The sequence below is a fragment of the Candidatus Rokuibacteriota bacterium genome, assembly GCA_030647435.1.
GTDB lineage: Bacteria > Methylomirabilota > Methylomirabilia > Rokubacteriales > CSP1-6 > AR37.
In genome coordinates, this window is record JAUSJX010000031.1 from 1 (window position 1) to 55,330 (window position 55,330).

The 55,330-nt window shown below is 67.4% G+C and carries 55 protein-coding genes and 1 pseudogene (1 of these 56 cut by a window edge); 26 read left to right on the forward strand and 30 right to left on the reverse strand.

Features of this window, described 5'->3' with window-relative positions:
• Positions 1 to 939, reverse strand: a 939-nt coding sequence (locus tag Q7W02_05925) for a DUF222 domain-containing protein (GenBank protein ID MDO8475725.1), incomplete at its 3' end; no start/stop codon positions are given.
• A 261-nt stretch (positions 940 to 1,200) separates the two neighbouring features.
• Here Q7W02_05925 and Q7W02_05930 point away from each other — a divergent pair.
• Positions 1,201 to 1,482: pseudogene (locus Q7W02_05930) on the forward strand (carbohydrate ABC transporter permease).
• Positions 1,483 to 1,704: 222 nt separating this feature from the next.
• Here the strand turns inward: Q7W02_05930 and Q7W02_05935 are convergent.
• The 5 genes from Q7W02_05935 to leuC form a co-directional block, all read right to left on the reverse strand.
• The gene (locus tag Q7W02_05935) at positions 1,705 to 2,220 is read right to left on the reverse strand and encodes a hypothetical protein (protein MDO8475726.1); all 516 of its coding nucleotides are present in this window, start codon (positions 2,218 to 2,220) and stop codon (positions 1,705 to 1,707) included.
• On the reverse strand, positions 2,221 to 2,958 hold the full coding sequence (locus tag Q7W02_05940) for a HEAT repeat domain-containing protein (GenBank protein MDO8475727.1): 738 nt from the start codon (positions 2,956 to 2,958) through the stop codon (positions 2,221 to 2,223).
• Entirely contained in the window at positions 2,955 to 3,665 is a 711-nt protein-coding gene (locus Q7W02_05945; protein ID MDO8475728.1) for a hypothetical protein, read from the reverse strand. The genes Q7W02_05940 and Q7W02_05945 overlap by 4 nt, the downstream gene beginning before the upstream one ends.
• Before the next feature lie 295 nt (positions 3,666 to 3,960).
• Positions 3,961 to 4,560 carry a 3-isopropylmalate dehydratase small subunit gene (leuD, locus tag Q7W02_05950; GenBank protein ID MDO8475729.1) on the reverse strand — a complete coding sequence of 200 codons (600 nt, stop codon included), beginning with the start codon at positions 4,558 to 4,560 and terminating at the stop codon, positions 3,961 to 3,963.
• A complete protein-coding gene (leuC, locus tag Q7W02_05955; GenBank protein ID MDO8475730.1) occupies positions 4,557 to 5,960 on the reverse strand; it encodes a 3-isopropylmalate dehydratase large subunit in 1,404 nt (467 codons plus the stop codon). The genes leuD and leuC overlap by 4 nt, the downstream gene beginning before the upstream one ends.
• Before the next feature lie 29 nt (positions 5,961 to 5,989).
• Between leuC and Q7W02_05960 the strand changes: the two genes are divergently transcribed.
• Together Q7W02_05960 and Q7W02_05965 are read left to right on the forward strand one after the other, a co-directional pair.
• A complete protein-coding gene (locus Q7W02_05960) occupies positions 5,990 to 7,633 on the forward strand; it encodes an amidase (GenBank protein MDO8475731.1) in 1,644 nt (547 codons plus the stop codon).
• A 10-nt stretch (positions 7,634 to 7,643) separates the two neighbouring features.
• Positions 7,644 to 8,402: an aldolase/citrate lyase family protein gene (locus Q7W02_05965; GenBank protein ID MDO8475732.1), complete on the forward strand. Its 759-nt coding sequence runs from the start codon at positions 7,644 to 7,646 to the stop codon at positions 8,400 to 8,402.
• 43 nt (positions 8,403 to 8,445) lie between these two features.
• On the opposite strand, the gene Q7W02_05970 is transcribed toward Q7W02_05965, so the two are convergent.
• On the reverse strand, positions 8,446 to 10,065 hold the full coding sequence (locus tag Q7W02_05970) for an NAD(P)/FAD-dependent oxidoreductase (GenBank protein MDO8475733.1): 1,620 nt from the start codon (positions 10,063 to 10,065) through the stop codon (positions 8,446 to 8,448).
• Between the two features lie 121 nt (positions 10,066 to 10,186).
• Here Q7W02_05970 and Q7W02_05975 point away from each other — a divergent pair, with 121 nt between their 5' ends.
• Positions 10,187 to 11,269: an amidohydrolase family protein gene (locus Q7W02_05975; GenBank protein ID MDO8475734.1), complete on the forward strand. Its 1,083-nt coding sequence runs from the start codon at positions 10,187 to 10,189 to the stop codon at positions 11,267 to 11,269.
• Between the two features lie 141 nt (positions 11,270 to 11,410).
• Here Q7W02_05975 and Q7W02_05980 read toward each other — a convergent pair whose 3' ends face one another.
• From Q7W02_05980 to Q7W02_06000, 5 genes are read right to left on the reverse strand one after another with little or no spacing between them, the layout of a single operon-like run.
• Positions 11,411 to 12,292: a TauD/TfdA family dioxygenase gene (locus Q7W02_05980; protein ID MDO8475735.1), complete on the reverse strand. Its 882-nt coding sequence runs from the start codon at positions 12,290 to 12,292 to the stop codon at positions 11,411 to 11,413.
• A gap of 17 nt (positions 12,293 to 12,309) precedes the next feature.
• The gene (locus tag Q7W02_05985; GenBank protein MDO8475736.1) at positions 12,310 to 13,026 is read right to left on the reverse strand and encodes a dienelactone hydrolase family protein; all 717 of its coding nucleotides are present in this window, start codon (positions 13,024 to 13,026) and stop codon (positions 12,310 to 12,312) included.
• A gap of 18 nt (positions 13,027 to 13,044) precedes the next feature.
• Positions 13,045 to 13,383: a hypothetical protein gene (locus tag Q7W02_05990; protein ID MDO8475737.1), complete on the reverse strand. Its 339-nt coding sequence runs from the start codon at positions 13,381 to 13,383 to the stop codon at positions 13,045 to 13,047.
• Complete coding sequence (locus Q7W02_05995; GenBank protein ID MDO8475738.1) at positions 13,380 to 13,727, reverse strand: DUF5674 family protein; 348 nt, start codon at positions 13,725 to 13,727, stop codon at positions 13,380 to 13,382. Before Q7W02_05995 ends, Q7W02_05990 begins: the two co-directional genes overlap by 4 nt.
• Positions 13,728 to 13,753: 26 nt before the next feature.
• Complete coding sequence (locus tag Q7W02_06000) at positions 13,754 to 14,062, reverse strand: putative quinol monooxygenase (GenBank protein MDO8475739.1); 309 nt, start codon at positions 14,060 to 14,062, stop codon at positions 13,754 to 13,756.
• A gap of 243 nt (positions 14,063 to 14,305) precedes the next feature.
• Here Q7W02_06000 and leuA point away from each other — a divergent pair, with 243 nt between their 5' ends.
• Both leuA and Q7W02_06010 read left to right on the forward strand, forming a co-directional pair.
• Positions 14,306 to 15,991: a 2-isopropylmalate synthase gene (leuA, locus tag Q7W02_06005; GenBank protein MDO8475740.1), complete on the forward strand. Its 1,686-nt coding sequence runs from the start codon at positions 14,306 to 14,308 to the stop codon at positions 15,989 to 15,991.
• Positions 15,992 to 16,012: 21 nt separating this feature from the next.
• Complete coding sequence (locus tag Q7W02_06010; protein MDO8475741.1) at positions 16,013 to 17,101, forward strand: PHB depolymerase family esterase; 1,089 nt, start codon at positions 16,013 to 16,015, stop codon at positions 17,099 to 17,101.
• 66 nt (positions 17,102 to 17,167) lie between these two features.
• Here the strand turns inward: Q7W02_06010 and Q7W02_06015 are convergent, their stop codons facing one another.
• From Q7W02_06015 to Q7W02_06025, 3 genes are all read right to left on the reverse strand, one after another.
• Entirely contained in the window at positions 17,168 to 17,917 is a 750-nt protein-coding gene (locus Q7W02_06015) for a hypothetical protein (protein MDO8475742.1), read from the reverse strand.
• 33 nt (positions 17,918 to 17,950) lie between these two features.
• On the reverse strand, positions 17,951 to 19,660 hold the full coding sequence (locus tag Q7W02_06020; GenBank protein MDO8475743.1) for an N-6 DNA methylase: 1,710 nt from the start codon (positions 19,658 to 19,660) through the stop codon (positions 17,951 to 17,953).
• A gap of 224 nt (positions 19,661 to 19,884) precedes the next feature.
• A complete protein-coding gene (locus Q7W02_06025) occupies positions 19,885 to 21,246 on the reverse strand; it encodes an amidohydrolase family protein (GenBank protein ID MDO8475744.1) in 1,362 nt (453 codons plus the stop codon).
• Between the two features lie 51 nt (positions 21,247 to 21,297).
• Between Q7W02_06025 and Q7W02_06030 the strand changes: the two genes are divergently transcribed.
• Both Q7W02_06030 and Q7W02_06035 read left to right on the forward strand, forming a co-directional pair.
• Positions 21,298 to 22,509, forward strand: a complete 1,212-nt coding sequence (locus tag Q7W02_06030; GenBank protein MDO8475745.1) for an FAD-dependent monooxygenase — start codon at positions 21,298 to 21,300, stop codon at positions 22,507 to 22,509.
• Positions 22,510 to 22,540: 31 nt separating this feature from the next.
• On the forward strand, positions 22,541 to 22,930 hold the full coding sequence (locus Q7W02_06035; protein ID MDO8475746.1) for a carboxymuconolactone decarboxylase family protein: 390 nt from the start codon (positions 22,541 to 22,543) through the stop codon (positions 22,928 to 22,930).
• On the opposite strand, the gene Q7W02_06040 is transcribed toward Q7W02_06035, so the two are convergent.
• Positions 22,931 to 24,463 (reverse strand): ABC transporter substrate-binding protein, encoded by a 1,533-nt coding sequence (locus tag Q7W02_06040; protein ID MDO8475747.1) that lies wholly within the window; start codon positions 24,461 to 24,463, stop codon positions 22,931 to 22,933.
• Positions 24,464 to 24,559: 96 nt separating this feature from the next.
• Between Q7W02_06040 and Q7W02_06045 the strand changes: the two genes are divergently transcribed.
• On the forward strand, positions 24,560 to 25,528 hold the full coding sequence (locus tag Q7W02_06045) for an aldo/keto reductase (GenBank protein ID MDO8475748.1): 969 nt from the start codon (positions 24,560 to 24,562) through the stop codon (positions 25,526 to 25,528).
• Between the two features lie 9 nt (positions 25,529 to 25,537).
• Here the strand turns inward: Q7W02_06045 and Q7W02_06050 are convergent, their stop codons facing one another.
• Positions 25,538 to 26,338: an ORF6N domain-containing protein gene (locus Q7W02_06050; GenBank protein MDO8475749.1), complete on the reverse strand. Its 801-nt coding sequence runs from the start codon at positions 26,336 to 26,338 to the stop codon at positions 25,538 to 25,540.
• Between the two features lie 120 nt (positions 26,339 to 26,458).
• Between Q7W02_06050 and Q7W02_06055 the strand changes: the two genes are divergently transcribed.
• The gene (locus tag Q7W02_06055; GenBank protein MDO8475750.1) at positions 26,459 to 27,406 is read left to right on the forward strand and encodes an LLM class flavin-dependent oxidoreductase; all 948 of its coding nucleotides are present in this window, start codon (positions 26,459 to 26,461) and stop codon (positions 27,404 to 27,406) included.
• A gap of 571 nt (positions 27,407 to 27,977) precedes the next feature.
• A complete protein-coding gene (locus Q7W02_06060) occupies positions 27,978 to 28,796 on the forward strand; it encodes a class I SAM-dependent methyltransferase (GenBank protein MDO8475751.1) in 819 nt (272 codons plus the stop codon).
• A 206-nt stretch (positions 28,797 to 29,002) separates the two neighbouring features.
• Here Q7W02_06060 and Q7W02_06065 read toward each other — a convergent pair whose 3' ends face one another.
• Genes Q7W02_06065 through Q7W02_06090 form a run of 6 tightly spaced genes read right to left on the reverse strand, consistent with a single transcriptional unit; the run spans position 29,003 to position 34,697 of the window.
• Entirely contained in the window at positions 29,003 to 29,869 is an 867-nt protein-coding gene (locus tag Q7W02_06065) for a TauD/TfdA family dioxygenase (protein MDO8475752.1), read from the reverse strand.
• Complete coding sequence (locus Q7W02_06070; GenBank protein MDO8475753.1) at positions 29,863 to 30,609, reverse strand: RidA family protein; 747 nt, start codon at positions 30,607 to 30,609, stop codon at positions 29,863 to 29,865. Before Q7W02_06070 ends, Q7W02_06065 begins: the two co-directional genes overlap by 7 nt.
• Positions 30,610 to 30,636: 27 nt before the next feature.
• Positions 30,637 to 31,197 (reverse strand): Uma2 family endonuclease, encoded by a 561-nt coding sequence (locus Q7W02_06075; protein ID MDO8475754.1) that lies wholly within the window; start codon positions 31,195 to 31,197, stop codon positions 30,637 to 30,639.
• Between the two features lie 56 nt (positions 31,198 to 31,253).
• Positions 31,254 to 32,504 (reverse strand): cobalamin-independent methionine synthase II family protein, encoded by a 1,251-nt coding sequence (locus tag Q7W02_06080; GenBank protein ID MDO8475755.1) that lies wholly within the window; start codon positions 32,502 to 32,504, stop codon positions 31,254 to 31,256.
• Positions 32,505 to 32,512: 8 nt separating this feature from the next.
• Complete coding sequence (locus tag Q7W02_06085) at positions 32,513 to 33,742, reverse strand: MFS transporter (protein ID MDO8475756.1); 1,230 nt, start codon at positions 33,740 to 33,742, stop codon at positions 32,513 to 32,515.
• A 19-nt stretch (positions 33,743 to 33,761) separates the two neighbouring features.
• Entirely contained in the window at positions 33,762 to 34,697 is a 936-nt protein-coding gene (locus Q7W02_06090) for a zinc-binding dehydrogenase (protein MDO8475757.1), read from the reverse strand.
• Positions 34,698 to 34,853: 156 nt separating this feature from the next.
• Here Q7W02_06090 and Q7W02_06095 point away from each other — a divergent pair, with 156 nt between their 5' ends.
• Genes Q7W02_06095 through Q7W02_06110 form a run of 4 tightly spaced genes read left to right on the forward strand, consistent with a single transcriptional unit; the run spans position 34,854 to position 39,013 of the window.
• On the forward strand, positions 34,854 to 35,702 hold the full coding sequence (locus Q7W02_06095) for an LLM class F420-dependent oxidoreductase (GenBank protein ID MDO8475758.1): 849 nt from the start codon (positions 34,854 to 34,856) through the stop codon (positions 35,700 to 35,702).
• Between the two features lie 18 nt (positions 35,703 to 35,720).
• Positions 35,721 to 36,470 (forward strand): SDR family oxidoreductase, encoded by a 750-nt coding sequence (locus Q7W02_06100; protein MDO8475759.1) that lies wholly within the window; start codon positions 35,721 to 35,723, stop codon positions 36,468 to 36,470.
• A gap of 42 nt (positions 36,471 to 36,512) precedes the next feature.
• Entirely contained in the window at positions 36,513 to 37,994 is a 1,482-nt protein-coding gene (locus tag Q7W02_06105) for a M81 family metallopeptidase (GenBank protein MDO8475760.1), read from the forward strand.
• Positions 37,991 to 39,013 carry an LLM class flavin-dependent oxidoreductase gene (locus Q7W02_06110; GenBank protein MDO8475761.1) on the forward strand — a complete coding sequence of 341 codons (1,023 nt, stop codon included), beginning with the start codon at positions 37,991 to 37,993 and terminating at the stop codon, positions 39,011 to 39,013. Before Q7W02_06105 ends, Q7W02_06110 begins: the two co-directional genes overlap by 4 nt.
• Before the next feature lie 3 nt (positions 39,014 to 39,016).
• Here Q7W02_06110 and Q7W02_06115 read toward each other — a convergent pair whose 3' ends face one another.
• The 3 genes from Q7W02_06115 to Q7W02_06125 all read right to left on the reverse strand — a co-directional run bounded on the left by Q7W02_06115 (position 39,017) and on the right by Q7W02_06125 (position 42,271).
• On the reverse strand, positions 39,017 to 39,835 hold the full coding sequence (locus Q7W02_06115) for a methyltransferase domain-containing protein (protein ID MDO8475762.1): 819 nt from the start codon (positions 39,833 to 39,835) through the stop codon (positions 39,017 to 39,019).
• 86 nt (positions 39,836 to 39,921) lie between these two features.
• Positions 39,922 to 41,193, reverse strand: coding sequence for a CinA family nicotinamide mononucleotide deamidase-related protein (locus Q7W02_06120; GenBank protein ID MDO8475763.1), 1,272 nt, complete (start codon positions 41,191 to 41,193; stop codon positions 39,922 to 39,924).
• Positions 41,194 to 41,206: 13 nt separating this feature from the next.
• Positions 41,207 to 42,271, reverse strand: a complete 1,065-nt coding sequence (locus Q7W02_06125) for an LLM class flavin-dependent oxidoreductase (protein ID MDO8475764.1) — start codon at positions 42,269 to 42,271, stop codon at positions 41,207 to 41,209.
• 145 nt (positions 42,272 to 42,416) lie between these two features.
• Here Q7W02_06125 and Q7W02_06130 point away from each other — a divergent pair, with 145 nt between their 5' ends.
• The 3 genes from Q7W02_06130 to Q7W02_06140 are packed head-to-tail and all read left to right on the forward strand — an operon-like array spanning position 42,417 to position 46,680.
• A complete protein-coding gene (locus Q7W02_06130; protein ID MDO8475765.1) occupies positions 42,417 to 43,946 on the forward strand; it encodes an ABC transporter substrate-binding protein in 1,530 nt (509 codons plus the stop codon).
• A gap of 20 nt (positions 43,947 to 43,966) precedes the next feature.
• Positions 43,967 to 46,132, forward strand: a complete 2,166-nt coding sequence (locus Q7W02_06135; GenBank protein MDO8475766.1) for a carboxypeptidase regulatory-like domain-containing protein — start codon at positions 43,967 to 43,969, stop codon at positions 46,130 to 46,132.
• Between the two features lie 14 nt (positions 46,133 to 46,146).
• Positions 46,147 to 46,680 carry a cupin domain-containing protein gene (locus Q7W02_06140; GenBank protein MDO8475767.1) on the forward strand — a complete coding sequence of 178 codons (534 nt, stop codon included), beginning with the start codon at positions 46,147 to 46,149 and terminating at the stop codon, positions 46,678 to 46,680.
• Between the two features lie 37 nt (positions 46,681 to 46,717).
• Here Q7W02_06140 and Q7W02_06145 read toward each other — a convergent pair whose 3' ends face one another.
• The gene (locus Q7W02_06145) at positions 46,718 to 47,029 is read right to left on the reverse strand and encodes a hypothetical protein (protein MDO8475768.1); all 312 of its coding nucleotides are present in this window, start codon (positions 47,027 to 47,029) and stop codon (positions 46,718 to 46,720) included.
• A 210-nt stretch (positions 47,030 to 47,239) separates the two neighbouring features.
• On the opposite strand from Q7W02_06145, the gene Q7W02_06150 reads away from it, so the two are divergent.
• The 4 genes from Q7W02_06150 to Q7W02_06165 all read left to right on the forward strand — a co-directional run bounded on the left by Q7W02_06150 (position 47,240) and on the right by Q7W02_06165 (position 49,116).
• Positions 47,240 to 47,617 (forward strand): hypothetical protein, encoded by a 378-nt coding sequence (locus Q7W02_06150; protein MDO8475769.1) that lies wholly within the window; start codon positions 47,240 to 47,242, stop codon positions 47,615 to 47,617.
• 84 nt (positions 47,618 to 47,701) lie between these two features.
• Positions 47,702 to 48,493 carry a glucose 1-dehydrogenase gene (locus tag Q7W02_06155; protein MDO8475770.1) on the forward strand — a complete coding sequence of 264 codons (792 nt, stop codon included), beginning with the start codon at positions 47,702 to 47,704 and terminating at the stop codon, positions 48,491 to 48,493.
• A 7-nt stretch (positions 48,494 to 48,500) separates the two neighbouring features.
• Positions 48,501 to 48,698 carry a hypothetical protein gene (locus Q7W02_06160; protein ID MDO8475771.1) on the forward strand — a complete coding sequence of 66 codons (198 nt, stop codon included), beginning with the start codon at positions 48,501 to 48,503 and terminating at the stop codon, positions 48,696 to 48,698.
• Between the two features lie 16 nt (positions 48,699 to 48,714).
• Positions 48,715 to 49,116 (forward strand): hypothetical protein, encoded by a 402-nt coding sequence (locus Q7W02_06165; GenBank protein MDO8475772.1) that lies wholly within the window; start codon positions 48,715 to 48,717, stop codon positions 49,114 to 49,116.
• Positions 49,117 to 49,299: 183 nt separating this feature from the next.
• On the opposite strand, the gene Q7W02_06170 is transcribed toward Q7W02_06165, so the two are convergent.
• Positions 49,300 to 50,163: a hypothetical protein gene (locus Q7W02_06170; GenBank protein ID MDO8475773.1), complete on the reverse strand. Its 864-nt coding sequence runs from the start codon at positions 50,161 to 50,163 to the stop codon at positions 49,300 to 49,302.
• A gap of 91 nt (positions 50,164 to 50,254) precedes the next feature.
• Here Q7W02_06170 and Q7W02_06175 point away from each other — a divergent pair, with 91 nt between their 5' ends.
• Entirely contained in the window at positions 50,255 to 51,442 is a 1,188-nt protein-coding gene (locus tag Q7W02_06175; GenBank protein MDO8475774.1) for an acyl-CoA dehydrogenase family protein, read from the forward strand.
• A gap of 17 nt (positions 51,443 to 51,459) precedes the next feature.
• Complete coding sequence (locus Q7W02_06180; GenBank protein MDO8475775.1) at positions 51,460 to 52,080, forward strand: DJ-1/PfpI family protein; 621 nt, start codon at positions 51,460 to 51,462, stop codon at positions 52,078 to 52,080.
• 29 nt (positions 52,081 to 52,109) lie between these two features.
• On the opposite strand, the gene Q7W02_06185 is transcribed toward Q7W02_06180, so the two are convergent.
• Positions 52,110 to 52,610 (reverse strand): hypothetical protein, encoded by a 501-nt coding sequence (locus Q7W02_06185; protein MDO8475776.1) that lies wholly within the window; start codon positions 52,608 to 52,610, stop codon positions 52,110 to 52,112.
• A gap of 81 nt (positions 52,611 to 52,691) precedes the next feature.
• Between Q7W02_06185 and Q7W02_06190 the strand changes: the two genes are divergently transcribed.
• Both Q7W02_06190 and Q7W02_06195 read left to right on the forward strand, forming a co-directional pair.
• Positions 52,692 to 53,630 (forward strand): cyclase family protein, encoded by a 939-nt coding sequence (locus Q7W02_06190; protein ID MDO8475777.1) that lies wholly within the window; start codon positions 52,692 to 52,694, stop codon positions 53,628 to 53,630.
• Between the two features lie 9 nt (positions 53,631 to 53,639).
• Positions 53,640 to 54,923, forward strand: a complete 1,284-nt coding sequence (locus Q7W02_06195) for an MFS transporter (GenBank protein MDO8475778.1) — start codon at positions 53,640 to 53,642, stop codon at positions 54,921 to 54,923.
• A gap of 237 nt (positions 54,924 to 55,160) precedes the next feature.
• On the opposite strand, the gene Q7W02_06200 is transcribed toward Q7W02_06195, so the two are convergent.
• Positions 55,161 to 55,330, reverse strand: the 3' portion of a protein-coding gene (locus Q7W02_06200) for a hypothetical protein (protein ID MDO8475779.1). Its footprint extends 103 nt past the window's final position; the window shows 170 of its 273 coding nt (coding positions 104-273); its start codon lies beyond the right edge, outside the window — the gene reads right to left on this strand; it ends in the stop codon at positions 55,161 to 55,163.

Here is a 55,330-nt window from a genome sequence, read left to right on the forward strand (position 1 = left end):
CCGGTCTCGATGGTGAAGGGCGCGCCGCAAGGCCGGGGGAATCGTCCGCGTCCGGGCGCCGATCTCCACGAGGCGCCCGTCCTCGTCGTGGCGCATGACCACGCGGCCGGCGTCGCACGCCAGGCGCCGGGACGTTTCCGCGGAAACGCGCACGCCGTCCTCGAGGACAGACTGGCCCGGCTGATCCGGCTCGGCCAGCGCTTGGGCGTCGACGTGGACCACCACCTGGTAGCGCTCGCCCGGGGCGCCGGGGTCGAGCCCGTGATGGAGGGCCGTCTCCGCGAGCAGGGCCAGCGCATCGGCCTGCTGCTGGGCCATCGAGGGCGTTTCCGCGGAAACGCCCATGGGCTTGGCGTCCCCGTCCGGCACGCGTGCCCGCTGGTACAGGGTCTCGCGCGCGGCCGCGAGCGCCTGGGCGAGCAGCGCCCCGACCTCCGGCTCGAGCCGCCCCCTGAGGACCACCATGCCATCCTCGTCCTGGTAGACGTGAAGGGCTCGGCTCGCATGCCGTAGGGCGGTTTCCCGAGCCTCGGCCCGCCGATCCACCCGCCGCCAGCCGCGCACGATCCGCTCGACATGGGCAGCCGTGCCCGCGCGCCCCACGGCCAGGAGCCGCGCTTCGGTCTCCGGCGTGGCCACGCGCGTAAGGGCGCGGACCTTGGCGTAGGACAGCTCCCCACGGGCGAGGGCCTGGGTGAAGAACGGCAGCGTCTCGAGCGCGCGCGCGACCCGCACCCGTTCACGGGCGGCGCCCAGATCGAGCCCGACCCGCCAGGAGAGCCAGGCGGCGCAGGAGCGGAAACCCGAGTTCCAACCGCCTCGGGCGTCGAACTCCCGGATCATGGAGAGAAGGCGCGCGGTGGCTGCGTCGAGGTGTGCGGACAGCTCGGCGATCTCGTCGCCGAGGCGGTCCAGCTCAGATGGCGAATGCGTCTGCATGGCGAGCCCTCCTTCTGCTGAGGCGACTCTACACCCTGGTTTTCGTGCCCCTGGGGAGCGTCCGGGACGGGAGATCTCAGGACGCGAAATGATTTTTGATCGGGTCCAGCGCGATCGCGTAGCGGTGGACCCCTGTGTGCTCATGGGCCCGCACTTGCCGGGGGCTGCCGCCGAATGACCGCGTCACCCGGCCGAGGGCTGTCAAGCGGAAAAGCGTGGGATTCCGACGTTTGGTGTATCCATTCGCGTACATTGACCTGGCGGGTGATTCTTCCCCTCTGCCTACCCGGCTTCATGTCCGCCGGCATCTTCGCCTTCCCGGTGTCACAGAACGAGTTCCTCTACGCGCTCCTCTTCCTCAGCCGCTCGAACGCGCGCACCGTGCCGATCGGCGTCGTGGGCGAGCCGATCCGCGGCGCCGCCTTCTGCGGGGGCCAGCTGATGGCCGGCGCGCTCCTGGGCTCCATCCCCGTCGCCCTCATCTACTCCTTCTTCGTGAGGTTCTACGTCGCGGGCCTCACCGCCGGCGCCGTGAAGGGGTAGGGCAGGAGCAAGGCCCGCGGCGATACTCGCTCCTCGCTCCCGGTCTCGAGTACGAGCCCGACCCCCTCACCAAGAAGGGCTTTTGTCACCTGATCAAGACGTATGTGTCCAGGAAGATCGAAGAGGAGACTGGCTGGATTGGGATCTGATTCGGCCCCTCCAGGGTCGACAGCCTCGGCCGGGCATTCTGCCAAGTGAGTCGAACGTCGGAATCGCTTGAATTTATTCCTTCTTCGGTGGCTGTAGCCGTTCTCTAAGCTTTGAATGGACCTTGGATTCATCTAGGAAACCCGACTCAAGCCCTTCTTTGAGGAGCCGTTCTACGTCGGGCGCAAGAAGGCGATCGAGTTCGCTGGTGCTTTTTATGAGGCCCACGAGCGCAAAGATTTTGTCCGCAGTGAGTTCGAGAAGATTGTGATGCCAACGATTCGAGGCGTCTTGGTCGGGGCACGTTTCAGGAGCGCTTTCGACCTTTATACCGAGTCCGCGGACTGCACCTTCTTCGATCAACGCATAGTCATACTTATCAAGGTGCTGTCTACCGGCAGCGAGGGCCGCTACGACTCGTCCAACATTGGACTTATCGTCGGCAATCCACCACAGTGAAAGTGCTGACGACGGCGTCGGAGCTAGGTCCCCGAGCGGGGCCGCCGGGACTGCGCCCGGGGGTAGCCACGAGGGATCGCCGGCACCCCAGTCCCACCTCCTCTTGTTGATCGAGCGGAACAGATAAGGCACTTAGGAACGGCGAGATAGGTAGTTGGCAGCCTGCTTCAAATCCTCGCGGAGAGATTCATTGGCTTCGTTCGAGGCTGCTTCCTCGAGTGCGCGGGCCGCGAGTGGCGAACCAAGCTCAACAAGGCCGAGAGCAGCTCCATCCCTAACCGTCGCTGATGGCGCGTCCAGCACTCGAATCAATAGTCGCAGTCTTCCGTGAAGCGATTCGCGGTCTTCGAGCCTGCCGATCCACCTGAACGCATGCGATAGCACCTCGGGATCAACGGCCGTAGCTGCAGCGAATAAGGCAAGTTTCCCAAGTCCTACCTCGCCAAAGTCCTTGACGCATGCAGCGAGCTTGATGCCGAGTGGCAGTGTCATTCCATCGTGAATGTCATCCGTCGGCATGCACGTCAATGCATTCATTAAGACGCGCTGAAGGACCTCTTCCCTCGCAGGAGCGTGGGCTGTCTGATTGTTCGATTGGACCCAGCACCAGGTGCGTAGAGAATTATGTGCCCGTTCATCATGAATGATCGGCGGGATGCCCAAATACAATGCCGCAACAAGCCCACGAAAGGCGCGCGATACTGCGCCCTCTGTCTGCGTTGCGGCACCGGCGGCAGTTGCGGTTGTAGGCCCTTCACGCGATACGATATTGGGCTCAGATTTCGTCAGCGCTTCTCCCGACAAGCCGATGACTCTGTTAGATTCGAAGAGATTCGTCGAGCTTGACGGTATGGGCGAATTGACATTCACGGTACGTCGCCTTTGGCAAGAATCTCCATCGCGAGCCGTTCTAATTCGCTAAATACCGCAGAAGTATCTTTGGATGTAAAGATCCCGGTGAATGTAGGTACGGTATTGATATCGAGATCGACCGAACAAGCATACTGCTCACCTATCACGGCCGAGGAGCTCGGATCAGCAGGCAGGCCAGCGACCGTAGTTAACTTTTGCACAGCCCAGGTCGATAACCTGTTGATTCGCAGATCCGGGATTTCAGTCACAGACCGACGTGGTCGATTGATTCGGTAGAGAAAATCTGAAGAGTTGTGCGGATCAATCTTCAGGGCATGTAGAAATGACGCAAGCGTTTCGTACCCTTTCGTGTGGTCGTCGACCGGGAGCAATGCTGTCACCCCGAAGGCGAGTCGACTAGCAGCAGGACATGTTGTCGATCGGAGCCAGCGATTCAGAAGCCCAAGGAAGGGTTTCGAAACTTCCTCAACCGTGCTAACGGTTGGAAGGTCGACGGGTAGATCCTTCGGAGGATCGGGGGTCACCTGCCATTGGATCACTCCGAGAGGATTTATGGACAGCGAGAACCTTCCTCCACCTTCAAACGCCCCTTCTTCCTGGCGCTGCCGGGTTGCTGGCCGGACGGACCTCGTTTCCGGCTCTCCGCCAACGGCGTCCGCCCACCATGAATCGGCTGTAACCGGCAGGCCGGGTGCCGGAAACACAGTCGCTCTCATGAGTTGGGTGAGCCAACCAGATACTGGCGCGATCGGTGATCCTTGTGTGGCGCTCATAGATCTTTGTACGTATATGAGTCAAGCATCGTTTAGGGCGTAGTCGGAACAGCGGTGTCTTTGCTGGCTGCATGCCAATGTCCGCGACTATGCACATGAACAGCCGATGAGTGGTTTGCCTCCGGCGGCATTCTCGCCCATCAGAAGGTCGAGGAACAGACATTCGGACGCTAGGGTTGTTACTTAGCTCACAACGGTGATTGGGAGCACGTCACCCCCGCGCGGCTCAGTACCCGCTAACGTACGGCAGCTTCGCGGCCGTCGCCTCGATCGCCGCGCCTGCTTCGATCAGCACCGCCGTCGAGTCCCAGGTGCCAGCGACGAGCTGGTTGCGGGGGCCGTCGGGCACGGTGGCCTTGATGACGCGGTCGCCGAAGCGGACCTCCTGCTTTTCCACGTCCACCGTCAGCGGGGTCTTGGGCTCGCGGCCGATGGCCTTCTGGAGCCACTCGAGATCGGCCTGCGTCGCCACCAGGCAGGGGATGCCGAGCATCACGCAGTTGCCGAAGAAGATCTCGCCGAAGGAGCCGCCGACGATGGCGCTGATGCCCCAGCGCATGAGGGCTTGGGGCGCATGCTCGCGGGAAGACCCGCAGCCGAAGTTCTGGCCGACCACCAGCACGGAGGCGCCCTTGTAGACGGGCTGGTTGAAGGGGTGCTCGGGGTTCTGCTTCTTCGCGTCCTCGAAGGCATGCTCGCCCATGCCCTCGAAGGTGACGGCCTTCAGAAAGCGCGCGGGGATGATGCGGTCGGTGTCGATGTCGTTGCCGGTGACAGGGATGCCGCGGCCCGACAGCTGGCGGCGCTTGAAATCGGTCGTGGTCATTTCAGGATCTCCCTTACGTCGGTGACGGCGCCGGTGATGGCGGCAGCGGCGACCATGGCCGGGCTCATGAGCAGGGTGCGCCCCGTGGGGCTGCCCTGCCGCCCGATGAAGTTGCGGTTGCTGGACGACGCGCTCATCTCGCGCCCCTGCAGCTTGTCCTCGTTCATGCCGAGGCACATCGAGCAGCCGGCCTTGCGCCACTGAAAGCCCGCGGCCAGGAAGATCTCGTGCAGGCCCTCGGCCTCGGCGGCTTTGGCGACCTGCTGCGAGCCGGGCACGATGAGCGCGCGGACGTGGCTTGCGACCTTGCCCTTTTTCGCCACCTCGGCGGCGATCCGAAGATCGGAGAGGCGGCCGTTGGTGCACGAGCCCACGAACGCCACGTCGATCTTCGCGCCCTTGATCGGCTGGCCCGCCGCGAAGCCCATGTGCGCGAGCGCCTCGCGGAAGGTGGGCCGCTCGGCCTCGGGCTGGTCCTCGGGCGCCGGGATCTTTTCGCTGACGCCCACCGACATGCCCGGATTGATGCCCCACGTCACCACGGGCTCGATGGCCCCGCCGTCGAGGTGCTTGACGTCGTCGAACGCGGCGCCCGGCTCGGTCGCGATCGTCTTCCACCACGCGGCCGCGCGGTCGAATGCCGCGCCCTGCGGCGCATAGGGCCGGCCGCGGAGGTACTCGATGGTGGTCGCGTCGGGATTGACGTAGCCGAAGCGCGCGCCGCCCTCGATGGACATGTTGCAGAGGGTGAGGCGCTCTTCCATGGTCATGCGGTCGATGGTGTCCCCGGCGTACTCGTAGGCGTAGCCCACGCCGCCCTTCACGCCGAGCGTGCCGATGATGGCGAGGATCACGTCCTTGGCGTAGACGCCCTTGGCGAGCACGCCCTCCACCCGCACCTGGCGCAGCTTGGGCTTGGCCATGGAGAGGCACTGGGTCGCCAGAATGTCGCGAACCTGGGTCGTCCCGATGCCGAAGGCGATGGCGCCGACGGCGCCGTGGGTGGACGTGTGGCTGTCGCCGCAGGCGATGGTCATGCCCGGCTGGCTGAGGCCCAGCTCAGGCCCGATCACGTGCACGATGCCCTGCTTGCCGGTCGCCATGTCGAAGAGCGGCAGACCGAACTCCTTGATGTTCCGGTACATGTGCGCCGCCATCTCCTCTGCCTCGGGGTCGGCGTAGGGGCGGCGTTGGTCGGTCGTCGGGATGATGTGGTCGAGCGTGCCGAAGGTCCGCTCGGGCATACGCACCTTGAGCTTGAGATCCTTGAGCATCTGGAAGGCCTGCGGCGTCGTCACCTCGTGGATGAGGTGCAGGCCGATCAGGAGCTGGGTCTGGCCGGACGGCAGGGTCCGGACCGAGTGCGCTTCCCATACCTTGTCGAGCAGTGTGCGTGCCATGGCAATCCTCCGCCGGGTATCATACCCATATGTCCACAGAAGTCCACGACCTCTCTATAGCCGAGCTCTCGGGGCTGATCGCGGCGCGCAAGCTGTCGCCCGTGGAGCTGGTCGACGCGCTGATCCGTCGCGTCGAGGCATTCGACGCGCAGACGCAGGCGTTCATCACGCGCACCTTCGACCTGGCCCGCCGTCAGGCCCGGCAGGCCGAGGCCGAGATCGCGACGGGCAAGTACCGCGGCGCGCTCCACGGCATCCCCTTCGCGCTCAAGGACATCTACGACACGCAAGGCATCCTCACCTCCGGCCACTCGCGGGTCTTCATCAATCGGATCCCGTCGGAGGATGCCACCGCGACGACCCGGCTCTACGACGCCGGCGCCATCCTGTTAGGAAAACTGGCCACGCATGAGATGGCGCACGCGGGGCCCTCGTTCGATCTGCCCTGGCCTCCGGCGCGGAACCCGTGGAACCTCGCCCGCTTCACAGGCGGCTCGTCGAGCGGATCGGGCGCCGCCGTCGCGGCCGGCTTGGTTCCGGTGGCCCTCGGCTCCGACACCGGTGGATCGATCCGCGGCCCGGCGTCCCTCTGCGGCGTCGTCGGACTCATGCCGACGTTCGGGCTGGTGAGCCGGGCGGGCGTGATCACCAACTCCTACACGTTCGATCACTGCGGGCCGCTCGCGCGGACCGTGGACGATTGCGCGCTGGTGCTGGAGGCCCTCGCCGGCTACGACCCGAAGGATGCGGGGAGCCTCCAGCGGCCGATCCCTCCGTACCGTCAGGCGCTCGGCCAGGATCTGCGCGGGCTCAGGATCGGCGTCCTGCGTCACCACTGGGAGGAGGACATTCCGGCGTCCGAGGACGTGCGCCGGGCCATGGACGCCGCGCTCGATGTCCTGCGCCGGCTCGGCGCCCTACTCGAGGAATGCCGCGTGCGGCCGCTCGGCAGCTACTTCGATGTCAAGATCATCATCGCCGAGAGCGAGATCTTCAGCGTCCACCAGAAGAACCTGGTCTCCCGGCCCAAGGACTTCGGCGCCAACTTTCTCTCGCGCGTGCTGCCGTCCGTGCTCTTTACCGCCCACGACTACGTCCAGGCCACGCGCGAGCATCGGCGGATGATGGTGGAGATGGAGCCGGTCTATGCAAAGTTCGACGCCTTCGTCACCGCCGGCATGGGCGAGGCCCCGGCGCTGGCGGACTACCGCAGCGTGTCGTTCTGGCAGAAGCCGAGCCCGCTCACCGCCTGGAACGTAACCGGCCAGCCCGTCCTGGCGCTTCCCAACGGATTTGGAAGAAACGGCCTCCCGCTCGGCATGCAGGTGGTCGGCCGGCCATTCGGTGAGACGACGATCCTGCGCATCGGCCAGGCCTACGAGCGCGCCACGGAGTGGCACACGCGGCGCCCCCAGCTCGTGCCTGGGACGGTAGCGCCGGACGTCGTCCCTCCGCCGGTTCTCTCAGTGCCCGACGGCCGGGCCGACGCCCAAACGCGCGATCTCTGCGTGCAAGGCGCCCGGCGGGCGGGCCTGCGGCTCGACGATCTGATGCTGGCCCAGCTCCTGGAGGGAGCGCCGTACGCGCTGGACATGGTGCGGCGCCTCCGCCGCGACCACGACATTCACCACGAGCCCGCGAACGTCTTCAGCTTTCCTGCGGCCGACCACTAAGGGAGACGCCGTGAAGATCCGACCGAATCGCGTGAAGCAGCAGCTCGCCGCTGGGAAGGTCGCCACGATCGTGGCCGGCACCAATGAACCGGATCTGATCGATCAACTCGGCCCGCTGGGCGTGGACGGCATCTGGCTGGAGGGCGAGCACGGCGGCGTCGACTTTGCCGACCTCGGCAATCTGACGCGGGCCTGCGACCTCTGGGGCGTGACCTCGGTCGTTCGGGTGATGGACAACGACTACGCCACGATCTACCGCACGCTCGATCGGGGCGCCCAGGGCATCGTGGTGCCGCACGTCAACACCCGCGCCGAGGCCAAGGCGGCCGTCGAGGCCGCGAAGTTCGCGCCGCTCGGCAAGCGCGGCATGTTCACGAGCCGGCAGGGCTTCGCCGTGGACGACTATCTCAAGACCGCCAACGACCAGAGCCTGCTGATCGTCCTGATCGAGGATATCGTCGCCGTCAACAACCTCGACGAGATCCTCGCGGTAGACCACATCGACGTTTTCTTCGTGGCGCCGAACGACCTGGCGACCTCCATGGGCCACATCGGCAACATGGGCCACCCGGAAGTCCAGCAGACGGTGGACGAGGCGATCACGAAGATCGTCCGGTCCGGCCACGTGGCCGGTACCCTCGTGAACTCCGGCAACGTGGAGCGCTACACGCGCCTGGGCGTGCGCGCGGTGATGACCAGCTTCTTCCCCTGGATCCAGGCCGGCGCGAAGGATCTGATCGAGCGTGCGGCGGAGGGCGCCCAAGGCTGACGGCGAGTGACGCTATCGGATGCGCTGGGCATATCTCCGGCGCTTAGTGCGTGCCGGTCAGGCGAAAGCCCTCGTAGCCCTTGGCCGCGACGTCATCGCACTTCTGCCTGTAGGCTCCGACTCCGCCGATATAGGGCATGAAGATGCGCGGTTTCCCGGGAATATTCGCTCCCATGTACCAGGAGTCGGCCAGGGGATAGAGCGTGAGATGGCCCACCTCGTTGACATGCGCGACCCAGCCGTCCTCCGCTGGGACGGTGGCCTCGATGCGTGCGCGATCATGCTCGCGCAGGTACGCGATGCAGTCGGCGATCCAGTCGACGTGCTGCTCGATGGAGACGATCATGTTGCTCAGAACGGACGGGCTGCCGGGACCGGTGATGATGAAGAGATTCGGGAAGCCCGCAATGGCGACGCCTAAGTAAGTCCGCGGACCTTCGGCCCACTTCTGCTGGAGCGTCTGGCCGGACCTCCCACGGAGATCGATGCTCAAGAGAGCCCCCGTCATGGCATCGAAACCCGTGGCGAACACGATGCTGTCCAACGCGTAAGCCTCGTCCCGCGTCTGGAGCCCCTGCGGCGTGATCGCCTCGATCGGCGCCTTCCTGATGTCGACCAGGGTGACATTGTCGCGGTTGAACGTGTCGTAGTAGCCGGTGTCGACGCAGAGGCGCTTGGTGCCCACGGGATACTGCCGCGGCGACAAGGCCTCTCCAACGGCCGGGTCGCGGACCAGTGACCGGATCTTGGCGAGGAAGAACTCGGCGGCCGTGTCGTTCGCGTCCTTGTTGGTCAGCAGGTCCACGAACGTCGAGGCAAAGCCGAGGCCGCCGCGATTCCAGCGGATCTCGTACTCGCGCAGCCGGACTTCCGGCGACACCTCGAGCGCCGATTGATCGTTGCGCTCGACCACGAAGCCGACGCGAGACTCGCGGGCCTCGCGCCGATGCTCGGCATAGTTCGACTTCCAGCGCCGCTCGTATTCCGGGTCCAGCGGGGCATTGTGCGCTGGGACGCTGAAGTTCGGGGTCCGCTGGAACACGTAGAGATGGGCCGCCTGCGAGGCGATGATCGGGATGGACTGGATGGCGGACGAGCCCGTGCCGATGACGCCGACCCGCTGGCCGGTGAAGTCCACGCCTTCATGCGGCCAGTTGCCGGTGTGGTACCACTTGCCCTCGAAGTTCTCGAGCCCCTTGTACTTGGGCACCTGGGCGGTAGACAGACATCCGGTCGCCATGATGCAGTAGCGCGCCGAGACCTGCTCGCCGCCGTCTGTCCGTATGGCCCACCGGCTGGTCCCTTCGTCGAAGACGGCGGCGGTGACGCGCGTGGCGAGCGTGATGTCCCGGCGCAGGTCGAACCGGTCCGCGACGTGGTTGATGTATTTCAGGATCTCCGGCTGGGAGGCGTATCGCTCGGTCCAGCGCCATTCCTGCTGGAGCTCGTCCGAGAACGAGTACGAGTAGTCCATGCTCTCGACGTCGCAGCGCGCGCCCGGGTAGCGGTTCCAGTACCAGGTGCCGCCGATGCCCTTGCCCGCCTCGTAGACCCGCACCGAGAGCCCCAGCCCGCGCAGGCGATGGAGCATGTAGAGCCCCGCGAACCCGGCGCCGACGATGACCGCGTCAACCGTCCGATTTTGCTCCGGCATGTCCGACATAGACTCCTCAGATAGCCTGCGCGGAGGCCCAGTGTCAAGCTGAGCGCGGCTGTTTCCCTTAATCTGCCGGCGGTATAGAATCTGGGTTTTCGCCGGTGAACCCTAAACTCAGGAGGACGCGATGGCTCGCAGGGAAGTCGTCGAAGATACCGCGGGCGCGGCGGCCGGCGTCGCGTTCGTCGCTTGCGGCCTACAGGGGGCAGGGGGCGCGCAGGCGCAAGCGCGGCGCCGGGAAGTCGTGGTGAATGGCAAGCGGGTGAAGACCGTCGACGTCCACGCGCACTGCGCGGTCCCCGAGGCCATGGCCCTGATGGGGCTGAAGGTGACGGGTGCACCGAACTCGCCGAATGTGCTGGTCATGTCGCAGGCGGCGGACCGCCTCCGCGCGATGGACGAGCAGGGCATCGACGTGGAGGCGCTGAGCATCAACCCGTACTGGTACAAGGCGGACCGCGACGTGGCGCGCCAGCTCATCACGATCCAGAACGAGAAGCTGGCCGAAGCCTGCGCGGCGAACCCGGAGCGCTTCGTGGCCTTCGCCACGGTGGCGCTGCAGCATCCGGACCTCGCCGCCGAGCAGCTCGAGCAGGGAGTCAAGAAGTACGGGCTGCGCGGCGCGGCTATCGGCGGCAGCGTCAACGGCGAGGAGCTGTCCGACCCGAAGTTCCACCCGTTCTGGGCCAAGGCCGAGCTGCTCGGCGTGCTGGTCTTCATCCACCCGCAGGGCACCGCCGAGCTGAACGCGACCAGCCGGTTCAAGGGCAATGGCCTGCTGGACAACATCATCGGCAACCCGCTCGAGACCACCATCGCGCTCTCGCACCTGATCTTCGAGGGCACGCTCGACCGCTTCCCCGGTCTCAAGATCTGCGCGGCGCATGCCGGGGGCTTCCTGCCGTCGTACGCGGGGCGCTCCGACCAGGGTTGCCTCACCTTTCCGGACCGCTGCACCGGCCAGGTCAAGAAGAAGCCGACGGAGTATATCCGGCAGCTCTACTACGACAACATCATCTTCACGCCGGAGGGGATGCGACACCTGGTCGCCGAGACGGGACCGGGCCAGGTCGTCATGGGCACTGACTATCCGTACCCGTGGACGAAGACGTCCGTGGATCTCATCCTCGCCACGCCGGGGCTGAGCGATGCGGAGCGCGTCGCCATGCTGGGCGGGACCGCGGCGAAGCTCCTCGGGATCAAAGCCTAGCCTGCACTACGTCCCCCTCACCCTACCCTCTCCCCCGAGGCGGGGCGAGGGGATCGGTAGGACTCCCTCTCCGTTTCCGGGGGCGAGGGTTTCCGAACGATTCCCTCTCCCTCGGAGAGGGAGAGGGTAGGGTGAGGGTGGCTAGGCAGCCTGGGCCGCGGTCGGGCCGTCTCCGGCAAGCGTGGTGCGACGCATGTCGCGCGGCTCGTGCGCCGGGAAGGGTCGCGCGCGGTGCATCGTCTGCCGGTTGTCCCACGTCACGAGGTCGTTGACCCGCCACCTGTGGGCGTAGACGAACTGCCGCTGCGTGGCGTGCTCGACGAGGTCGCGCAGGAAGGCACGCGCCTCGGGCACGGGCCAGCCGAGGATGCCGCCCGCATGCGAGGCGAGATAGAGCGACTTGCGCCCCGTCACGGGGTGCGTGCGCACGAGGCACTGACGCACCGGCTTGAAGCGCTCGCGCTCCTCCTCGGTGAAGTCGGTGAAGCCGAGGATCCCGCGCGAGAAGAGCTGCGAGTGCTCGCAGACCAGCCCTTCAACCTCGGCCTTGGTCTCGGCGTCCAGGGCGTCGTACCCGGCGCGCATGTCGGCGAACTCCGTATTGCCGCCCTTTGACGGGATGCTGCGGGCGTGCAGCAGCGAGTACTTCGCCGGGGTGACCTTGAACGAGCTGTCGGAATGCCAGAGCCGGTTGCCGAGGGCGAACAGCCGCCGGCGGTCGTCCCGGGCGAACACCTGGTTGTCCTTGTCCAGATTGGACACGTCTGCGAAGGTGGTAGGCAAGCGATACTCGCCGGGCGCGCGCAGGCTCGTACCGATCGCGTGCTCGATCTCCCCCAGGCTGCGGGTGAAGGCGAGCTGCTGCTCGTCGTTGATGTTCTGGTCGTGGAAGACCAGCACGGCGTAGCGATCCATGCCGGCGTGGACCGCCGCCACCTCTTCCGGCGAGAGCGGCTTCGACATGTCGACGCCTTCGACTTCGGCAGCGAAGCAAGGGCCGATCTGGCGCATTGTGACGGACATGGCGGTCGCCTCCATGATCACACCGTGCGCTGCAGGAAATCGGTGACGAGCGGCCAGACGAGGTCCGCGTAGTGCGGCTGGAAGCCGGCATTGTCGGGGTGCCGAAAGCCATGGTTCGCGTCCGAGAAGAAGTGCCACTCGACGAGCCGGCCATTGGCAATGAAGCTCTGCCAGAGCGGTCCCTGGATGGCGGGCGTCGCGATATAGTCCTTGCCGCCGCAGAACACGAGCGAGGCGCACGTGAGCGTTCGGGCGAGCGTGAACGCGTGCCGGGGCCGGTGCGGGGTTTCGGGTTCGTCGCGGACGGAAGGGTAGTAGAGGACGATCGCCCGCAGTCGCGGGTGATCGGCCGCGAAGGGAATGAGGAGCCTGCCTCCCATGCAGTGCCCGATGGCCGCCGTCCGCGCGGGATCCGAACCCATGCGGTCGACCAGGTAGCGCCACGCCTCGTCCATCTTGCCGAGAAACTCGCCGTCCGAGTGCTTCGCCTGCAGGTCGGCGCCGGCGCCGATGTGATTCGTGCCCGGCACCCCGAACATGTTGAACAGGCTGGGGGCGAGGACGTTGAAGCCGAGAGCGGCGAGCCGGTACGCGTCGATCTTGTAGTCGGCGGTGACGCCGTGCGCGTGGTGCGCCATCAGGACGCCGGGCCGCGGGCCCTTCCCGTCGGGATGCGCCGCGTACCCCGGAATGCCGTCCTCTTCCTGCGTGAGCATGCGCGCGACGATCGTCATGGCCGTTCTCCGTTCGTGTTACCGGGATTTTCTCGCCGACACCGCGAAGGCGAGGAAATAGCGGTCCAGTCCCTCGAGCGTCGAGCCGTACGAGCCCCCGCCGGCCGCGGCGTCGCAGAGCAGCTCTCGCGCCCGGGCGATCTCGCGCAGCCGGGCGCGCCAGCGCGGATCGGCGAGGGTGAGGTCCAGCAGCTCGAGCGCGCGATCGAACGCACCGGTCGCCAGCCGCGGGTCGCGCTCTTGCCAGCGCAGCATCCGCCCAACCTCGCTGCCCACGTTGGCGAGCTGCTCGGCCAGCGAGAGCTGCCCCCAACGCCCGGCCGCCAGATCCCGGTGCTGACGAATGATCTCCGTCACGGTGCGATGAGTCTTCCGACGACGCCTTCGATCTGTCGCCGCACCGACGGGTCTTCGACTCCGCGGGATCGGTTGCTCTGAGACGGCCGGACGTTGATCATGGAGTCGAACTCGATCAGCTCTCCAGGCGCGCGGCCGGGATAGAGGTTGATGCCCCACAGGTCCGCCTGCCGTGCCCCGTCCTCGAGCAGCAAGGCTTCCTCGTCGGCGTGAAGCTCTCCGCCGATGGCCATGATGCCGCGCCGTACGTCCACCACCGCCTTGACGAAGTCCCCGAATTGCTCAGCGGCCATGCTCCGCAGCTCGTCAAGCGAGACGGGCGCCATCACGATCCGGATCGACATGGGGAGCGATCTTACCGCCGATTGGATCAGTCGGTGAGCGAGAGGTAGAACTCGACCTCCACGGCGCCCTCGGTCAGGCCTTCCTTCTCGCGGCGCTCGCGAAAGGCGGCCAGGTGCGTCCCCTTGCGGTGGAGATCGAACGCGGCATCGTCCTTGTACTGCTCGTAGAAGAGGAAAAGGTCGGGGTCCTTCTTGGACCGGTGCGGGCGGTAGACCAGGCACCCCGGCTCCGCCTTCCGTACCGCCGCCGCCTGCTCCTTTAAGAGAGCGGCCAGCGCGTCGCCCTTGCCCTTCGCCGCCCGAACCTTCGCGACCACCGTCAGCACGTCAGCCATGGCTTTTGGGTCTCCTTTTGCCCGCGCCGATCATGGGCGGGGCCTGGGGCATTCTACGCGATCCCGGGAGAGTTGACACGGGGGTGGCTCTCTGGCACGATTGGCCCCGTTATGACGTCTTTCCTGGGTCTCCTGCTTATGTAGCGGCGAGCGCGGAATTCCGCGTTCGCCGAGCCTCCTGCGACAATGTCGCTAGGAGGTTTTTTATTTCCGGCTCGTGACCGAGCCTGCGTGAGGAGCGACATGCCGCCAAAATCTGTGACGCCGAAGCGGATGGCCTTCGACAAGTACCAGCCCTTCGTGCCGCTCGATCTGCGTGACCGCACCTGGCCGGACAGGAAGCTCGTGAAGGCGCCCCGCTGGTGCTCCGTCGACCTGCGCGACGGCAACCAGGCCCTGATCGACCCGATGGATCCCGAGCGCAAGCGGCGCATGTTCGAGACCCTCGTCCGGATGGGCTTCAAGGAGATCGAAGTCGGCTTCCCGTCGGCCTCCCAGCCCGACTACGACTTCGTGCGCCTCCTGATCGAGGAGGACCTGGTCCCGGACGACGTCATCATCCAGGTGCTGGTGCAGTGCCGCCCCGAGCTGATCGAGCGCACGTACGAGTGCCTGCAGGACGCCCGGCGGGCCATCGTGCACTTCTACAACTCGACCTCCAGCCTGCAGCGGCGCGTGGTGTTCGGCCTCGACAAGCCGGGGATCGTCGCCATCGCCGTCAACGCGGCGAAGCTCTGCAAGAAGTTCGAGGAGACGCTCTCGGGCACCGAGGTCCTCTACGAGTACTCGCCCGAGAGCTACACGGGCACCGAGGTGGAGTTCGCCGTCGAGATCTGCGAGGCGGTGATGGACGTCATCGAGCCGAAGTCCGACAGGAAGATCGTCTTGAACCTTCCCGCGACGGTGGAGATGTACACGCCGAACCTCTACGCCGACACCATCGAGTGGTTCCTCCGGCACATCTCCCGCCGCGACCGCGTTGTCCTCTCGCTCCACCCCCATAACGACCGGGGCTGCGCGGTGGCGGCCGCCGAGCTCGGCGTGATGGCGGGAGCCGACCGCGTGGAAGGCACGCTCTTCGGCAACGGCGAGCGCACCGGCAACGTGGACATCGTCACGCTCGCCATGAACCTGTTCGCGCAAGGTGTGGACCCCGAGCTCGACATCTCCGACATCGACGCCGTGCGCCGGGTCGCCGAGTACTGTAACCGCCTGCCCGTCCATTCCCGTCATCCCTACGGGGGCGACCTCGTCTACACGGCGTTCTCGGGCTCGCACCAGGACGCCATCAAGAAGGGGATGGAAGCCCTGCCGCCGGATTACAAGATCTGGGAAGTCCCGTACCTGCCCATTGACCCAAAGCACGTGGGCCGCACGTACGAGGCCGTCATCCGCGTCAACAGCCAGTCGGGCAAGGGCGGCGTCGCCTTCATCATGAAGGCCGAGCACGGCTTCGACCTGCCCCGCCGCCTGCAGATCGAGTTCTCCAAGACGATCCAGGCGATCACCGAGGACACGGGCACGGAGATCAGCCCCTCGGCCATGTGGGAGGCGTTCCAGCGCGAGTACCTGCCCGAGCCTGCGCGCTACGCGCTGAAGAGCCACGAGCTGTCGTCGGTGGCCGGCAGCGACGGCGCCCGCATCGCGGCGCAGGTCGTCGTGGACGGCGCCGTGCGCACGGTCAGCGGAGCGGGCAACGGCCCCATCGCCGCCTTCGTGGACGCGCTGCGGAGCGGGCTCGGTGTCGAGCTGGACGTCGTGGACTACGCCGAGCACGCCCTTGGGCAGGGCGCCGACGCGGGCGCGGTCGCCTACGTCGAGACGGTGGACGGCGAGGGAAACCTTCGCTGGGGCGTGGGCACGCACCCGAACATCATCACGGCGTCGCTGCGGGCGGTGCTCTCCGCCCTCGGCCGCCGCGCGCGCTGAGGGGCCCGGACGCCGCCTGACATGATCGACGCGCTCGGCGGGCTCCTGCCGCCGCTCCTCGTCACGCTCGAGCGGGTCGGTTGGGTGCAGCGGCACCTCTATCCGCCTCTCGCGCCCCGGCTCGCCGAGGAGCTGGCTCCCTGCGCTGATGCCATCGCCGGGCCGCTCAGCGCCGTCGAGGAGCTCGCGTGCCCGGACGAGCTCCGGTTCATGCGGGATCCGCTCGTCGAGGCGGCGCGGCAGACCCTCGAGCTCGTTGCAATATTCGTCGAGGCGGCCCAGCCGCCCGGCGAGCCGATGGGTCTCTACCGCGCGCTGCGCCGCTTCGCCCGAGTCCAGGAGACCCTCTACTCGCTGGCGCCCGTGTTCGATCCGCTCAGCCGCTGGTTTCTCGAGCCAGCGCGGCGCGACGACGACGCGCTCATTGCGAGCCTGCGGGCCGCGGCGCTCCGCGATGACGACAGGCAGGTGGGCGTGCTCCACGCTTCGAACGGGCGCGATGACAGGGGCGGGTTCTCTCTCTACGTCCCCGAGCAGTCGGACGGACAGAGGCTTATGCCTCTGGTTGTGGCGCTTCACGGAGGGCACGGTCACGGCCGCGACTACCTGTGGGCCTGGCTCAGGGAGGCCCGCTCGCGCGAGGTGCTCGTGCTCTCGCCCACGTCGCGCGATCGCACGTGGTCGATCATGGGCGGCGACGATGTGGACGCCGAGCCTCTGCGAGAGATGGTGGAGTCCGTCGCCGCGCGCTACCCGGTCGATCGGACGCGGGTGCTGCTGACCGGGATGTCTGACGGCGCGACCTACGCGCTCCTCTGCGGCCTCCGCGAGGAGATGCCCTTCACACACCTGGCCCCGCTCTGCGGCGTGCTCCATCCCATGCTGCTCGCCAACGGCAACCTCGCGCGGGCGAGCGGCATGCCGGTCTACCTCGTTCACGGCGCGCTCGACTGGATGTTCCCCGTCCACACGGCCCGCCTCGCCCGCCAGGCCCTGATGGCCGCGGGCGCCCGGCTCGTGTACCGCGAGATCGAGGACCTCTCGCATACCTATCCGCGCGACGAGAACCCGCGCATCTTGGATTGGCTGACGGGCAGCGCTACGGCTTGATCACCGGCGGGCTCAGGGCAAGACAGCGCAGTTGATCCTACCGAATCACCTCGGGGACGTCGACCGCTACGGTAGGTTTCTCAGCGCCGTACACACCCGACTGAGAACTCGATCAAGTTCTAGGTGGGGCGGGCTTTTCATAACGCGATAGCCATCGCCTTCAGGATTGGGCTCGTAGGCGACTAGGCCGACTGCATCCATCATCTGTGCCGCGGCGTTTGCGAAGTGGATTGTCCTTTCGAGGTCGTTCCCGTCTACCACGCGGATCGCCATGAACAGGACACTCATCGGCTTGCTCTGCCGCAGCCAGGTGATCAGATCATTCGTAGGGCCTCCGCCCTTACCCGCACCACGCGCCCACTCCGCCTTCAGATCGATGGTCTTCAGCCCCGCTTCCTTGATACGCTTATCGAGGTCTGCGCTTCCCATCCGTCCGCGAGGATTCTTCTGGGAAGGAGTCCGGAGCGTCTTCGGTGCCCCGGCCACCTTCGTCTCTATCAGCACCTCGACCGTACCCGTTTCCGGATATGACGCGTCGAGCGCGTGAATCGGGAAGATCAGGCCCGACACGCTTCCGCGCCCGTAGAGGGACTTCCCTGAGCAGTTCTCCAACAGCAGAGCCATAAGGTCGGTAAAGAAGTCGCCCTTGCCATTCTGGTTGTCACCCTGATTGGCCTCGCCGTTGGCGAACTTTCGATCGAACTTCCACATAGCTTGGAGGAACTCTCTCTCGACCTGGGGCCATCGAGAGGGCTTCTTCTTTTCTGCCGCCCGGTACATCTCTAGGAGCGGGACGCAGCCCGGGCTCGTCGCCACGCGGGGGCTTGTCTTCCGGGGCATCGTTCCCTTTCAGCCGTAGAAGGCCAGCATCTCCTGCACGAGAGACTCCGAACTCGCTCTCAGTTGACGCCGTGCCGCGAGTGCTGCCCTCTCCTCGGAGAGGTCTTGAGCATCCACGTCGCTTGATACCAACAGCACCTGATCCACGGCCGATAGGACCTCACCGATCTGCGCTGCTGGGCCGTGGAGGAGAACCTCGTGCAGACGAGGGGCCAGGGCCAGGAGTTCCCGCCGATGCTTTCGCACCAGGGCTACGGAAGGAACGAGCACTTGGTCGGCCTCGCGTGGCTCCAGCTTCAGCACCCCACCCCCGTAACTTCTGCCCGTCCTTTCACAGGAGAGCATCGTTGCCGAGTTGTAAAATGCTATAACGAAGGCTTTTCGCAGGCTAACTGGGACATGGGGGAGTCGCACAGTTAGGAGAGTGTTGGCTGTAGCAGTCTCGGCGCCATTGAGGCAGAGCCTTGGGACAGTGTCACTCATGTAGGTCAGGAAGGCCTCCGGGACGACGACCCCGGGAACCATGTACCACGGAGTCCTGACTCGACACTTGTATCGTTTGTCGATTCCCTCCGCTTCCCCCTTCTTCACGTAAGCCGCCTCGGCCCTCGTGAGTGATCGCTGGGGGAGCCAAAGTAAGCAGCGTTGGTCCTCTTTCTGCATTGCAGCGATGTCCCTTTGGGTGATTTCGAAGCTCGGGATCTGGCGGGCACGGACAAGCGCAGAACGGAGAGACCTCTTCGGAAGTCTCAGCGCGGCCGCGTCCTTCGGCGTCAGTACGAAGAACTCATTGGCGCCGCTGACGAAGCCGATGCTTGCCTTGCCGATTTGGCAGAGCGGATGGAACAGCCCGTCCTGCTGCAGGCGGATGAGGCATAGCGCACTTCTGTTCCCTGTGTGGCCGGGCACCCACTTCGTCGGCTCGCTGCCATTCTGGAAGATCTCGGCGCGCTTTAGGACTTCGGCGAGGTAATCAAGGTCCCGACTAGAGTCCACCTCGACGAGCCCCAAGCGTTGATGCGAATCTCCCTTCCCACTGGCTAGGAGGATGATGACATTCTCCTGAGCGCCCGGGAAGACGGCCCGTCTGAACGAGAGTACTGTGACATCCGCGAACGATTCACGTAGGAAGCGACGCAACGGCGCGGCGTAGGCCGCGTGGACGAGCTCTGCCGGAAGGATGAGTGCCAAACGGCCCTTCGGTTTTATGAACGTCACCGCATGGGCGACGAAATGAGCCCAGGAGGAGGCCAGGCGCGTCAGCGTCACCCCGGCGCCCGTGGCACGGGCGAGAGCTTCTCCGCGGGAGAGGCCCGTGAACTCCTGATAACGGATATAGGGGGGATTCCCGATCACCGTATCGACAGGAGCCTGAGTGCTGAAGAGCGCACCCGGTGGCTCCAACGAAAAGAAACTCTCGGCACGTACCTCGAGGGGCACCCCGAGCATTCGACTCAATGTCTCAGCGGTCAGGCGAGCTGCCTGAGGATTGAGGTCGATGGCGTGGATTTGCCTGGCGGCCCCCTCGGCGCTCGCCCCGAGCTCCCGGAGGCGCTCAGCGGCGAGCTCGACGAAGACGCCGTCGCCGCAAGAGGGATCCAGGACCGAGGTCGTAGGCGTGGTCACCGCCCAAGCTACCATCGGTCTCACGAGGGACCGCGGTGAGTAGAACGCCCCCAGACCCTTTCTTAGTTGACGTTCGGCTGGAAGACTGCTCACGTGATTATCCCGCACAGTGTTCGAGGGTTGTCAGTTGAGGACCGGAGGATAGACCACATCGAGGCTATTATCAGTCTTCCTGAGGTAGAAACCACTACCTTGAGACGCTTGCCACCAGCCCTGCCACAGTCGGCCACACTGGGCGATCACGCCGCGGTCATGCGCCGCGGGTCGCGGTGGAGTCAAGGAGTCTGATCGAATACACTGCCCCGCAACATGAACGGTTAGGTGATCACCGGCCACTTCGGCCGCGCGGCGAGTCCCGCGCGCGCCAGGTACGGGCCCGATAGCCGCTCTGCGCGGGTGAGGGCCTCGCGCTCGTCCACCGTGGTCACGCGACGGTCGTCCAGCAGGACGCGCCCGTCCACGACCACCGTCCGCACGCTGGCGGCGCTCGCGCTGTAGACGAGCGTGTTCACGGGGTCGAGCAGCGGGCGCCACTCCGGCAGGTCCAGGTCGAAGATCACCATATCGGCGCGCTTGCCCGGCTCGAGCGAGCCGATCTCGTCCTCGAACCCGAGGGCGCGCGCCCCGTGGAGCGTCGCCATCTCGAGCACGCGCTCGGGCGGCATCACCCTGGGATCGAGCCGCGCGTCCTTGGCGACGAGCGCGGCCAGGTACATGAGCCGCAGCATGTCGAAGTGGTTCGAGCCGTTGGCGCTGTCGCCGCCGAGCGAGACGCTCACGCCGGCATCCAACATCTCGGCGAAGCGGCCGTGAGCGGCGAGCCCCTTGACGTGCTTGAGCGCGGCGGAGGGACAGTGCGAGACCTTCACGTCGCGGCGGGCGAGGAGCGCGATGTCGTCGGCGCTCACGTGCACCATGTGCGCCAGCTTGGTGCGCGGCCCGAGCACTCCCCAGCCGTCGAGCGTCGCGAGCGGCAGCGTGTCCGCTGTCTTGCGGGACGGATGCGACGCGAACTGCATCATCCCCCAGCCTGTCCCGTGACGTTGGGCCAGCGTGTGAGCGCCGCGGATCAGCGCCTCGGAGCAGGTGCCGAAGCCGATCAGAAGCGGCCAGGCGCTCACTCGCGGGCTGTCGCGTCGCTTCACGTCCAACATCGTCGCCTCGGCGAGCCGCAACGCTTCGTCGGTGGACTGGGCCAGCCTGCCGGGGCCCGAGGCCAGGTCCCACGTCCAGCGGCCGAGGACGGCGCGAAGCCCCACGGCGTCCACCGCCTGCGCCACGGCCGGGACGTCGAAGAGCGTGCCGGCCTCGCAGAAGGTAGTGGTGCCCGTGCGTAGCATCTCGAGACACGCGAGCTGGGCGGCGGCCGCCTCTTCCTCCGGCGTGATGGCGGCGTAGAGCGGCACGTACCAGTCCGGGACGTAGCGGTCCACGGGCACCTCGTCGGGAATCAGGCCGCGCGAGAGGTGCTCGGAGAGGTGGACGTGGGTGTCGATGAAGCCCGGGAGCACGAGATGGCCGCGCCCGTCGATCACGCGCTCCGGCGCGTGCGGCGGCCGGACGTCGGCGGCGCGGCCGACCTGGGCGATGCGCTCGCGGTCGATCAGCACGGAGCCGTCCAGAAAAATCTGGCGCTCGGGGTTCATCGTGAGGACGACGGCGTGCTCGACGAGGATCATGGGTGGCCTTCCGCGAAGTATGATACACGTCTGCTCGCGGAGGGTCCGGAGATGAGCGGAGGTGATCTATCCGTCGCCGTCGTGGGCGGCGGCATCGGGGGGCTGGCGGCGGCGCTCGCCCTGCTGCGCGCGGGATTCGACGTGCAGGTGTTCGAGCAGGCGTCGGCGCTCATGGAGGTCGGCGCCGGTATCCAGATCAGTCCGAACGCCTCGCGGCTCTTGCACCGCTTGGGCCTGGGTGCCGCGCTGGATCGAACTGGCGTGCGCCCGGTGGCCGTGCACCAGCGTCGCTGGGACGATGGCCGCACCTTGCAGCGCGCCCCGCTCGGCGAGGCGGTGGAGGCTGCCTTCGGCGCGCCCTACTACCATTTCCACCGCCACGATCTCCTCAAGGTGCTGTCGGACGCACTGCCCCCAGACCGGCTGCATCTCGGGCATCGGCTCGCCGGCTTCACCGACCACGGTGACCGCGTCGAGCTGCGGTTCGCCCACGGCGCGCGGGTCGCGGTCGGCATGCTCGTCGGTGCGGACGGCATCCATTCCACGGTGCGGGGGGAGCTGTTTGGCCCGGAGCAACCGCGCTTCACCGGCTGCATCGCCTATCGTGGGCTCGTCCCGGCGGATCGGCTCGGGCATCTCGAGCTCGAAGTCCTGGCGAACAATTGGATGGGTCCCGGGGGTCACTTCGTGCACTACTTCGTGGCCGGCGGCCGCCTCGTCAATTTCGTGGCCATCATGGAGCGGGAGACCTGGATCCGGGAGTCCTGGACCGACCGCGGCGAGGTGGCCGACGCGCTGGCCGCCTTCAAGGGCTGGCACCCTCTGGTGACCGCGATCATCGGCGCCGGGGATGAGACCTTCATCTGGGCGCTCCTCGACCGCGCCCCGCTCGACCGCTGGTCGGTCGGCCGCGTGACGCTCCTCGGCGATGCCTGCCACGCCATGCTGCCCATCATGGCGCAGGGCGCCGCGCAGTCCATCGAGGATGGCGCGACGCTGGCGGCCTGTCTGCTCCAGGACGGCGCGGCCGACGTCGCCTCCGCCTTGTGGCGGTACGAGGCGCTGCGACGGCCGCGGGCGGCACGCTTGCAGGAGATGTCTCGGGCCAACAAGACGCGCTTCCACCTCCCCGACGGTCCCGAGCAGCAAGAGCGCGACGCCGAGCTGGCCACGAGGGGCGACCGGACGATTGCGGCGCTCGGCTGGCTCTACGGGCACGACGCTTCGTCGATCGACGGCGATCCCGAAACAGAACGGCGGTGAAACCTTTCACTGATTCACATGGAGGAGCGCGATGAGCCAGGCGGCATCGAGCGACAAGGGCAGTGCGCAACGGTCGGACGAGCTGATCGCGCGAATGAAGAAGGCGCGCGGTTACATCTACCCGGAGTGGGAGTTCGCGGCGCGGCAGGACCCGGAGTTCGTCGAGACCTACAATCGGATCTACGAACTGGGCTTGGGTGAGGGTAAGCACGTCTCGGCGAAAGTCCGTGAGTTCGTCGCCATCGCGCTCCTCGCTTTCCGCGGGGGCGAAAAGGCCGGTCTCGTGGCGCACATGGAGCGCGCGATCCGCTTCGGCGCCACGCGCGAGGAGATCTTTGAGATCCTCGAGACCTGCCTGGTGCCGGGCGGCGCGCCGACCTTCCACCGCGGGCTGGGCGCGCTCCTTGAAGTGAAGGGCTGATTACTTCTTCAGGCGCAGGTCCTCGTACGGCGCCGAGTAGAGGTGGCCGACGATGAGACCCAAGCCCGGCTCGGCCACGCGGGCGCCGTGCCCGTTCAGGAAGACCGGCTCGACGATGGGGGCGAACATTACCTTCTCGTGCACGAGCTGCTGGATCCGGTGGAGGATCGCCTCACGCTTCCTCGCATCCATCTCGCGCGCCTGTTCCCGGTAGAGCCCGTCGATGTCGGGATAGCCGCCGTAGGAGCGGATGCCGCCCGAGATCACGAACGCCTCGATGCGCGTGGCAGCGTTGCCGGCGGCCGCGCTTCCCACGCGCACGATGTGCTTGAAGGCCTTCTCAGCATCCGTGTTCAGGTAGGCGGCGCGCTCCATCACCCGGAGCCGCGTGCGGATCCCGACAGCCTGGAGGTCGTTCACGACCGCCTCGCCAACGGGCGCGTACGTGTTGTCCGTGGCCACCTCCGCTGCGTCGAAGCCGCGCGGGTAGCCTGCCTCCGCCAGGAGCCGCCGCGCCCGCTCGGGATCGTAGGGGAAGGCCGGCGCCGTCCAGGCGAACGCGAAGTCGCGCGGGATGATGCTGGCGCTGAGCCGTCCGTGGCCCAGGTACTCGGCGTTGTTGATCTCCTTGCGGTTGATGGCGAGGCTGGCCGCCAGCCGCACGCGCTGATCGTGCCAGGGAGATTTCGCGTTCCACTGCTCGGTGAGGGTCAGCCACTCGGTGAAGGTGCCCGCGACGGGCTTGAGCGTGAGCCCCGGAGTTCGGGCCAACTCCTGCGCGAGCGCGCCGCGGATCGAGTACGCGACGTCCGCCTCGCCCCGCTTGAGCATCGCGAGCCGCGTGCTCTCGTCCGGCACGGCCCGGAACACCAGCCGCTTCACCGACGGCACCCTTCGCCAGTAGCTCTCGTTGGCCTCCAGCACCAGCTCGATTCCGGGCGAGAAGGAGAAGAGCTTGTACGGGCCGGCGCCGACGGGCGCGCGCTTGAAGCCGTCGTCGCCCACGCGCTCGACGTAGCGCTTCGGGACGATCCAGGCGGCGCCGGTGGCCGGCGTGGCGTAGAAGGTCAGGAAATCGGGCCAGGGCGCCTTCAGGACGAAGCGGACCCTGAGGGCATCGACGATTTCGACGCGCGCCACCCGCTCGTGGAGCGTCTTGGCCGAGCTGCCGCGGTAGCGCTCGAAGGAGAACTTCACGTCCTCGGCGGTCAGGGGATCGCCGTTGTGGAACGTGACGCCTTTGCGGAGCGTGAACTCGTAGGCGAGGCCGTCGCGCGACGTGGTCCAGGACTCGGCGAGGCTCGGCGCCATCGGCTGGCCCGGCATCGGCTTCACGAGCGCATCGTGGAGCGCGTAGAGGACCATGAACGGCACGATCACGCCCTGCGTCTCCGCCGGGTCGAACCAGCTTGGCGCGAGCGAGACGTGGACCGCCCACGTCATCTGGCCCTCGGGCGCCGCCGGCGCCGCCGACGCGCCCCACGGGCCCAGGGTGAACAGCGCGGCCAGCGCGATCGCTCTCGTTCGATTCATGCCAAGCGATACTGCGACCTGATCACGGGTCCGTCAAGCAGTTGCTCGCGGAGCACGGAGTAGCCTATGCTCTTTCCCTGCGAAAGGAGAACCACCATGCTGATGCGCAAGCTGGGCCGGACGGGGCTGCGGGTGTCGGCCCTCTGCCTGGGCGGCAACACGTTCGGATGGACCACGGACCAGAAGGCCTCCGAGGCCGTGCTCGACGCCTACGTGGAGGCCGCCGGCAATTTCATCGATACCGCCGACGTCTACTCCCGCTGGGCGCCGGGCAACAAGGGCGGCGAGTCGGAGACCGCGCTCGGGATATGGATGACGGCGCGCAAGAATCGCCACACCGTGCTCATCGGCACCAAGGTCATGGGGCCGATGGGGCCGGGGCCGAATGACACGGGCCTCTCGCGCCAGCACATCATGGAAGGGGTCGAGGCCTCGCTGCGTCGTCTGCAGACCGACTACATCGACCTCTACCAGGCGCACTGGGACGATAAGGACACGCCGCTCGAGGAAACGCTCCGCGCCTTCGACGACCTGGTGCGCCAGGGCAAGGTGCGCTATATCGGCGCCTCGAACCACCACGCGTGGCGGCTCACGCGCGCGCTCTGGGAGAGCGACAAGCGCGGCTACGTGCGGTACGAGTCGATCCAGCCGAAGTACAACCTCGTGTTCCGCGACGAGTACGAGCGCGAGCTCGAGCCGCTCTGTCTCGAGCAGGGCGTGGGCGTCATCTCGTACTCCTCGCTCGGGAGCGGGTTCCTGTCGGGCAAGTACCGCCCCGGCGCGGATCTGCCCAAGACGGCCCGCGCCGTCAACGTGCAGAAGGGCTACATGAACGATCGCGGCTTCGCCGTCCTCGCCGCGGTGGACAAGGTGGCCGGCAAGGTCGGCGCCACGCCGGCGCAGGTTGCGCTCTCCTGGCTCGCCCACCGTCCCGGCATCACGGCGCCTATCGCCAGCGCGACCTCCGTCGCCCAGCTCAAGGAGATCCTCGGCGGCATCGACCTCAAGCTGGACGAGGAGGCGACCGCGACGCTCGACAGCGCGAGCGCCTGGAAAGAAGCCTAACGAGGCCGGTCAGACGGGCGACTCGCCAGAAGCCCGAGTCTCGCCGGCGACTTGGCTTGAGCCAGAATCGGCAGCGCTACGCCTTCCGCCGCCGCGAGGCGTGATCGCGTTCGCGCGGATGAATTCCAGGACGGGCTCTGCCGGTGTGAACCATTCACCGTGGATGCGAAAGACTCCCAAGCGCATGTGGCAGGCCTCTTCGTGATCGCCCTTCATCACACCTAGGAGCCTGACCGGAACTGGCGACATGGTCATGAGCGTCCGAATTCGAACGGCGAGATTTCTGGTGGAGCCGATTTTGATCGGCCCGCTCGTTCCAGCCTGGAGGAAGTACGTGGACGGGACTTCGGTGGTGAATGCCTTGTCCTCCCTACAGAGGAGCACGGCATCTCGAATGGCGGCGAAGAGATTGGAGGCTTGCCTGGTGAGTGGAGTGGACTCCGGCGGCTCATGTGGCTCGCGCAGCCGGGCGAAGGCCCGGAGGATCTCGATCGTGACCGTGGCCGCTGTCGGGCTCCGCAGGACGGCGGCAAGCATCCCGGCCCCTTGCTCCGTGAACGCGTAAGGCAGCTTGCCGCGCCATGACCCCTGCGGTCCGGGAATCTGGACCCGGATCTCTTCGGCCTCTTCGTCCGTCAGCTGAAACACGAAGTCGCGCGGGAAGCGGCGCGGATTGCGCTTGACCTGCTGATTCAGTTCCCGGGCCGTGACCTTGTAGAGCTCCGCAAGGTCCCTGCTCAGCATCACAGCCTGACCCCGAAGAAACAAAATGCGATTCTCGAGGGGTTCAGGTCGTGGGGGCGACAGCATCCTCTCGCGAGCTTACAAGCATCACCACCGGTTGCCTATGACCACAATTGGATACACCGCTTGGGAAGGCAGTGCGTCGTGTCCAGAATGTGATACACATCTGGTCCAGGAGGTGCTGCCATGACAGTTGAGTTCGGCGTCCTGCTTCCCACCCGCGAGGCCGTGATGTCCGGCCGCCCGGAGACGGCTCCGATGCTGGCCATGGCGGAACGCGCTGAGGCCGCGGGCTTCGACTCTGTCTGGATCGGTGATTCGCTGATTTCCAGGCCGCGCCACGAGCCGCTCACCCTGCTGGCCGCCGTCGCGGCGCGCACGCGACGGGTGCGCCTGGGGACGGGCGTGCTCCTGCCTGCGCTGCGGAACCCCGTCGTGCTCGCCCAGATCGTGGCGACGCTTGACCGCATCGCCGAGGGGCGCGTCATCCTCGGGGTCGGCATCGCCGCCGACTCGCCGTCCATCCGCAAGGAGTTTGCGGCCGCCGGCGTGCCGTGGGACCGCCGGGTGGGACGGTATCTCGAGACGCTCGAGATCTGTCGCGCGCTGTGGAGCCGCGACGGCGTCAGCTTCAGCGGCAAGCACTTCACGCTGGAGAACATCACGATGGAGCCGAAGCCGCACCGCCCGGGCGGGCCGCCCATCTGGATCGGCGGCAGCGGCCCCAGCGCGCTTCGCGACGCCGCGAAGTTCGACGCGTGGTTCCCCACGGGCCCCAGCGCGGACTTCTTCGCCGAGCACTTCCCCCGCGTGCAGGCGGCCGCCCGCGCGGCGGGCCGCGCGCCCGACGCCGTGACGGGCGCGGCGTACGTCACGATCGCGCTCGACGCGAACCCGGCCGCCGCCGAGCAACGGCTGCACGGCTTCCTCGAGGGCTACTACGGGGCGCCGGCGCGCGTGATCATGGCCCGCCAGGCCTCCTACGCCGGGCCGCTCGAAGGCTGCGTCGAGTGGCTCCAGCGCTGGATCGACGCGGGCGCGCGCCACATCTCCCTGCGGTTCGCCGGCGGCGACCAGCTCGCCCAGGTGGACGAGGCGGCCTCACGCCTCCTGCCGAGGCTCAAGCGGGGCTGAGGCTACTACCGACTCGTTTGCCGGCGCTTGGCCGCCGAGGGTAATGATACTGGGCGCATGGGTCTCGGATCGAAGACTCGCCGCGGCACGTCGGAAGAGGCGATGGGTACTATCAGGGTCTGCATAGTCCGTGGAGGCGGTGGCAGCGAACGGGTGCCAAGCATCCGTCGGACAAAGTGATTGACAGGAAGTCGCAGTGTCTTTTCCGGCGCGTTAGCCTGTCCAGCCTCGCGGTGTGCGCCAGACTATCTGGTTCCAGATATTTCACGTTAGGCCCCGAGCAATACGCCAATGCGTACAAAGCTCAGCTCTATCAATCGTCTCGTCGCCGCCTTTCTCGCGCTCGTCTGGGCCAGCGCTGCCGTCGCAGGGCTCGTGGTTGCTTACGTCTCCGGTCGTTGGGTGGTGTTGATGCTTGCACTCTTCGCGCTTTGGTATGCGGTTCTTTGGGCCCGTGTCGTTGTCCAGGCGCGTTTGCTCACGTGGAGCGAAGTTGCTACGCTATGGCGTGCATGCTAGCCGCCCGATGGCGTCGTTAGAGCGCAGTGGAAGTGAAGCAAAGGAGAGCGCTGTGAACGGTCCCGATACCGACAAGGTCTTCACCGGCTCAATTCCGAAGCTCTATGAAACGTATCTCGTTCCGCTGATCTTCCAGCCGTATGCTGCGGACTTGGTGGGTCGGGTAGCTTCGCGATCTGTGTCTCGCGTACTCGAAATTGCCGCCGGCACGGGTGTTGTAACTCGCAATCTGGCATCCGTGCTACCGGAAAGTGTTTCCATTGTCGCCACGGATTTGAATCAGTCGATGCTGGACCTGGCTTCCGAGGTCGGGACCAAGCGCCCTGTGGAGTGGCGTCCGGCAGACGCTATGCAACTGCCCTTCGAAGATGGAGTGTTTGACGCCGTGGTGTGCCAGTTTGGAGTCATGTTCTTTCCCGAAAAGTCGAAGGCGTTTTCGGAGGCACGGCGAGTCCTCAGGTCAGGAGGCGTTTTCATGTTCAACGTATGGGACCGAATCGAGGAGAACGAATTCGCTCACACTGTGACGAAGGCGCTCGAGTCTCTCTTCCCTAAGGACCCGCCGCGCTTCATGGCCCGCACGCCCCATGGTTACTACGACCTCGCGACCATTGAGCGAGATCTGAAACACGGCGGGTTTCTTGCGTCACCCCATATCAGTACGGTTGCGGCACGCAGTCAGGCAACATCTCCCCAGATCCCTGCGATCGCGTACTGCCAAGGGACACCGCTGCGTAACGAGATCGAGGCGCGCGACAAGTCGCGGCTCGGCGAAGCCACCGACATCGCAGCGGAGGCTATCGCCCAGCGGTTCGGGCCGGGTCCTGTCGACGGCAAGATTCAGGCGCACATTGTCACTATCGAGTGCTGAGAGTCGCCAATTGAGCGTGTTGCGCTCGAACCTTTCCATCGAGCGGACAGCCACCGGCAAGCCGGTGGCTGTCCGCTCATGTCAAACGTTAGACACCGGCTACATGGCTGAGCGACCGATGATGGCAAGCCGCAACACGAGTTCGCCTGGTAGGTAGAGCGCGGCAACCGATATCTCCGCGTCAAGAGACCGCGGCGCCCAACGTCCTAGCCGCTGGCGCGCGCGAACTCCGCCGGATCCCCGCCGACCGTCGTCCGCTGCATGAAGCGCTTGTGGCGGGTGGTGTCGAAGGGCGTGGCGCGGTGGAGGACGCAACGGTTGTCCCAGATGACCAGGTCGCCTTCCTGCCATTCGTGCCGGTAGACGAATACTGGCTGGGTGACGTGCTCCAGCAGCACTTTCAGGAGCGCGCGGCCATCCTCCACCGGCATGCCCACCATGTGGGAGGCGTGCGCGCCGAGGAAGAGGGCCCGGCGCCTGTTCACCGGATTCGTCCGGACGAGCGGGTGGCGCACCGGCGGATACTCGGCGCGCTCCTTCTCGGTGAAGAAGCCGGGCCGGATCTGGTCGCGCGACCAGGAGAAATCGTGGACGGCGACGGCGGTCGCGACCTGCCGCTTCAGCCCGTCCGGCAGGGACGGGTAGGCGCAGCGCGTGCTGGCGAACTCGGTGGCGCCCCCCTCCGGAGGGACAATCCGCGCGGAGAGCAGGGAGCAGAGCGACGGGACCTCTTTGAAGGAGCTGTCGCTGTGCCAGAGCATGTTGGCGAGCTGGTAGATCATCCGCCGGTCGTCGCGCGGGATGACCTCGCCCGTCTTGATGTCGAGGTTCGACTGGCGGGCGAAGGGTGTCCCGGCCGCCGGGTTGATGCTGCGGGTGACTTCGAGCGAGCCGAAGCGCCGGCTGAAGGCTGTCTGCGTGTCGTCGTCGAGCGGCTGTCCGCGAAAGATGAGGACGGAGTGCTCGTCGAGAGTGGCGCGGACTTCCTTCCAGGCCCGCTCCTCCAGAGGCCGGGTGATGTCGACGCCGTCGATCTGGGCGGCGAAGTGTGGAGTGAGCCGGGTTGTTACCACACGAGCTCGCGGGCGACGCCGCGCATGTCCATCTCGAACTCGAGCCCCTGGATGGGCGGGCGGCTCGGGAACCAGCGGATGCCGTGGATGGCGGCGGGGCCCGCCGGACGGAGGATCTCGTCGAGGAGGAAGCTGTAGATGGGCTGGGCCGCGTAGACGTCGATCGTCGTCACGCGGCTCCAATCGCCGCCGAGCGCGAGCAGGCGGTCCTGCATGACGCCCATCACGAACCGCGCTTTCTCGCGCATGGCGTCCGGCGACGTGTCCCCGTGGCGGACAATGCCGTCGGGTCCCTGCGCGCGGTCCCGCATCTCGCCCGCGCCGGCCACGATGAAGGTCGGCGACGGCGTCGCGCCGGGCGTCGTGTAGGCGAAGGCATAGAGGGAAGGCTCGGCCGGCGCCGCGACGACCGGCGCCACGTTGGTTCGCGGAATGGGGTTGTCCTCGCCCACGAGGATGCTCCAGTCGGCGAGCAGGGCCCGGTAGCCCTCGTTGAACTTGGCGAACCCCTCGAAGGTGAACGCGGCCGGGCTCCTGAGCTCGATCCCGCAGAGTGCCGTCCTTGGTCGCTGCTGCTGGTTCAGGTGGCGCTCGATCCGCGTGAAGCCCTCGCGCCAGGGGATGGGCGCCGCGAGGGTCACGTGCACAATCTCGTGGCCCGGCATGGCGACCGTGCCGGACGAGAAGGCGCTGATCCCAGGCAGGAAACGATAGTTACCGTTCGGACAGTCACGCAGCATGGAGTCCTCCCTCGAACCTCTTTCCGCTCAGGGGAGGAGGTCGGCTACGGGAATCCGCGTGCCGGGCGCGGCCAGCGGTGCCACGATCGCGGGCGGCCGAAGGATTTCGACCGACCGATAGACCCAGCCGTACGGGGCATCCGCCTCCGGCTGCGGCTCCCGATGCACCTCGAGCACACCTTCGGCGAGATTCACAATCCAGTAATCCTGTAGGCCGGCGCGGGCGTACAGGCCGCCCTTGAGGCGGCGGTCGAGCCTCAAGCTCGAATCGGCGACCTCGACGACGAGGGCGGCTGCCGAGGGGTGCGCGCTCACGTAGTCGCGAGGCCCGCCGGCCACGACGGCCAAGTCGGGCTCGGGCTCCGATTCGTTATCGAGAGCCAGCGGCGAATGCAGGCGCGGGTGCCACCCGGGGCCGAAGGCCGTCGCGAGCGTCTGACCGATGTGGGCGACGATCGCGGCATGCGGGCTGCCCTGGGGCTCCCGGACCACGAGCAGCCCGTCCAGGAGCTCGAGGCGCTCGCCGACGAACATGCCAAGGTCTACGAGCCGGTCGTACTCCACCCGCCGCAAGCGACGGGTCTTCACATGCGGCTCGATCACCGAGGCCATGGGCGTTAGGGTAGCGGAACACCAGAGGACCGTCAACGTCTCCGAGCCGATACGTTCTCGCTATTCGCTGAGCCAGACCGTGTCGTAACTCGGCGGCTCGGCGGCCGCCACGAAGACCAGCTCACCCCCCACAAACGCTTCGTGGCAAGGTCCGCGCCTTCCCGAAGACTACGGAGTTTGGTCCACACCACGCTCTCCTCGACGAGCTGGGAGCCGGCGAAGGTGCCGAAGCCGCAGTCGACGCTTGCGAGGACGCGCGTCCGGTCGCCCACGGCCTCCGCGGCCGCCACGATCCGGTCGGCGACGACCTCGGGGTGCTCCACGACGTTGGTCGTGGAGTCGATGACGCCGGGCAGGAACAGCATCGCGTCGGGGAGCGGATGGCGGCGGAACGCTTTCAGCTCGTGCTGGTGCCGCGGGCTCGCGAGCGGCAGGGAGAGCGCGCCGACCCGCGCGCGATAGATGACCGGCAGGAGCGGCTCCAGGGGCACGTCGTGGGTGTGGGGCCCGTCGTAGTTGCCCCAGCAGAGGTGCAGGCGCACGCGGTCTTTCGGGATGGCCGCCACCGCCTCGTTGATGGCGTCGACGTGGAGCGCGACGGCGTCAAGGAAGCGGTCGAGGGGCTCGTCCTGGAAGAAGCAGGCGCGCTCCATGGCGAGGTCCGGGCAATCGAGCTGGAGCACGAACCCGCGACTCACGATCAGCTCGTATTCCTTGCGCATCTCGCGGGCGAGCGCCCGCACGTAGCGCTCGTGTGAGCCGTAGTAGGCGTCGAGCATGATGGTGGCGATGACGCCCGGGGAGGCCGCCGTCATGAATGGCTCGGCGAACGCGGTCCGCTCGGCGCCCGCACAGCGCTGGAACAGCTCGCACTCGGCCACGGCCTCGCTGAGGTCGGTGTAGGCGACCTCGGCCACCGCTTGGGGCGCGTCGGCGATGCGAGCGGCGCCGGCCCGCTGGCGAGACAGGCGGGAGGCGTAGTCCGGGTGCTCGGCGAGATCCCGCGACAAGCGCCGCTTGCTCTCGCCGCCGAAGCCGCGCATCCGCTTGGCCGGGTACGTCGAAAAGCCGACGCGCGGCTGCTCGCCGTCGTTGCCGACGTCGATGCCCGCCTCGAGCTGTTTCTTCACCACGTGGCGTACGGCGGCCTCGGCCTCGCGGGCGAGGGCGGCGCCGTCGACGACCTCGCCGCGGTCCAGGCGCACGAGGAGGTCCCGAAGCGCCGGCGGACGCGGAAGACTGCCGACGTGGGTGGTCAGGATCCGGTGCTCGCTGCGCTTCATGCCGTCTCCTAGGTGATCGCCCGCAGGCGCCTGGACGTGAGCAGCAGGAGCGCGTTCGCGGCCACCATGGCGCCGCCGAACATCACGGCGAAGCGCGCGTCCACGGCGGCGGCCATCGCGCCGGCCAGAAGGCCGCCCAAGGGCAGCAGGTTCCAGCAGAGGGAATACAGGCTCATCACCCGGCCGCGAAGGTGATCGGGCACGTGCTGCTGGAGGTAGGTGTTGACGTGCATCAGGTAGAAGGTGTTGCAGAAGCCGACGAGCACCAACACGGACAGAGCCGGCCACATCGCCTGGGATCTCGAGAACACGATCAAGAGGCCGCCCAAGGCCGTCGCCGTGACCAGGAGCGCCGTGCCTCGGCGAAGGGTGAGATGAGCGATCGTCGCCACGGTGAGGCTGCCGAACAGCGCGCCGGTGCCGTGCGCGGCGTTCAGCAGTCCGTACCCGGTCGGGCCGGTATTGAAGTACGAGTCGGCGTAGATCGGCAGCAGCGTCAGGTAGGACATGGCGAAGAGGCTGTTGAAGAGAGCCAGGGCGATCAGGCTCGCGAACACGAAGTTGTGCCCCACGAAGCTCATGCCTTCGGCGAACTGCTGGAGCACGTGCCGGCCGTCGTGAGCCCGCGCGTCCCCGCGCACCCGGAGGCGGCTGTACAGGAAGAGCGCGATGCACGAGGCGGCCGCCGCCATGCCGAACCCGACCGCCCCGCCGAATGCTGCGATCAGGATGCCGGTGATGGACGGGCCGATCATGCGCCCGGCCTGCCAGGGGATCGAGCCGAGCGCGATCGCGTTCGAGAGACGCTCGCGCTCGATCAGCTGGGGAATGAGCGCCATGCGGCTCGGCTCGTCGAATGCCCGGAAGGCGTTGCTCAACGCGGCCAGCACCAGCAGATGCTCGATGCGGGCCAGCCCGAAGAGCGTCAGGGCGAACGCGGCGGACAGTGTCAGAGCGATCAGGGTCTGCGTGGCGACCAGGAGCCGCAGGCGATTCATGCGGTCGGCGAGGACGCCGCCGAAGAGCTGGAAGAGGACCAGGGGCACTCCCTGCGCCAGGCCGAGATAGGCCAAGGACATCGGATCCCGGCTGACCTCCCAGGTCATCCAGGCGAAGGTCATGTATTCCGCGCGGTGCCCGAGGACGTAGAAGACGAGCCCGAACCAGTAGAGGCAGTAGTTCCGCTCCTTCAGGGCAGCGAACGTCGACAGCCTGGCCGTCTGCGTGGAAGCGGGCAAGGAGCGGTCGGGCTCTTGCCTACTCGATGGTCAGCACGGCCTTGCCGGGGAAGCGCCGGGCCATCAGGTCCTGCGCGACCTGGCTGATCTCCGCCCACGGCCGCTCCAGGCTGATGTGGGGCGTGAGCTGTCCCGCCGCCACGAGGTCGGCGAGCCGGCGAAGGCCCACCGAGGCCGGCTCGCTGCCGAGCTCGGTGAAGAGATAGAAGCCGTACAGCGTGGCGCGCCCGGTGGCGAAGAACGTGCGCGTGTCGAACGTGACCTCGGCGGATGCCGAGACTCCGAGCGTGACGCAGACGCCGCCGCGCTCGAGTGCGGCCAGCGCCGTGCCGAGGGTGCGCCCGCCCACGGACTCGATGACGAGGTCGTACTTGGGCGAGGGCGGAATGTCTTCGCCCACCACCACCTCGTGAGCGCCGAGCTGGCGCAGCGCGGGGACCTGATCGGCGCGCCGGGCGCTTGCCGTCACGTGAGCGCCGGCGAGCCGCGCGAGCTGCACCGCGAAGTCGCCGACACCGCCCGTGGCACCGGTGACGAGCACGCGGCGACCGAGCAGCAGCCCGCCCTTGCCGAGCCCATGGAGCGCGGTCAGCCCGGCCACGGGGAAGGTCGCGGCCTGGGAGAAGGTGACCTTGTCGGGCAGCTCGGCGAGGGCGTGCGTCGGCACCGCCACCCGCTCCGCCCACGCTCCTTCGGGCAGGAACCCAACCACCCGCGTCCCGGCGCGCGGGCCCGAGCCGTCCGCGGCGGCGCGCTCGACCAGGCCGGCCAGGTCCCAGCCCGGCCGCCAGCCGGCGGGGGCCATGCCGGATCGCCTGACTTCGCCGCGGTTCAGTGAGATCGCGCGAACGCGCACCAGCGCTTCGCCGCGGTCGGTGACGGGCTCGGCGACCGGCTGGATGACGAGCCGGCCCGGCGCTTCAGGATCGACGACGACGGCACGGTTGGCGGGCATAGGGAGTTGCCTCCGTCAGAGGGTCAGGTTCGCTCAGCAGAGTACAGACGCGTGGCAGCAGAGTACCGACGCGTGGGCCGAAAGGCAATCCGCCCGCCGCCGTCAAGCTGAGGTATCCTCTTTGCCTGACCGCCGGCCGGTCAAGGAGGCCTCACAATGAATGTCGGCATCTCGGTACCCCTGCCTGCATACCTGGTCGACGTCGGCTTCATGGCCCGGAAGGCCGAGGAGCTCGGCTTCGAATCGTTCTTCTGCGCCGAGCACCCGTTCATCCCGGTGCAGACGAAGAGCCGCTTCCCGGGCTCCGAGGACGGCGTGATCCCCGAGACCTACTCGCACTTCATCGACCCGTTCGTGGCGCTCGCGCGCGCTTCGGGCACGACGAGCCGCATCAAGCTCGGGACCGGGATCGTGCTGGTGCCCGAACGGAATCCGCTGCTGCTGGCCAAGGAGGTGTCGACGCTCGATCTCTTCAGCGGCGGGCGCTTCCTCTTCGGCATCGGCGCGGGGTGGCTCCGTGAGGAGACGGAGCTCATGGGCGGCGATTTCGACCACCGCTGGACGCAGACGCGGGAGTCGATCCTGGCCATGAAGGAGCTGTGGACGAAGACCGAGGCCGAGTTCCACGGCAAGTACTACAACTTCCCGCCGGTCCGCTCCTATCCGAAGCCGATGCAGAAGCCGCACCCGCCGGTGCTCCTCGGCGGAAGTGCTCCGAAGGTGCTCGAGCGCGTCGTCGCCTGGGGCGACGGCTGGCTCCCCAATCGCGTCACGCCGGACCAGCTCCGCGAGAGCCGCGCGACCCTCGACCGGCTCGCCGAGGACGCGGGCCGCGATCCCTCGGCCATCACCATCACGGTTCACGGGCAGCCCGCCGACCGCGACCTGATCAGGCGGCTCCACGACGCGGGAGCGAACCGCGTCCTTGTGCGGCCGCCGACGGTCAAGACGGAAGCGGAGATGGCGACGGAGCTCACGAAGATCGCCGACGCGGTGCTGCGCTAACCCCATGCTGCGTTAACCATGGATCTCAAGGATCGCGTAGCGCTCGTTGCCGGCGGCACCGGTCTTCTCGGGACGGCGATCGCCCGTGCCCTTGCCGGGGCAGGTGCTGACATCGCCATCACCTATCTCGAGCGCAAGGATGCGGCGCGCGAGACGTGCGGGGTCGTCGAAGCCCTCGGGCGGCGGGCGTGGAGCGTCGCGCTCGACCAGACGAAGGCCGAGGCCATTGCCCCCGCGGTGGAGGTGGTGAAGGGACACTTCGGCAAGATCGACATCCTCGTCAACAACGCGGCGTGGAACATCAGCATTCCGTTCCCGGACCTCGAGGCCCTCGACGCCGCCGTCTGGGACCGCCTCTTCGCCACCAACCTGCGCGGGCCGTACCTGCTGGCGCGGGCGGCCGCGCCGCATCTCAAGGCGAGCGGCTCAGGCCGCATCGTGAACATCGCCTCGGTGGCGGGGTTGAACCCGGGCGGGAGCAGCATCGCGTACGCGACGAGCAAGGCAGGGTTGATTCACCTGACCCGGTGCCTCGCGGTGGCGCTGGCGCCGCAGGTGAGCGTGAACTGCGTCGCCCCCGGCCTCATGGAGGGGACGCGGATGACCTCGCGGCTCCGGCCCGAGCAGGCCGAAGGGGCGCGGCAGCGCGCCATCCTCAAGCGCGCGGCGAGCGTCGAGGACGTGGCCGATCAGGTGCTCACATTCTGCAAATCGGACAGCGTCACCGGCCAGACGCTGAACATCGACGCCGGCGTTTTCTTCCATTAAAGCTTTCCGCGCGCTCCGCCGGCCGATCGCATCCCGCAGACGATGAACGCCCGCCGCAAGATCGTGGTCGCGATGATGATGCACGAGACCAACACCTTCTCGCCGGTGCCGACGCCGCTCGCGTCGTTCCGGCCGCTCTCCGGCCAGGCGGCCATCGAGGAGTTCAGGGACACCAACACCCAGCTCGGCGGCTTCCTCGACGTTGCAAAGGAGGCCGACGCGGAGATCATCGTCCCGCTCGCCGCGGGCGCGCACCCGTCGGGATACGTCGAGAAGGCGGCCTACGAGGACATGTGCGACGCCATCGTGGCCGCGATCGGGAACGGGTGCGACGCGGCGTTCCTCGCCCTCCACGGCGCGATGGTGGCCGAGCACCTGGACGATGGCGAAGGCGAGCTGCTGCGGCGCATCCGCGCCGTGGCGCCCGGGCTGCCGATCGCCGTCGGGCTCGACTTCCACTCGCACATGACGGCGGCGATGATCGAGAACGCCACGGTCGTCGCCGGCTATCGCACCTATCCGCACGTGGACATGGGAGAGACGGGCCGGCGCGCCGCGCGCACGCTCGTCCGCGCGCTCAACGGCGAGGTCGAGCCGGGAATGGTCTGGGGATCGCGCCCGATGATGACCAGCACGCTGGTCCACGCGCCGTCCCGCCAGCCCATGAAGGACATCATGGACGTCGGCATTGAGGCAGAGACGAGCGGGGCGGTGCTCAACGCATCCGTCTTCGGCGGCTTCCCGCACGCCGATATCCCGCACACTTCTTTGTCGGCGGTGATCGTCTGCGACCGGCGCGGCGACGAGGGCCGCGTCCTCCTGGACCGGCTGCTGGGCATGGCCTGGGACCGTCGCGCGGCGTTTCTCTACACGGGCGCGCCGCTCGCCGCCCAGATCGCGCATGCCAGGACGCTCGGCCGAGGGCCGATCGTCCTGGTGGACCACGGAGACAACACCGCATCCGGCGGGACGCAGGACGTGATGAGCGTGATCGAGGAGGCCATGCGGCAAGGCCTCGACGACGTCGTCGCGGGGCCGATCTGCGATCCCGTGAGCGTCGGGCGCATCCTGGCGGCCGGGACCGCGGCCGGGGTGACGCTCGAGCTGGGCGGGAAGATCGACATGCCCCAGATCAATCTCCCGGGCAGGCCGCTCCCTGTTACCGGCAAGGTCACGCGCATCACGGACGGCGAATTCACCGTCACCGGGCCGATGGCCACCGGCACACGCGTCCGCATGGGCCGCACGGCGGTGCTCGACACCGGGGCGATGCAGATCGTGATCTCGGAGCGGCGCAGCGAGCCGTTCGACTTGGGAGTGTTCACGCACTGCGGTATCGATCCGCGGCGGAAGAAGTACGTGCTGATCAAGTCGCGCCAGCATTTTCGAGCCGGCTTCGAGCCGATTGCCCGGCACATCGTGATGTGTGACGGCGACGGCTGCACCAGCTCCGATCTTCGGCTCTTCACCTACAGGAAGCGCCCGAAGCCACTCTACCCGTTCGAAGATGGAGGAAGGTCATGAAGCTCGGCATCTTCCTGACGAACCAGAATCCGCCGGGCAGCGACATGGTCTCGGCCTTGGAAGACCAGTACCTCATGACACGGCTCGCGCGCGATCGCGGCTGGGACGCGATCGCCACCGGGCAGCACTACCTCACCGAAGGAATGAGCCAGCTCCAGCTCGTCCCGTTTCTGTCACGCCTCGCCGCCGAGGCGGGGCACATGACGGGTGTCGCGGGGATCTTGCTGCTCGGTCTCCACAACCCGGTGGAAGTCGCGGAGTGCATGGCGTCGCTCGACGTGATCTGGCGGGGTAATTTCGTGTTCGGCATCGGGCTCGGCTATCGCGATGTGGAGTTCGATGCCTTCAAGGTGCCGCGGGGCCAGCGCGCGCGACGGTTCGAACAGTGCCTGGAGGTCGTCAAGCGCCTGTGGACCGAGGACAAGGTCACGGTGGACAACGACGTCTGCACGCTCTCGAACGTGACGCTCACCTGTCGTCCCGTGCAGCGTCCGCATCCGCCCATCTGGGTCGCTGCCAACAGCGACGCCGCCGTCCGGCGCGCGGCGCGGGTGGGTGACACGTGGTTCATCAATCCGCACGCCACCATGACGACGATCAGGCGCCAAATGGAGCTGTACCGCGCGGAGCTGGCGCGGGTCGGCAAGCCGTTCCCGCGGGTCCTGCCGATCTTCAAGGAGATCTTCTGCGCCCGGGACACGAAGACGGCGGTGGAGATGGCCGGCCCCTATCTCGCCAGCAAGTACCGGGTCTATGCGTCGTGGGGGCAGGACGCCGTGATGCCCGGCGGGGAGACGTTCCAGCAGCCGTTCGAATCTCTGCTACGCGACCGGTTCGTGTTCGGAAGCCCGGAGGAGTGCTACGAGCAGCTGCGCCCGTGCTGGGAAGAGGTGGGCGCGAATGTTCTCTTCCTCCGCACGCATTGGAGCGGCATGCCCGTAAGCCATGCGCTGGCCAGCATGCGGCTGATCAGCGACGAGCTGCTTCCGGCGCTGCGCCGGATCAAGGGCGCGGACTGACCCCTACTGCCGCTCCAGGACCGCCTGGACGTTCACGATGCGGCGCTCGTCGCGGTTCCGCTGCCCGGCGCGCGTGATGTCGTCGAGCGCGTCCCCCATGACGAGACGCGCGACGCTGTGAGCGGGAACGGCGGCGCCGGTGCTCGGGCCGGCAAGCTCCGCCGTGACGTCCTCCCAGGCGCGGACGCGGAAGCCCGCAGCCTCGATCACCGCGCGTATCTCCTCCGGGGTGCGCAAGAAGCCGGCCGACGCGTCTCGCGCCCACATCACCGGAAAGATCGGCGGCTGCACGGGGCCGGCCATCGGCTCCTGGATGGCCAGCATGGCGCCCCGCGGCAGGACGCGAGAGAAGCCGGCGTAGAGCCGCTCCTTGTCGGCGATGTTCATGCCGCTGTTTTGCGTCCACAGGAGATCGAACGTGTCGGCGCCCACGTCGAGCGCCAGCGCAGCGCCCGCGCGATGGATGACGCGATCGGCGAGCCCCAGCCGGGCCGTGAGCGCTTGGCCGGCGCGAACGTAGGACTCGGTGAGATCGATCACGGTGACGTAGCAGCCGAACTCCGCCGCCAGCGTGCGCGCGGGCCCGCCCAGGCCGCCGCCCACGTCGAGGACGCGCATGCCCCGCCGCGGCTGGGCCAGGCGCGCCAGCCGAAGGGTGGCGCTCTTGCCGCCGCCATGAAACTGGTCGGCGGGCGCCAGGTCGTCGATGGTCAGCGCCTCGACGTTCTTGCCGGTCGCCGCGAGGGCTTGGAGGATCGTGCGCTCGAGGCCCTCGCGTCCCCAGTATTCGTTGGCGGCCCGCGCGTCGCTTCGCTCGTTCATCGGCCCGGCTTGAAGATCGCCCTGAGACCCCTTGGGGGGACGGTGTCGCGCACCCAGGTGAAGCCGCCCTGTTGCGCCGTCATGTCTCAGGCCTTCTCGAAGTCGATGCGCTCGTACACGGGCAGCCCCTGGAGATAGCGGCGCAGGCAGTCGAGCCCCATCTCGACCGCTCCCAGGCGGACCCATTCGCGACCTCCCACGATGCGACTGCGCCGGGAGGCGACGTCCCGCTCGGTCGCTATCGCCAGACAGATGGTGCCCCCGAATTCGATACGGTCGGTGCCCTCGTCGAGATCGATCAGGACTGCCAGCGCATGGGTCGAGCGGGTCTGACGCCGCGCGGCCTGAGCGACCGCCTCGGCGGTCTCGCGCGTGATCTCGCCCGTCGGGGGAGCGCTGTCGATGCCGACGGCCGCGCACACCTCGCCGAGGTCGCGGGCCACGATGCCGCGACGAAAGACCTTTTCCGCCCCCGGGAGGTGAGCGAAGCGGGCGGCGATCTGTCCGCTCGTGAAGGTCTCCACGATCGACAGTGACGCCTGGCGCTGCGCGAGCTCTCCCAGGACGACGCCTTCCAGCGTCTGGTCGTCTTCCGCCAGAATGAAGTTGCCGAGTCGTTTGCGCACCTCGCGCTCGACCGGCTCGAGCTTTCTCCGGATATCTTCCATGTCGGCGCCGCGGACGGCGAGCTTGGTTTCGAGCTGCGGATAGTGGGCCCGGAAGCCGAGCTTCACGGTCCCATCCGGCACGAGCTCCTCTACCCCCGTGAGCAGCGCATCGACGTGCGATTCACCGAGCCCGTACGAGTGAAAACGCTTCAGGTGGATGGCCGTCTGCAGGCCGCTGCGCGCGAGAAGCAGCGGGATGATCTGTTCCTCGAGCATCCGCTTGAGCTCGCGGGGGACTCCAGGCGTGAAGAAGAACCGGGCCTTGCCGATGTCGAGCGCGAATCCGCAGGCGGTACCGATCGGGTTGTCGATCACGTCCGCGGTGACGGGCAGCATGGCCTGCTTCTTGTTGTTCGGCGGCATCACGCGGCTGCGCCGCTGGAAGAACGCTTCCATTTTGGCCAGCCACTCCTCATTGAGCGCGAGCTGGACGCCGGCGGCCTGGGCCGCGACTTCCTGGGAGAGATCGTCGACCGTCGGGCCCAGGCCTCCGTTGACGATGACCGCGTCGGCACGCTGCGCCGCCAGCTGAAACGCCTGCAGCAGGCTCTCCCGGTCGTCGCCGACCGTGGTTTCCCACCGGACCGAGAGGCCGACGTCCTCGAGCTTCTGGGTCATGTAGCTGAAGTTGGTATTGACGATCTTCCCCGTCAGGACCTCGTCGCCCGTGCAGATGATCTCGATTCGCATGCGTGGCCTCGTCTCAGGCACGGAACCGCGGCATGACTTCGCGGGCGAACAGCTCCATGGATCGGCGGATCTTCTCCTGCGGCAGGCCGCCGAAGTTCATCCAGCACAGCACCTGTCCGACGCCCATCGCGCGCATCGTCTCGATGTGCCGGGCCACGGTGTCGGGCGACCCGAACGCCAACGTCTCGGCCACGAGCCCCTCCCAGGTCACCTTGGCGAATCGCTCCGCCGCGGCGCGGAAGCCCGGCTGGAGGCTCGGATGCGTGTCCTCGATGCGCTCGGGGACCTGGAAGCGTCGCAGGGAATCCTGGTACCACATCTCGGCGTCCTTGGCCTCGGCGAGCGCCTGCGCGTCCGTCGGCGCCACGTAGATCTGCCGCGACACGCCCCAGAGCTTCATGAGCGCGGCGATCTCGGTCTCCCCACGCCCGTGCCGGCGCAACGCCTCCACGTAGCTGTCGCGACGCTTCAGGATCTGATCAACCGGGCCGGTCAGGATCGAGTTGAGCATGGGCCAGCCGCGTGACGCCGTGCTCTCGACCCCGCTGTCGCTTCCGCACACCTGGTAGATCATCGGGTGCGGCCGCTGGACGGGCTTGGGAATGACCCGGGCGTCCTTGATGGTGAAGAACCGCCCCTCGTGCGAGAAGCGGTCCTCGGTCCAGGCCCGCAGCATGATGTCGACCGCCTCGTCGAAGCGCTCGCGGTTCTCCTGCTGCGGGACATGGTAGCCCTTGAACTCGGCGGGGCGATTGCCGCGGCCGACGCCGATATCGAGCCGGCCCTTGGAGATGACGTCTACGAGCGCCAACTGCTCGGCGAGCCGCAGTGGGTGATGGAACGGCAGGATGGCGGCCGCCAGTCCGATCCGGACCCGCCGCGTCCGGGAGGCCGCGGCGGAAGCCAGCGTGGCCGGATCCACGGACAGGCCGTAGTCGATGAAGTGGTGCTCGGTCAGCCAGATCTGGTCGAAGCCCAGCTCCTCGGTCCACTCCATCTGCTGGAGCTCCCGGTGGACGACCTCCTCGTGGGTCAAACCCGGGGCGGCCTGAAAGAAGAAGAAGGTCCCGAAGCGCATGGCACGGGATCATACACCTTTCGCGGTGATCGGGGTCCCCGCTGCTCCCTCATCCGCCGGGTCTGGTGAGCCAGCCCGAGACGTGGTAGCTTCGCCGCCACAGAGACGAAGGCGTTCCCGCTCACATGCTCCCGGAGGTATCCAGATGCCCGCTCCGCGCTCGCTCCTGATCGCCGTTCTTGTCCTCGTAGTCCTCTCTGGCGTCTCACCGGCGTCGGCAGCGCCGGAGGGGACCATCACGATCGGCGTCCACGTGACGCTGGTCTCGAGGTGGCTCGATCCCGGGGACACGGAAGCGCTCATCACGCCGTTCATGGTCCTGTACGCGCTGCACGACGCGCTGGTCAAGCCGATGCCGGCCGGGATCATGACCCCGAGCCTGGCTGAGTCGTGGATCGTGTCCAAGGATGGGACGACGTACGAGTTCATCCTTCGGAAGGGCGCCCGGTTTCACAACGGCGATCCCGTCACGGCGGAGGACGTGAAGTTCTCCTTCGACAGATACAAGGGCAGCGGCGCCACGCTCCTGAAGGAGAAGGTGAAGGAGGTCCAGGTGGCGGCCCCGAACCGGGTCCGCTTCGTGCTGAAGGAGCCCTGGCAGGATTTCATGTCGTTCTACGGCACGTCGGCCACCGGCGCCGGCTGGATCGTGCCGAAGAAATACATCGAGAAGGTCGGCGACGACGCCTACAAGAAGGCGCCGGTCGGCGCCGGGCCGTACAAGCTCGTCTCCTTCACGCCCGGTATCGAGCTGGTGCTGGAGGCTTTCCCGGACTACTGGCGGAAGGCTCCCCAGGTCAAGCGGCTGGTCATGCGCAGCATTCCCGACGAGAGCACCCGGGCCGCGGCCGTCAAGACCGGCCAGGTGGACCTTGCGTACCTCTTTGGCGGGGCGATCGCGGGGGAGCTGCGCCGCAGCCCCGGGATCAAGGTCGTCGCGCCCCTGCTGTACGGCATCTACTGGCTGGACTTTCTCGACCAGTGGGACCCGAAGTCTCCCTGGCACGATCCGCGTGTGCGCATGGCGGCGGGTCTCTCGATCGATCGTAAGGCCCTCAACGAGGCGGAGATGCTCGGTCTCGGGCGGCTGACGGGCTTGTTTGTTCCCCCGAGCTTCGAATTCGCGCTGCATCTCGAGCCGCCCGCGTACGACCCCAAGCGCGCCAAGCAGCTCATGGTGGAGGCCGGCTATCCGAACGGCTTCGACGCGGGTGACCTGACTCCGCTTCCGCCCTACGCCTCGCTGGCCGAGTCGGTGGGAGGCTATCTCCAGGCCATCGGGATCCGCAGCAGGGTGCGGGGGATGGAGCGCGCCGCGTTCCTCACCGCGTGGAGAGAGAAGAAGCTGACGGGGCTTGTCATCGGCGCGACCGGCGCGGCGGGCAACGCCGCGGCGCGGCTCGAGCCCTTCTTCACGAAAGGCGGCACCTACGCGTACGGCACGCTTCCCGAGATCGACGATCTGTTCCAGCGCCAGTCGAAGGAAACGGACCGCAAGCAGCGCGAGGCCCATCTCCACCAGATCCAAAAGATCGTTGCCGATCGCGTGCTCGTGACGCCCCTGTTCCAGCAGGGCTTCATCTGGGGAGTGGGATCGCGCGTGGCGGAATCCGGCGCGGGACTGATCCAGGGCTTCCCGTACGCGGCCCCCTGCGAGGACCTGAAGCTCCGGTAGGAGATGGGAGGAGCGGATTCATGAAAACCACAAAAGCGCTGTACGTGGTGACCATCGCGGCCGCCGTGGCCGCGCTCTTGGCCGCCGGGCAGGCTCGGTTGAGCGCCCAGCAGAATACCGACCCGGCGATTCGCATCGGCGGCGATGACCTGGGCGGTGTGGTCATCAGCGCGAATGGGCCGGAGGCCGGGGTCTGGGTGATCGCCGAAACGACCGAGCTCCCCACCAAGTTCGCCAAGATCGTGGTCACCGACGAGCAAGGGCGCTACGTCATGCCCGGTCTTCCGAAGGCGACCTACAGCGTGTGGGTGCGTGGCTACGGGCTCATCGACTCTCCGAAGGTGCAGACCGCGCCCGGCAAGATCGTGAACCCGCCGGCAGTCGTGGCGCCGAGTGCGGCGGCGGCGGTGGAATACTATCCGGCGATCTACTGGTATTCCATGCTCAAGGTCCCGGACAAGAGCGAGTTTCCCGGCACGGGACCCAGCGGCAACGGCATGCCCGTGGCGCTCAAGAGCCAGGCGCGGTGGCTGGACATCGTCAAGACCAACGGCTGCTACGGGTGTCACCAGCTCGGCAACAAGGCAACGCGCACGATTCCGAAGGAGCTGGGTCACTTCAATTCCTCGACGGAGGCGTGGGCGCGGCGCATCGTCTCAGGGCAGGCCATGACACAGATGACCAACAACCTCGGCAGGCTCGACGTCAAGCGGGCCCCGGCGTTGTTCGCTGACTGGACGGATCGGATCGCCGCCGGCGAGCTGCCCGCCTCGCGGCCGTCACGGCCGCAAGGCGTGGAGCGCAACGTCGTCATCACGCTCTGGGACTGGGCCGGTCCCAAGGACTACCTGCATGACGAAGTCTCGACCGACAAGCGCAATCCGAGGGTCAACGCCAACGGTCTGATCTTCGGGGCTACAGAGGAGAGCACGGATCTCTTCCCGGTTTTGGATCCGGTGCTCCACAAGGCGACCCAGGTGAGAATGCCGGTGCGTGATCCGAACACCCCGTCTTCGAAAGCCAATCCAATGACGCCGTCGCCGTACTGGGGCGCCGAACCGATCTGGGACAGCCAGACCAGCATGCACAACCCGATGTTCGACGAGAAGGGGCGGGTCTGGTTCACCTCGCGAGTCCGTCCGCCGGAAAATCCGGAGTTCTGCAAGAAGGGGTCCGACCATCCGTCGGCGAAGCTGTTTCCGGTCGAACAGTCCAACCGGCACCTCTCCATGTACGATCCGAAAACCGGGAAGATCACGCTGATCAGCACGTGCTTCCCCACGCACCATCTGGTGTTCGCGGAGGATGCCAACAATACGCTGTGGACCAGCGCCGGCGGCCCGCAGAGCGGCGTCATCGGCTGGCTGAATCGGAGGATGTTCGAGAAGACCGGCGATGAGGTGAAGTCGCAAGGGTGGACGGCGCTCATCCTCGACACCAACGGAAACGGCAAGCGGGACGACTATGTCGAGCCCAACCAGCCGGTCGATCCCACCAAGGACAAGCGAATCACGGCCGCCTTCTACGGCGTCGCCGTAAACCCCGTCGACGGAACCGTCTGGGGCACGGTGCTGGGCTTCCCCGGTTACGTCATCCGGGTCAACCCAGGAGCGAATCCGCCGGCGACCGCTTTGGCGGAAGTCTTCGAGCCGCCACTGCCGGGATATGGACCGCGCGGCATGGACATCGATCGGGGCGGCGTCGTCTGGGCACCGCTATCGAGCGGACATCTCGGCAGCTTCGACCGGCGGAAGTGCAAGGGACCCCTCAACGGACCGACTGCGACAGGAAAACACTGCCCGGAAGGTTGGACGCTGTATCCGTTCCCTGGGCCGCAGCTCGCGAACGTCACGGACTCGGGCAGCGCCGAGGCCAGCTACTACACCTGGGTGGATCAGCACGACACGTTCGGGCTGGGCAAGAACGTGCCTCTCGCCACGGGCAATGCCAACGAGTCGTTGATCGCCCTCGTCGACGGGAAATTCGTCAACCTCCGTGTCCCCTATCCCATGGGCTTCTTCACCAAATGGATGGACGGGCGCATCGACGATCCGAATTCCGGCTGGAAGGGCAGGGGACTGTGGTCGACGTACAGCACTCGAGCGCCCTTCCACGTCGAAGGCGGCAAAGGGACGACGAGCAAGGTGGTGAAGTTCCAGCTTCGCCCAGATCCGCTCGCGAGATGATCGGAGGATCGCAGATGGCCAGACCCATGCGCCGCGTCGTTACCGGACACAATGCCCAGGGCAAGTCGGTCATCCTCACGGACGCCCCGTCGCCGCACGCGCTCGAGCTCGACGGCATGCCCGGGCTTGCCCTCATCAACCTGTGGGTGACCGATGGCGCGCCGGCGAGCAACGCGGGCGCGGCCGACGCCGCGGCCCGCCCGGTCGTCCTCGAGCCGCCCGAGCTGGGCACGATTTTCCGGGTGGTCGACTTTCCGCCGGACAAGGGGATGGGGGGCAAGGTCGACCGGGCGAAGGCCTTCGCGGCAATGGGCGCCGGCCACGCGATGGACCAGAGCGACGCGCGGCACCCGGCCATGCACAAGACGAACACGATCGACTACGCGCTCGTTCTAGAAGGCGAGATCTGGGCGCTGATGGACGAAGGCGAAACGCTGCTCAGGGCCGGCGACTGCCTGATCCAGCGCGGGACCAACCACGCGTGGAGCAACCGCATGGACACGCCCTGCCGCGTGGCCTTCATCCTAATCAACGCCAACCCAGCGTAGGTAAGGTCTGCCGCGCCGGACCGTTGCAGGCTACTGGCTAGGGTCGCTGGCCGTACCCGCAGTTGCAGTTTCTGAGGAAGTAGATAGCGCACCAGAGCCTGTGCTGCATGGGTGTTTGGCGGGCCGCACAGAATGAAGAGCTCGGCTCGGAGTGCGGGTGGTCCAGCGACAGGGACTCGGCTTCTTCGCTCTCCACCTCTCCGATCACGGAGAGCGGCGAGCCGCAGTCGCACATGGGACGCTTGGTGCCGGGGGTCAGGGTCACCGTTCGGACCGCCCAGCAGTTGGGACAGGCGAACTGGTACATTTCCTTCTCGTCGCTGTCGTACCGGAGTGTCGGTGTGTTCATGGCTCTTCCTCCCTGAGACCGGATAGAGCAACTGGCATGCCGGGGCGGAACTCCAAGCTTGGCGGGTACTTACGAGACCGCCGGTCGTTGCCGATTGACGAAGATTGTTGGCCGAGTAGGCACACTTTGGCACCTGCCATTCTTTCCAACTGCATTCCCGCCCGGGTTATTCTCTCCGCGGACTGAATCGACCTGCAGGAGGAACTCACGATGTCGGATGCGGATCGCCTTCGCTACCTTCGTGTCGCCCTCATCCTGGTCGGCCTGATCTTCGTCCTTGGTATCTACCCGCTGGGCATGGTGTGGCCGTCCGGCTGGCAGTGGGGCGTGGGCCACTCGCACTATCACATGATGATCATCGGGGTCTACGCGACGCTCGGCGTGTTCCTGCTGATGGCGGCGAAGAACCCGGCGGCGCACACGAGCCTGATCTGGTTCACCGTCTGGTCGAGCGTCGTGCACGCCGGGATCATGGGCGCGCAGTCCTTCGCCGATGCGAAAGAACGGGGGCACCTCCTCGGTGACGTCCCAGCGCTCCTCGTGGTGGCCCTCGTCCTCGCGGTGTTTACTCCACGCGCGGAGCACTGAACCCCGGCAGGTTCTTCCCCCTCGCTCACGTTCTGACTGGAGTTGTGGCACACTCGGCCGTCGGATGAGACAGGAGGAGGAGCGATGGGGCGACTGACGGGACGGACCGTGCTGATCACGGGCGCGGCGCGGGGGATCGGCGCGGCCTGCGCGCGCCGGCTCGCGGCCGACGGCGCGAAACTGGTCCTCGCCGACCTCGACGGGGCGGGGGCGGAGAAACTCGCGGCCGAGCTGGGCCAGGTGGCGGTCCGAGCCGACGTGACCCGCCCCGAGGATATCGACCGGATCGTGGACGAGCCGTACCGGCGCTGGGGGCGGCTCGACGTGCTGTTCAACAATGCCGGTGTCATCCGCGTCCAGCCGATGCTCGAGGTCACGGGGGAGGAATGGGACCGCGTGATGGACGTCAACCTCCGCGCCGTCTTCTTCGTCCTGCAGGCCGTGGCGCGCAGGATGCTTCAGCAGGACCCCATGCCGGAGTCGGAGCTCCGCGGCAAGCTGATCCAGACCGCCTCGATCGCCTCGTACCGGGGAGGCAGCCACGTGACGACGCCCTACGCCGCGTCCAAGGCCGGCGTGGTCAGCCTCACGCGCTCCGCGGCCCAAGCGCTGGCCCCGCATCGGATCACGTCGAACTGCGTCTGCCCGGGCGCAGTCGAGACGGCGATGTGGGAGCAGATCGACCGCGAGTGGGGCGCCCTCGAGGGCCTGGGGCAGGGCGAGGTGTGGAAGCGCCGGATCCGGAACATCCCGCTGGGACGCCCCGAGCGGGCCGAGGACGTCGCCGGCGTCGTGGCGTTTCTCGTCGGGCCCGACTCCGACTACATGACCGGGCAGGCCCTCAACGTGGACGGCGGCATCGTAATGGGCAACTAGGGTGGGGGTGATCCGCGTGCTCACGCCGGTCACGAAGGACGGCTCGGCCGATACGAGCCGGCGGGTCGTCCACCTGGGCGAAGCGCAGCTGCTCACGCAGGTGGGCGCGCTGCCGATCACCTTCGAGATCGAGGCGGGTTCGCTTGGTGAGGGTCTCGGCGGGCCCAGTGGACCGCGCGGGAGCGGCAATATCCAACTGCCGTAGGCGCGCCTAGTCCGCCGTGAGATCGATCTGCGCGTGGTGCCGGGCCGAGGGGTCGCCGGCGGATCTCGGGGAGTGTGAGCCGCTGGAGGACCCCGACGAGACGCACGGCCTCTGCCAGCGGCACCTGACGCAGTTCCTGGCGGCGGCGCGCTCCCGACCATCCGCCGGTCTCCGGCTCCTGATCGTGGTCAAGCGCGTCGAGCAAAGCCTCTACGAGTATCTCACCCGGGCGATGGCTGGAGTCGAAGGGGTCCACGTCATGGAGGACCGGCGGCTTGGCGAGCGGCGCCGCGAAGCCCGCTCACGGCCCGGAGAGCGCCGGCAGGCAGACCGGCGACAATCCCGCGGCCTCGTTCACTCCATCGGCTGCACCTTCGTCAGATTCGGCCCAGCCTACGGCGCCGCCGGCGCCACCTAACCGACGAGACCGCGCAGGCGGCTCAAAAAGGTCCAGATGCGAGGCGGCACCCGCTCGCCGCAGGCCGGCGAGAAGGGTCCAGATGCGAGGCGGCGAGGGATGCGACGAGCGAGGCGAACTCTCCGTACGTTGAGCGAGGAGCGACCGAGCCAACGAAGCAGATGGGCCCTTATCGGCGGCCTGCTAGCCGCCTGGGTAGAATGCGTCGCGGCCCCGCTGGTACGTGGCCTGGCGCTGGGCGGGGTTCCTGTTCACGAGCGGGCGCAGGAACATCGGGTGCGTGTAGCTCCGCACCTCGTGCTCGATGACGCACAGGCATTCGCGCGTGTCGGGGTCCACGATCTTCTCGAAGCGGTACTGGTAGTCCATGCTCTCTTCGCTGACGAGCCCGTGCGTATCGAGCCAATCGTGGGGGCCGGAGAAGTTCGCGATGTAGATGGCGATGTGGTAGCCGTCGTAGGCCGGGATGGGCGCCGTCGTCTCCCGGAAGACGAGCTCCTGGCGCTGGCCGATCCTGACGTGGGCGGCCACGCCGTCCGCGTCGGGGGTGACCGCGGCGGGGGCGCCCATGACCTTCTCATAGAAGCGCGCGATGCCGGCTGCGCGCCCGGACTCGACGGGGAATTCGACGTGGGTGATGCCGAGCGTCATGTCGCCGAACGACGGCCCGGCAGCGTACAGGCGGAGCCGGTTGCCCCATGGTGCGGTGACCGCGACGTACTTGTCCTCGACGCTGTAGGCGAACTTCGTGCCCGCGAGCAGCTCGCGGACGCTTCCGAGCCGCTTCGCGAGCGCTTCGAGGTCGGGGACCACGATCTCGACGTGGCCGCGCATGACGTTCGGCTCGCCCGTCGGCAGGTGGAACTGCGTCTGGCCCATGTTGATCCACATATTCTCGACCCCGACCATGACGTAGGGGTCGCGCGTGAAGCCCAGGCCCTGGATGTAGAAGGCCGTGGCGGTCCGCTGGTCGGGCACGCGCACGTTCACGTGCTCCAGCATGAGGATGTTGCCGACGTCCTGCTGGTGCCGATCGTAGCGCTTCATGGCGATCCTCCTCACGGGCGAGTGTGCCGCTTATCCTAACCCAGCGCGCTGCCGGAAGCCAGACGAAGGATTTTGCGATATAGTCCCGCCCATGGACACGGGGAGCCCGGCTGGAGCTGGGAACGAGTACGTGGCGCGGGCGCGCCGGCTTGCGCCCCAGATCGAGGCCTGCGCGGACCAGATCGAGCAGGAGCGGCGCCTGTCGCAGCCGGTGCTGGACGCGCTGTTTGCGGCGGGCATGTTCCGGCTGCTGCTGCCCCGCTCGCTCGACGGGGGCGAGGTCGATCCCGCCACCTTCGCTGCCGTCATCGAGGAAATCGCCAAGGCCGACGCGAGCACGGCATGGTGTATGTGCCAGGCGTCCGGCTGCTCGATGTCCGCCGCGTATCTCCCGCCTGACGTCGCGGCGGAGGTCTTCGGCAGGGACCCGCGCGCCGTTCTGGCGTGGGGCCCCGGGCCCGACGCGCGGGCCGTCGCCGTCGAGGGCGGCTATCGCGTGACGGGCACGTGGAGCTTCGCGAGCGGCTGCCGTCACGCGACGTGGCTGGGCGGCCACTGCCCGATCTCTGAGCCTGACGGGAGCCCGCGCCGGAACGGCGACGGCAAGAGGGTCGAGCGGACGATGTTGTTCCCCGCCTCGAGCGCGCAGATCGTGGACGTCTGGCACGTCAGCGGGCTCAAGGGCACCGGGAGCGACGCCTTCACGGTGTCGGATCTCTTCGTGCCCCACGAGTACTCGATCTCGCGGGACGATCCGGCGGAGCGGCGCCAGCCGGGCCCGCTCTACTGCTTCCCGACGGGCTCGCTCTACGCGTCCGGATTCGCCGGAGTCGCCCTCGGCATCGCCCGGCGCATGCTCGACGGACTGGTGGGCCTCGCCAAGGAGAAGACGCCGCGCGGGTTCAAGCGCCTGCTCCGCGACAACGCGGTGATCCAGTCCCAGGTCGGCTACGCCGAGGCGCAGCTGCAATCCGCGCGGCTCTTCCTCTTGAGCTCCCTCGAGGAGATCTGGCGTGCGGTCGGGCGCTCGGGCGTCCTCACGCTCGATCAGCGCGTCCTGATCCGGCTGGCGTCGACCTACGCGATCCACCAGGCGAAGGCCGTCGCCGACATGACGCACCACGCGGGCGGCGCGACGTCGATCTTCATCGAGAGCGCCTTCGACCGCGGGTTCCGCGACATGCACGCCGTCACCCAGCAGATCCAGGGGCGCCAGGCCCACTTCGAGACGGTCGGCCAGTTCCTGCTCGGGCACCAGCCCGACACGACGTTCCTCTAGGCTGGAGAGTGGATCCCATGGACCGTAAGCGGGTGGGCATTCTGATCTTCCCGAACGTGGAAGTCCTTGACTTCTGCGGGCCGTTCGAAGTCTTCTCGGTGACGCGGCTCAACGAGGCCGCGCGCCGCGAGGAGCCGTCGCCCTTCGAGGTGCTGCTGGTCGCCGAGACGATGGACACCGTGGTCGCCACGGGCGGCCTGAAGGTCATCCCCGACGTCACGCTCGAGACCTGCCCGCCGCTCGACATCCTCGTGGTGCCCGGCGGCTGGGGCACGCGCGCCGAGATCAAGAACGCGCGTCTGCTGGAGTGGATTGGAGAGCGTGGGCGACAGGTCGAGACGCTCACCTCGGTCTGCACGGGCTCGATGCTGCTGGGGCAGGCCGGGCTGCTCGACGGCCGCCGCGCCACGACGCACTGGCGCTCGCTCGGCTGGATGCGCGACTCTTTCCCGGCCGTGACGGTCGAGGAGAAGCTCCACGTGGTGGAGGACGGCAACGTCATCACGTCGGCCGGCATCTCGGCCGGCATCGACATGGCGCTCCGCGTGGTCATCCGCTACTTCGGCGAGGCCGTCGGCCGCGCGACGGCGCGGAACATGGAGTATCCGTTCCCCGACGATAACACCCGCCGCGTGTAGCAGGCGGCTGTCAAACCCGCAGGCGCCTGCTAGACTTTCTCGTAGGACAGGCGCTTGGCTTTGTCCATGTTCGTGCCCTCGATGCGGATGAGCCTTGTCGAGCCTTCGCGGCGCGGGGAGTGGACGTCGCCCTCGTTGTAGACCTTCGCCATGCCCGGCTTGAGCGGGTAGGCCCTGACGTGGCGCACCTTGCCGGGCTTGTTCTCGGAGGCGGGCTCGACGATGGCCCAGTCGCTCATCACGGTCTCGCCGCGCGCCTGGCCGTAGATCGCCCAGGACGGCCCGTGATCGTGCGGCTGGCTCTCCTTGGCGCCGTTGTAGACGTGGGCGAGGATGCAGAAGCCGAGCTTCGGGTCTTCGTACAGGATCTTGCGCTCCGGCACGTCGTCGCCGAGATGCGTGGCCACGAACGCCTCGTCCTGGAGGACATCCTGGACGAGCGCGCACACCTTCGTGCGCCCCTCGGGGCCGGGATCCTCGGTGAGAATGCGGTGACACGCGTCGGCGAACTGCTCGAGGCTGTAGCCCATTGATCGGACCTCCTCGCTATTTGATACTCTCTTCCGGCCCGGCGCGCAATGGGCACATCGGACGAAAGGGAGGCTGCGACCATGGTTGATGCGGTTCGGGACATGGCGGCGAAGTGCCGCAACTGGGGCAAGTGGGGGCCGGACGACGAGCTGGGCACGCTGAACTACATCACGCCCGAATCCGTCGTGAAGGCGACACGGACGGTGAAGCGCGGCGTGACGTTCTCGCTCGCGATCCCCTTCGACAACACGGGGCCGCAGGTCAACCAGCCGCGGCGCTTCAACCCCATCCACCGCATGATCCTCACGGGCCCGGACTTCACGACGGGCGCGTTCCAACGCCCCGGCGGCGTCGGGTTCGCCGACGACATGATCATCATGCCGCTCCAGTGCGGGACCCAGTGGGACGCGCTCTCGCACTGCTTCCTCGGCGGCAAGCTCTACAACGGCTACGACGCCAACCTGGTGTCGAGCTCGGGCGCCAAGCGGAACGGGATCGAGAAGATGGCGCGCTTCATCGTGACGCGCGGCGTGCTGCTGGACTTTCCGCGCCTGAAGGGGGTCGAGTGGCTCGAGCCGGGCTACGCGATCACCGTGGGCGACCTGGAGGCGGCGCTCAAGACGCAGGGCGTGGCGGTCGGGACGGGCGACGCGCTCCTGATCCGCACGGGCCAGCTGGCGATGTGCCGCGCGCGCGGCGGGTGGGGCGACTACGCCGGCGGTGATGCGCCCGGTCTCTCCTTCTCGACGGCGGAGTGGATCCACCGCCACGAGCTCGCCGCGGTGGCGACCGACACCTGGGGAATGGAGGTGCGGCCGAACGAGATCCCGGACACCTACCAGCCGCTCCACCAGGTGCTCATTCCCACCATGGGGATGCTCGTGGGCGAAATCTTCGACCTGGAGGTGCTCGCGGCCGACTGCGCCCGCGACAAGGTCTACGAGTTCCTGTTCACCGCGCCGCCGCTGCCGATCACCGGCGCGGTCGGCTCTCCCGTCAACCCGATCGCGATCAAGTAGCGCCGTTCTTTGCGCCTCCGATTTTTCTACGGCTGGGTCGTCGTGGCGGTCGTCTTCGTCACCATGGGCGTGGGCGTCAACGCGCGCACTGCCTTCTCGCTGCTCTTCCCGCCCATCCTCGACGAGTTCGGCTGGGATCGCGGCGTGACGGCCGGCGCCTTCTCCTTCGGCTTCCTCGTCTCGGCGGTCCTGAGCCCGACGCTCGGCCGGCTGATGGACCGCCGCGGTCCGCGGATGGTCATGGAGATCGGCGCGGGCCTCATGGCGGCCGGGTTGATGCTCGCCACGCTGGTGCGCCAGCCGTTGCACCTCTATCTCACGCTCGGCGTGCTGGTCGGCGGCGGCAGCGTCTGCCTGGGCTACACGGGGCAGGCGCTCTTCCTTCCCAACTGGTTCGTGCGCCGGCGAGGTCTCGCCATGAGCCTGGCTTTCTCCGGCGTGGGCGTGGGATCAATCATCCTGCTGCCCTGGCTGCAAACGTTGATCGGGCGCTCGGGCTGGCGCGCGGCGTGCTGGGCCATGGCCATCCTGGTGCTGGCGATCTTGGTGCCGCTCAACCTGCTGCTCAAGCGCCGGCCCGAGGACATCGGGCTCCAACCGGACGGCGACGCGTCATCGCATGAGACCACCGCCACCCAGGCGGCCAACATCGTGGACCCGGTGTGGGCGGCCGTGGACTGGACGCTCGGCCGCGCCGCGCGCACGTCGCGCTTCTGGTGGCTCGCGGTCGGCTACTTCGGCGGGCTCTTCGCCTGGTACGCGGTGCAGGTGCACCAGACGAAGTATTTGATCGAGATCGGCTGGAGCCCCACGTACGCGGCCTGGGCGCTCGGCTTCGTCAGCCTGGTCGCTATCCCGGGCCAGATCGCCCTCGGCCATCTCTCTGACCGCGTAGGACGAGAATGGGTGTGGACGGTGGGCAGTCTCGGTTTCGCCATCTGCTACCTGGCCCTGATCCTCATGCGTGAGACGCCGACGCCGGCCTTGCTCTGGCTCATGGTCGTGTCACAGGGCGCGCTCGGCTATGGGCTCACGTCGGTCGTCGGCGCCATTCCGGCCGAGATCTTCCAGGGGCGGCACTACGGCGGCATATTCGGCACGCTGATGCTGTCCGCGATCGCCGGCGGGGCCGCCGGTCCCTGGGTAACGGGCGCCCTGTACGATGCCACCGGCAGCTACACGCCGGCCTTCTGGATCGCGATCGGCTGCAGCGTGGTCTCGGCCGTAGCTATCTGGCTCGCCGCCCCGCGCAAGGTGCGCGCCGTCGCAGGACGCGTGCACCTGATACGGTAGGCGCCGCAGGCGGCCGATAAGGGCCCATCTGCGTCATTTAGCAAAATCTGCTGGGGCGCCCTCGGCCGCACGCTCGTGGCAGTTCGAGCTGAGGGGCGGAGCCCCGAGGCGAGGGCCGAGACAGTCGTACGGTTCGTCTGCGGGATCAACTCAGCCCTCGTCTCACGATGGCATACGCCGTCGCTCAACTCGAACAGCGGGGCGCCGCCTCGCATCTGGACCCTTCTCAGCCGCCTGCTAGCGCGCGGCCACCTTCCAGGCGTCGATGATCGCCCAGAGCCAGATCGCCAGCAGGGCCGCGAGCAGAAGCATCAGCGTCGCGCTCGGTTGAGACAGCGCCAGGAGATCGGTGGGCGCTGCCTGGAAGACGAGCCAGGTCAGGACGGCGCTTGGGAGGATGAACAGGA

Bases quoted from the DNA above. Each gene is read 5' to 3' on its own strand.
- leuD (MDO8475729.1), bottom strand. From the start codon at position 4,560: ATGACCACGACCGATTTCAAGCGCCGCCAGCTGTCGGGCCGCGGCATC.
- leuC (MDO8475730.1), bottom strand. From the start codon at position 5,960: ATGGCACGCACACTGCTCGACAAGGTATGGGAAGCGCACTCGGTCCGG.
- Q7W02_05960 (MDO8475731.1), top strand. From the start codon at position 5,990: ATGTCCACAGAAGTCCACGACCTCTCTATAGCCGAGCTCTCGGGGCTG.
- Q7W02_05970 (MDO8475733.1), bottom strand. From the start codon at position 10,065: ATGTCGGACATGCCGGAGCAAAATCGGACGGTTGACGCGGTCATCGTC.
- Q7W02_05975 (MDO8475734.1), top strand. From the start codon at position 10,187: ATGGCTCGCAGGGAAGTCGTCGAAGATACCGCGGGCGCGGCGGCCGGC.
- Q7W02_05980 (MDO8475735.1), bottom strand. From the start codon at position 12,292: ATGTCCGTCACAATGCGCCAGATCGGCCCTTGCTTCGCTGCCGAAGTC.
- Q7W02_05985 (MDO8475736.1), bottom strand. From the start codon at position 13,026: ATGACGATCGTCGCGCGCATGCTCACGCAGGAAGAGGACGGCATTCCG.
- Q7W02_05995 (MDO8475738.1), bottom strand. From the start codon at position 13,727: ATGTCGATCCGGATCGTGATGGCGCCCGTCTCGCTTGACGAGCTGCGG.
- Q7W02_06000 (MDO8475739.1), bottom strand. From the start codon at position 14,062: ATGGCTGACGTGCTGACGGTGGTCGCGAAGGTTCGGGCGGCGAAGGGC.
- leuA (MDO8475740.1), top strand. From the start codon at position 14,306: ATGCCGCCAAAATCTGTGACGCCGAAGCGGATGGCCTTCGACAAGTAC.
- Q7W02_06010 (MDO8475741.1), top strand. From the start codon at position 16,013: ATGATCGACGCGCTCGGCGGGCTCCTGCCGCCGCTCCTCGTCACGCTC.
- Q7W02_06025 (MDO8475744.1), bottom strand. From the start codon at position 21,246: ATGATCCTCGTCGAGCACGCCGTCGTCCTCACGATGAACCCCGAGCGC.
- Q7W02_06030 (MDO8475745.1), top strand. From the start codon at position 21,298: ATGAGCGGAGGTGATCTATCCGTCGCCGTCGTGGGCGGCGGCATCGGG.
- Q7W02_06035 (MDO8475746.1), top strand. From the start codon at position 22,541: ATGAGCCAGGCGGCATCGAGCGACAAGGGCAGTGCGCAACGGTCGGAC.
- Q7W02_06040 (MDO8475747.1), bottom strand. From the start codon at position 24,463: ATGAATCGAACGAGAGCGATCGCGCTGGCCGCGCTGTTCACCCTGGGC.
- Q7W02_06045 (MDO8475748.1), top strand. From the start codon at position 24,560: ATGCTGATGCGCAAGCTGGGCCGGACGGGGCTGCGGGTGTCGGCCCTC.
- Q7W02_06050 (MDO8475749.1), bottom strand. From the start codon at position 26,338: ATGCTGTCGCCCCCACGACCTGAACCCCTCGAGAATCGCATTTTGTTT.
- Q7W02_06055 (MDO8475750.1), top strand. From the start codon at position 26,459: ATGACAGTTGAGTTCGGCGTCCTGCTTCCCACCCGCGAGGCCGTGATG.
- Q7W02_06070 (MDO8475753.1), bottom strand. From the start codon at position 30,609: ATGCTGCGTGACTGTCCGAACGGTAACTATCGTTTCCTGCCTGGGATC.
- Q7W02_06080 (MDO8475755.1), bottom strand. From the start codon at position 32,504: ATGAAGCGCAGCGAGCACCGGATCCTGACCACCCACGTCGGCAGTCTT.
- Q7W02_06090 (MDO8475757.1), bottom strand. From the start codon at position 34,697: ATGCCCGCCAACCGTGCCGTCGTCGTCGATCCTGAAGCGCCGGGCCGG.
- Q7W02_06095 (MDO8475758.1), top strand. From the start codon at position 34,854: ATGAATGTCGGCATCTCGGTACCCCTGCCTGCATACCTGGTCGACGTC.
- Q7W02_06100 (MDO8475759.1), top strand. From the start codon at position 35,721: ATGGATCTCAAGGATCGCGTAGCGCTCGTTGCCGGCGGCACCGGTCTT.
- Q7W02_06105 (MDO8475760.1), top strand. From the start codon at position 36,513: ATGAACGCCCGCCGCAAGATCGTGGTCGCGATGATGATGCACGAGACC.
- Q7W02_06110 (MDO8475761.1), top strand. From the start codon at position 37,991: ATGAAGCTCGGCATCTTCCTGACGAACCAGAATCCGCCGGGCAGCGAC.
- Q7W02_06115 (MDO8475762.1), bottom strand. From the start codon at position 39,835: ATGAACGAGCGAAGCGACGCGCGGGCCGCCAACGAATACTGGGGACGC.
- Q7W02_06120 (MDO8475763.1), bottom strand. From the start codon at position 41,193: ATGCGAATCGAGATCATCTGCACGGGCGACGAGGTCCTGACGGGGAAG.
- Q7W02_06125 (MDO8475764.1), bottom strand. From the start codon at position 42,271: ATGCGCTTCGGGACCTTCTTCTTCTTTCAGGCCGCCCCGGGTTTGACC.
- Q7W02_06130 (MDO8475765.1), top strand. From the start codon at position 42,417: ATGCCCGCTCCGCGCTCGCTCCTGATCGCCGTTCTTGTCCTCGTAGTC.
- Q7W02_06135 (MDO8475766.1), top strand. From the start codon at position 43,967: ATGAAAACCACAAAAGCGCTGTACGTGGTGACCATCGCGGCCGCCGTG.
- Q7W02_06140 (MDO8475767.1), top strand. From the start codon at position 46,147: ATGGCCAGACCCATGCGCCGCGTCGTTACCGGACACAATGCCCAGGGC.
- Q7W02_06145 (MDO8475768.1), bottom strand. From the start codon at position 47,029: ATGAACACACCGACACTCCGGTACGACAGCGACGAGAAGGAAATGTAC.
- Q7W02_06150 (MDO8475769.1), top strand. From the start codon at position 47,240: ATGTCGGATGCGGATCGCCTTCGCTACCTTCGTGTCGCCCTCATCCTG.
- Q7W02_06155 (MDO8475770.1), top strand. From the start codon at position 47,702: ATGGGGCGACTGACGGGACGGACCGTGCTGATCACGGGCGCGGCGCGG.
- Q7W02_06170 (MDO8475773.1), bottom strand. From the start codon at position 50,163: ATGAAGCGCTACGATCGGCACCAGCAGGACGTCGGCAACATCCTCATG.
- Q7W02_06175 (MDO8475774.1), top strand. From the start codon at position 50,255: ATGGACACGGGGAGCCCGGCTGGAGCTGGGAACGAGTACGTGGCGCGG.
- Q7W02_06180 (MDO8475775.1), top strand. From the start codon at position 51,460: ATGGACCGTAAGCGGGTGGGCATTCTGATCTTCCCGAACGTGGAAGTC.
- Q7W02_06185 (MDO8475776.1), bottom strand. From the start codon at position 52,610: ATGGGCTACAGCCTCGAGCAGTTCGCCGACGCGTGTCACCGCATTCTC.
- Q7W02_06190 (MDO8475777.1), top strand. From the start codon at position 52,692: ATGGTTGATGCGGTTCGGGACATGGCGGCGAAGTGCCGCAACTGGGGC.